The 57,671-nt window shown below is 37.6% G+C and carries 58 protein-coding genes, 1 tRNA gene and 1 other annotated feature (2 of these 60 cut by a window edge); of the genes, 17 read left to right on the top strand and 42 right to left on the bottom strand.

The features are described from left to right. The 4 genes from yycF to IGK81_RS02145 all read right to left on the bottom strand — a co-directional run. Window positions 1-449 carry the 5' portion of a response regulator YycF gene (gene yycF / locus IGK81_RS02160; protein WP_010720053.1) on the bottom strand. 256 nt of this gene lie to the left of the window's left edge, so 449 of the gene's 705 nt are visible here — the first part of the coding sequence; the start codon lies at window positions 447-449; its stop codon lies beyond the left edge, outside the window. Between the two features lie 243 nt (window positions 450-692). Continuing rightward, complete coding sequence (locus IGK81_RS02155; RefSeq protein WP_034699523.1) at window positions 693-1,382, bottom strand: hypothetical protein; 690 nt, start codon at window positions 1,380-1,382, stop codon at window positions 693-695. 430 nt (window positions 1,383-1,812) lie between these two features. After that, window positions 1,813-2,670, bottom strand: coding sequence for a DegV family protein (locus IGK81_RS02150; protein ID WP_010738442.1), 858 nt, complete (start codon window positions 2,668-2,670; stop codon window positions 1,813-1,815). Next, complete coding sequence (locus tag IGK81_RS02145; RefSeq protein ID WP_010720056.1) at window positions 2,660-3,226, bottom strand: DUF1836 domain-containing protein; 567 nt, start codon at window positions 3,224-3,226, stop codon at window positions 2,660-2,662. Before IGK81_RS02145 ends, IGK81_RS02150 begins: the two co-directional genes overlap by 11 nt. Window positions 3,227-3,540: 314 nt before the next feature. On the opposite strand from IGK81_RS02145, the gene IGK81_RS02140 reads away from it, so the two are divergent. The 3 genes from IGK81_RS02140 to IGK81_RS02130 all read left to right on the top strand — a co-directional run bounded on the left by IGK81_RS02140 (window position 3,541) and on the right by IGK81_RS02130 (window position 5,824). Continuing rightward, window positions 3,541-4,485 carry a tocopherol cyclase family protein gene (locus IGK81_RS02140; RefSeq protein ID WP_431393404.1) on the top strand — a complete coding sequence of 315 codons (945 nt, stop codon included), beginning with the start codon at window positions 3,541-3,543 and terminating at the stop codon, window positions 4,483-4,485. A 248-nt stretch (window positions 4,486-4,733) separates the two neighbouring features. Beyond that, a tRNA-Lys gene (locus IGK81_RS02135) sits at window positions 4,734-4,806 on the top strand. Window positions 4,807-5,224: 418 nt separating this feature from the next. After that, window positions 5,225-5,824 (top strand): SOS response-associated peptidase, encoded by a 600-nt coding sequence (locus IGK81_RS02130; RefSeq protein WP_034699519.1) that lies wholly within the window; start codon window positions 5,225-5,227, stop codon window positions 5,822-5,824. A gap of 268 nt (window positions 5,825-6,092) precedes the next feature. Here IGK81_RS02130 and IGK81_RS02125 read toward each other — a convergent pair whose 3' ends face one another. From IGK81_RS02125 to IGK81_RS02100, 6 genes are all read right to left on the bottom strand, one after another. Continuing rightward, window positions 6,093-7,820, bottom strand: coding sequence for an ABC transporter permease/substrate binding protein (locus tag IGK81_RS02125; protein ID WP_010720060.1), 1,728 nt, complete (start codon window positions 7,818-7,820; stop codon window positions 6,093-6,095). Next, on the bottom strand, window positions 7,813-9,006 hold the full coding sequence (locus IGK81_RS02120) for a quaternary amine ABC transporter ATP-binding protein (RefSeq protein WP_010720061.1): 1,194 nt from the start codon (window positions 9,004-9,006) through the stop codon (window positions 7,813-7,815). Before IGK81_RS02120 ends, IGK81_RS02125 begins: the two co-directional genes overlap by 8 nt. Before the next feature lie 199 nt (window positions 9,007-9,205). After that, window positions 9,206-9,838, bottom strand: a complete 633-nt coding sequence (locus tag IGK81_RS02115; protein WP_010720062.1) for a GntR family transcriptional regulator — start codon at window positions 9,836-9,838, stop codon at window positions 9,206-9,208. Window positions 9,839-10,030: 192 nt separating this feature from the next. Then, window positions 10,031-10,153, bottom strand: coding sequence for a hypothetical protein (locus IGK81_RS02110; protein WP_010720063.1), 123 nt, complete (start codon window positions 10,151-10,153; stop codon window positions 10,031-10,033). Then, entirely contained in the window at window positions 10,154-12,289 is a 2,136-nt protein-coding gene (gene feoB / locus IGK81_RS02105) for a ferrous iron transport protein B (RefSeq protein WP_034699518.1), read from the bottom strand. 3 nt (window positions 12,290-12,292) lie between these two features. After that, window positions 12,293-12,793: a FeoA family protein gene (locus IGK81_RS02100; RefSeq protein ID WP_034699516.1), complete on the bottom strand. Its 501-nt coding sequence runs from the start codon at window positions 12,791-12,793 to the stop codon at window positions 12,293-12,295. 408 nt (window positions 12,794-13,201) lie between these two features. Between IGK81_RS02100 and nrdH the strand changes: the two genes are divergently transcribed. The 3 genes from nrdH to nrdF all read left to right on the top strand — a co-directional run bounded on the left by nrdH (window position 13,202) and on the right by nrdF (window position 16,755). Next, the gene (gene nrdH, locus IGK81_RS02095) at window positions 13,202-13,426 is read left to right on the top strand and encodes a glutaredoxin-like protein NrdH (RefSeq protein WP_010738447.1); all 225 of its coding nucleotides are present in this window, start codon (window positions 13,202-13,204) and stop codon (window positions 13,424-13,426) included. A 146-nt stretch (window positions 13,427-13,572) separates the two neighbouring features. Beyond that, window positions 13,573-15,732 (top strand): class 1b ribonucleoside-diphosphate reductase subunit alpha, encoded by a 2,160-nt coding sequence (nrdE, locus tag IGK81_RS02090; protein WP_010720067.1) that lies wholly within the window; start codon window positions 13,573-13,575, stop codon window positions 15,730-15,732. Window positions 15,733-15,786: 54 nt separating this feature from the next. Next, window positions 15,787-16,755 (top strand): class 1b ribonucleoside-diphosphate reductase subunit beta, encoded by a 969-nt coding sequence (nrdF, locus tag IGK81_RS02085; protein ID WP_010720068.1) that lies wholly within the window; start codon window positions 15,787-15,789, stop codon window positions 16,753-16,755. A 95-nt stretch (window positions 16,756-16,850) separates the two neighbouring features. Here nrdF and IGK81_RS02080 read toward each other — a convergent pair whose 3' ends face one another. Genes IGK81_RS02080 through IGK81_RS02060 form a run of 5 tightly spaced genes read right to left on the bottom strand, consistent with a single transcriptional unit; the run spans window position 16,851 to window position 21,469 of the window. Further along, complete coding sequence (locus IGK81_RS02080) at window positions 16,851-17,555, bottom strand: SIS domain-containing protein (protein WP_010720069.1); 705 nt, start codon at window positions 17,553-17,555, stop codon at window positions 16,851-16,853. A 44-nt stretch (window positions 17,556-17,599) separates the two neighbouring features. Continuing rightward, on the bottom strand, window positions 17,600-18,394 hold the full coding sequence (locus IGK81_RS02075; protein WP_010720070.1) for a PTS system mannose/fructose/sorbose family transporter subunit IID: 795 nt from the start codon (window positions 18,392-18,394) through the stop codon (window positions 17,600-17,602). Then, complete coding sequence (locus tag IGK81_RS02070; protein ID WP_010720071.1) at window positions 18,378-19,187, bottom strand: PTS mannose/fructose/sorbose/N-acetylgalactosamine transporter subunit IIC; 810 nt, start codon at window positions 19,185-19,187, stop codon at window positions 18,378-18,380. The genes IGK81_RS02075 and IGK81_RS02070 overlap by 17 nt, the downstream gene beginning before the upstream one ends. A 9-nt stretch (window positions 19,188-19,196) precedes the next feature. Beyond that, a complete protein-coding gene (locus IGK81_RS02065) occupies window positions 19,197-20,156 on the bottom strand; it encodes a PTS mannose/fructose/sorbose transporter subunit IIAB (RefSeq protein ID WP_034699513.1) in 960 nt (319 codons plus the stop codon). Next, window positions 20,153-21,469 carry an alpha-L-fucosidase gene (locus IGK81_RS02060; RefSeq protein WP_034699511.1) on the bottom strand — a complete coding sequence of 439 codons (1,317 nt, stop codon included), beginning with the start codon at window positions 21,467-21,469 and terminating at the stop codon, window positions 20,153-20,155. The genes IGK81_RS02065 and IGK81_RS02060 overlap by 4 nt, the downstream gene beginning before the upstream one ends. Before the next feature lie 188 nt (window positions 21,470-21,657). Between IGK81_RS02060 and IGK81_RS02055 the strand changes: the two genes are divergently transcribed. From IGK81_RS02055 to IGK81_RS02040, 4 genes are read left to right on the top strand one after another with little or no spacing between them, the layout of a single operon-like run. After that, window positions 21,658-23,115, top strand: coding sequence for a rhamnulokinase (locus tag IGK81_RS02055; RefSeq protein WP_080704606.1), 1,458 nt, complete (start codon window positions 21,658-21,660; stop codon window positions 23,113-23,115). After that, the gene (locus IGK81_RS02050) at window positions 23,102-24,883 is read left to right on the top strand and encodes an L-fucose isomerase (RefSeq protein ID WP_034699509.1); all 1,782 of its coding nucleotides are present in this window, start codon (window positions 23,102-23,104) and stop codon (window positions 24,881-24,883) included. The genes IGK81_RS02055 and IGK81_RS02050 overlap by 14 nt, the downstream gene beginning before the upstream one ends. Window positions 24,884-24,904: 21 nt before the next feature. Continuing rightward, window positions 24,905-25,543, top strand: a complete 639-nt coding sequence (locus tag IGK81_RS02045) for an L-fuculose-phosphate aldolase (protein WP_080704605.1) — start codon at window positions 24,905-24,907, stop codon at window positions 25,541-25,543. Between the two features lie 54 nt (window positions 25,544-25,597). Next, window positions 25,598-26,356 carry a DeoR/GlpR family DNA-binding transcription regulator gene (locus IGK81_RS02040; protein WP_010720077.1) on the top strand — a complete coding sequence of 253 codons (759 nt, stop codon included), beginning with the start codon at window positions 25,598-25,600 and terminating at the stop codon, window positions 26,354-26,356. Between the two features lie 196 nt (window positions 26,357-26,552). Here the strand turns inward: IGK81_RS02040 and alsE are convergent, their stop codons facing one another. From alsE to IGK81_RS01990, 10 genes are all read right to left on the bottom strand, one after another. Continuing rightward, window positions 26,553-27,269: a D-allulose 6-phosphate 3-epimerase gene (alsE, locus tag IGK81_RS02035; RefSeq protein WP_010720078.1), complete on the bottom strand. Its 717-nt coding sequence runs from the start codon at window positions 27,267-27,269 to the stop codon at window positions 26,553-26,555. Between the two features lie 70 nt (window positions 27,270-27,339). Further along, entirely contained in the window at window positions 27,340-28,437 is a 1,098-nt protein-coding gene (locus IGK81_RS02030; protein ID WP_010720079.1) for a PTS fructose transporter subunit IIC, read from the bottom strand. An 18-nt stretch (window positions 28,438-28,455) separates the two neighbouring features. After that, window positions 28,456-28,779: a PTS fructose transporter subunit IIB gene (locus tag IGK81_RS02025; RefSeq protein ID WP_034699505.1), complete on the bottom strand. Its 324-nt coding sequence runs from the start codon at window positions 28,777-28,779 to the stop codon at window positions 28,456-28,458. A gap of 21 nt (window positions 28,780-28,800) precedes the next feature. Continuing rightward, window positions 28,801-29,253, bottom strand: a complete 453-nt coding sequence (locus IGK81_RS02020; RefSeq protein ID WP_010720081.1) for a PTS sugar transporter subunit IIA — start codon at window positions 29,251-29,253, stop codon at window positions 28,801-28,803. A gap of 19 nt (window positions 29,254-29,272) precedes the next feature. Continuing rightward, on the bottom strand, window positions 29,273-29,584 hold the full coding sequence (locus IGK81_RS02015) for a PTS fructose transporter subunit IIB (RefSeq protein WP_010720082.1): 312 nt from the start codon (window positions 29,582-29,584) through the stop codon (window positions 29,273-29,275). Further along, complete coding sequence (locus IGK81_RS02010; RefSeq protein ID WP_034699503.1) at window positions 29,581-30,021, bottom strand: PTS sugar transporter subunit IIA; 441 nt, start codon at window positions 30,019-30,021, stop codon at window positions 29,581-29,583. The genes IGK81_RS02015 and IGK81_RS02010 overlap by 4 nt, the downstream gene beginning before the upstream one ends. After that, window positions 30,011-31,495, bottom strand: coding sequence for a BglG family transcription antiterminator (locus IGK81_RS02005; RefSeq protein WP_010720084.1), 1,485 nt, complete (start codon window positions 31,493-31,495; stop codon window positions 30,011-30,013). Before IGK81_RS02005 ends, IGK81_RS02010 begins: the two co-directional genes overlap by 11 nt. Window positions 31,496-31,983: 488 nt before the next feature. Further along, window positions 31,984-33,123 (bottom strand): AI-2E family transporter, encoded by a 1,140-nt coding sequence (locus tag IGK81_RS02000; RefSeq protein ID WP_034699501.1) that lies wholly within the window; start codon window positions 33,121-33,123, stop codon window positions 31,984-31,986. A 319-nt stretch (window positions 33,124-33,442) separates the two neighbouring features. Then, entirely contained in the window at window positions 33,443-34,156 is a 714-nt protein-coding gene (locus tag IGK81_RS01995; RefSeq protein ID WP_010720086.1) for an MgtC/SapB family protein, read from the bottom strand. A 145-nt stretch (window positions 34,157-34,301) separates the two neighbouring features. Beyond that, window positions 34,302-35,003, bottom strand: a complete 702-nt coding sequence (locus IGK81_RS01990) for a glucosamine-6-phosphate deaminase (protein WP_010720087.1) — start codon at window positions 35,001-35,003, stop codon at window positions 34,302-34,304. Window positions 35,004-35,432: 429 nt separating this feature from the next. Between IGK81_RS01990 and IGK81_RS01985 the strand changes: the two genes are divergently transcribed. Continuing rightward, on the top strand, window positions 35,433-36,962 hold the full coding sequence (locus IGK81_RS01985; protein ID WP_053765776.1) for an ABC-F family ATP-binding cassette domain-containing protein: 1,530 nt from the start codon (window positions 35,433-35,435) through the stop codon (window positions 36,960-36,962). A 341-nt stretch (window positions 36,963-37,303) separates the two neighbouring features. Here the strand turns inward: IGK81_RS01985 and IGK81_RS01980 are convergent, their stop codons facing one another. The 10 genes from IGK81_RS01980 to rplK form a co-directional block, all read right to left on the bottom strand. Continuing rightward, window positions 37,304-37,606: a type II toxin-antitoxin system PemK/MazF family toxin gene (locus IGK81_RS01980; protein WP_080704604.1), complete on the bottom strand. Its 303-nt coding sequence runs from the start codon at window positions 37,604-37,606 to the stop codon at window positions 37,304-37,306. A 24-nt stretch (window positions 37,607-37,630) separates the two neighbouring features. Continuing rightward, window positions 37,631-37,864 (bottom strand): AbrB/MazE/SpoVT family DNA-binding domain-containing protein, encoded by a 234-nt coding sequence (locus tag IGK81_RS01975; RefSeq protein WP_010738460.1) that lies wholly within the window; start codon window positions 37,862-37,864, stop codon window positions 37,631-37,633. Window positions 37,865-38,266: 402 nt separating this feature from the next. Next, on the bottom strand, window positions 38,267-39,451 hold the full coding sequence (locus tag IGK81_RS01970; protein WP_034699499.1) for an MFS transporter: 1,185 nt from the start codon (window positions 39,449-39,451) through the stop codon (window positions 38,267-38,269). 176 nt (window positions 39,452-39,627) lie between these two features. Next, entirely contained in the window at window positions 39,628-40,305 is a 678-nt protein-coding gene (locus tag IGK81_RS01965; protein WP_010720092.1) for a TVP38/TMEM64 family protein, read from the bottom strand. 391 nt (window positions 40,306-40,696) lie between these two features. After that, entirely contained in the window at window positions 40,697-41,071 is a 375-nt protein-coding gene (locus tag IGK81_RS01960) for a hypothetical protein (protein WP_010720093.1), read from the bottom strand. 13 nt (window positions 41,072-41,084) lie between these two features. After that, entirely contained in the window at window positions 41,085-41,813 is a 729-nt protein-coding gene (locus IGK81_RS01955) for a hypothetical protein (protein WP_051641769.1), read from the bottom strand. Between the two features lie 484 nt (window positions 41,814-42,297). Then, on the bottom strand, window positions 42,298-42,666 hold the full coding sequence (rplL, locus tag IGK81_RS01950; protein WP_010720148.1) for a 50S ribosomal protein L7/L12: 369 nt from the start codon (window positions 42,664-42,666) through the stop codon (window positions 42,298-42,300). Window positions 42,667-42,718: 52 nt separating this feature from the next. Then, on the bottom strand, window positions 42,719-43,222 hold the full coding sequence (gene rplJ, locus IGK81_RS01945; RefSeq protein WP_010720149.1) for a 50S ribosomal protein L10: 504 nt from the start codon (window positions 43,220-43,222) through the stop codon (window positions 42,719-42,721). A gap of 94 nt (window positions 43,223-43,316) precedes the next feature. Beyond that, window positions 43,317-43,442, bottom strand: a sequence feature (ribosomal protein L10 leader region). A gap of 79 nt (window positions 43,443-43,521) precedes the next feature. Then, window positions 43,522-44,211, bottom strand: coding sequence for a 50S ribosomal protein L1 (gene rplA, locus IGK81_RS01940; protein WP_010720150.1), 690 nt, complete (start codon window positions 44,209-44,211; stop codon window positions 43,522-43,524). Window positions 44,212-44,314: 103 nt separating this feature from the next. Next, window positions 44,315-44,737 carry a 50S ribosomal protein L11 gene (gene rplK / locus IGK81_RS01935; protein WP_010720151.1) on the bottom strand — a complete coding sequence of 141 codons (423 nt, stop codon included), beginning with the start codon at window positions 44,735-44,737 and terminating at the stop codon, window positions 44,315-44,317. A 539-nt stretch (window positions 44,738-45,276) separates the two neighbouring features. Between rplK and sdaAB the strand changes: the two genes are divergently transcribed. The 4 genes from sdaAB (at window position 45,277) to IGK81_RS01915 (ending at window position 49,195) form a co-directional block, all read left to right on the top strand. Next, on the top strand, window positions 45,277-45,945 hold the full coding sequence (gene sdaAB / locus IGK81_RS01930; RefSeq protein WP_010720152.1) for an L-serine ammonia-lyase, iron-sulfur-dependent subunit beta: 669 nt from the start codon (window positions 45,277-45,279) through the stop codon (window positions 45,943-45,945). A gap of 13 nt (window positions 45,946-45,958) precedes the next feature. Beyond that, window positions 45,959-46,825 (top strand): L-serine ammonia-lyase, iron-sulfur-dependent, subunit alpha, encoded by an 867-nt coding sequence (gene sdaAA / locus IGK81_RS01925; RefSeq protein WP_034699497.1) that lies wholly within the window; start codon window positions 45,959-45,961, stop codon window positions 46,823-46,825. A gap of 324 nt (window positions 46,826-47,149) precedes the next feature. Next, the gene (locus tag IGK81_RS01920; protein ID WP_080704603.1) at window positions 47,150-47,812 is read left to right on the top strand and encodes a hypothetical protein; all 663 of its coding nucleotides are present in this window, start codon (window positions 47,150-47,152) and stop codon (window positions 47,810-47,812) included. A gap of 123 nt (window positions 47,813-47,935) precedes the next feature. Then, the gene (locus tag IGK81_RS01915) at window positions 47,936-49,195 is read left to right on the top strand and encodes an EndoU domain-containing protein (RefSeq protein WP_232622357.1); all 1,260 of its coding nucleotides are present in this window, start codon (window positions 47,936-47,938) and stop codon (window positions 49,193-49,195) included. Window positions 49,196-49,214: 19 nt separating this feature from the next. Here IGK81_RS01915 and IGK81_RS01910 read toward each other — a convergent pair whose 3' ends face one another. The 5 genes from IGK81_RS01910 to rpmG form a co-directional block, all read right to left on the bottom strand. Continuing rightward, a complete protein-coding gene (locus IGK81_RS01910) occupies window positions 49,215-50,195 on the bottom strand; it encodes a hypothetical protein (protein WP_034699494.1) in 981 nt (326 codons plus the stop codon). Between the two features lie 419 nt (window positions 50,196-50,614). Further along, the gene (locus IGK81_RS01905; protein ID WP_034699492.1) at window positions 50,615-51,499 is read right to left on the bottom strand and encodes an alpha/beta fold hydrolase; all 885 of its coding nucleotides are present in this window, start codon (window positions 51,497-51,499) and stop codon (window positions 50,615-50,617) included. A gap of 243 nt (window positions 51,500-51,742) precedes the next feature. Beyond that, window positions 51,743-52,288 (bottom strand): transcription termination/antitermination protein NusG, encoded by a 546-nt coding sequence (gene nusG / locus IGK81_RS01900; RefSeq protein ID WP_010720157.1) that lies wholly within the window; start codon window positions 52,286-52,288, stop codon window positions 51,743-51,745. A 99-nt stretch (window positions 52,289-52,387) separates the two neighbouring features. After that, window positions 52,388-52,558, bottom strand: a complete 171-nt coding sequence (secE, locus tag IGK81_RS01895) for a preprotein translocase subunit SecE (protein ID WP_010720158.1) — start codon at window positions 52,556-52,558, stop codon at window positions 52,388-52,390. An 18-nt stretch (window positions 52,559-52,576) separates the two neighbouring features. Then, complete coding sequence (rpmG, locus tag IGK81_RS01890) at window positions 52,577-52,729, bottom strand: 50S ribosomal protein L33 (protein ID WP_002294578.1); 153 nt, start codon at window positions 52,727-52,729, stop codon at window positions 52,577-52,579. 160 nt (window positions 52,730-52,889) lie between these two features. Between rpmG and cbpA the strand changes: the two genes are divergently transcribed. After that, window positions 52,890-53,531 carry a cyclic di-AMP binding protein CbpA gene (gene cbpA / locus IGK81_RS01885; protein WP_010738510.1) on the top strand — a complete coding sequence of 214 codons (642 nt, stop codon included), beginning with the start codon at window positions 52,890-52,892 and terminating at the stop codon, window positions 53,529-53,531. A 210-nt stretch (window positions 53,532-53,741) separates the two neighbouring features. On the opposite strand, the gene IGK81_RS01880 is transcribed toward cbpA, so the two are convergent. Next, window positions 53,742-54,245, bottom strand: coding sequence for a QueT transporter family protein (locus tag IGK81_RS01880; RefSeq protein WP_010738511.1), 504 nt, complete (start codon window positions 54,243-54,245; stop codon window positions 53,742-53,744). A 426-nt stretch (window positions 54,246-54,671) separates the two neighbouring features. Here IGK81_RS01880 and IGK81_RS01875 point away from each other — a divergent pair, with 426 nt between their 5' ends. Beyond that, the gene (locus IGK81_RS01875) at window positions 54,672-55,649 is read left to right on the top strand and encodes a diacylglycerol/lipid kinase family protein (RefSeq protein WP_034699489.1); all 978 of its coding nucleotides are present in this window, start codon (window positions 54,672-54,674) and stop codon (window positions 55,647-55,649) included. Between the two features lie 584 nt (window positions 55,650-56,233). Here the strand turns inward: IGK81_RS01875 and recD2 are convergent. Next, window positions 56,234-57,671: the 3' portion of an SF1B family DNA helicase RecD2 gene (recD2, locus tag IGK81_RS01870; protein ID WP_431393519.1), read on the bottom strand. 1,178 nt of this gene lie beyond the right edge of the window; the window shows 1,438 of its 2,616 coding nt (coding positions 1,179-2,616); its start codon lies beyond the right edge, outside the window; it ends in the stop codon at window positions 56,234-56,236.

Below are 57,671 nucleotides of genomic sequence, written 5' to 3'. Positions count from 1 at the left end.
TTCGTTACCATATAAGCATCCGGATGAATCGTCAGGTCACCAATCACGAGTTCAGAAGGGGCAATTTCTTCTACTTCTTTGGTAGCAGTTGCGCCACGACGAAGATTGGCTTTCACTCGAGCCACTAGTTCACGATTAGAAAAAGGCTTCGTCACGTAATCATCAGCACCTAATTCCAGTCCTAATACCTTATCGATTTCAGAATCTTTTGCAGTCACCATAATGATCGGCATGTCGTAGGTTTTCCGTACTTCACGCGCGACTTCTAAGCCATCCATTTTTGGTAACATCAAATCTAGCAAGATCAAATCAGGTTCCACCTCAGTGACTTTTTCTAAGGCTTCTTCCCCGTCATATGCAGTATAAACATCATAGCCTTCCTTGGCTAAATTGAATTTGACGATATCCGAAATCGGCTTTTCGTCATCGACAACTAAAATCTTTTTCATTAAAGAGCCACCTCTTTTTTATTATTGTCATACTCTCCCATTATAACGTATTTTCCAAGATGTTTCATCTTTGTAAAAAAAGCCTTACAGAAAACATACACTTCTCACTTGAATCCTCATTTTGTTTATCCTTTATTTGTTTTTGGTGACAAAAAATAAACGAATCAAAAAATAGCATTTTTTTCGATTCGTTTTACTGATTGATAGGGCTATTTTATTTTTTATAGAAAACGACGGTATTCATCAGTTATCTACAACTTGTACCGCAATTAATTCTTTGACATCTTCAGGATTGCCAGTCGGGATCGAAACAATCGTTGCTTGATCAAGGATTTCTTGTTCCTGCTTTTTCACTGCTGCTTGATCTCTTGGATCACCTTGAAAATGACTCGGAACAGGATAACAAGTGATCGTACCGTTATGATTGCTTGAATAAACAACTAAACTTTGATAACCATATTCTCCTGAAAGAGTAACCGTTTCAGTTGGAAAAGTCAAACTCGTGCTATCATAAGGATTGACTGCTGCTCCAGCAGCTGAATGTGACACATGAAGTTTAAAATTCCCACTGGATAAATCGGTTTTGTAATGTGTACCCATAACTGCTAACCAGACACGGGCATATTCAATTTGGTCGTTTGTATAGCCACTTAGCGGATCGGGAGTGACCATTGTTTCGGTGGTGCTGCTGATTGTCGTTGATGCGCTCGTTGTTTCATTTTGCGTAGTATTCGTATTTTTCGCGACAGACTGGGAATTAGTCGTAGTAGATTGGGTTTGTGATGATGCTTGTTTGGCTGAACTTGAAGAGTTAGTCATTGTTTGAGTTTCACTGGATGAAGCAGCCTTTGATTCTTCTGCTTTATTTCCTTTTGTGCCACAACCAACAAGAAGAAAAGCTGAAATAACCATTACAAATCCTACTTTTTTCATTTATACCACCTCTTTTTATTAATAGTTCGTATTATAACATTTTACGCTGCCAAATACATCGCTACTTAAGCTATATAATATTTATCTTTTTTTGTTTAAGTTGTAAGATGTTGATTTTTATCTTTCCTATCACTCAGAGTCATTCTTAGCTAAACGATCAAAAAGAGACTAAGGCAAAACTTGCCTCAGTCTCTTCTAGTATCTAGAAAAACAAATAAACGGTGAAACCAACATCTTCGAAAAATAAGCCGAAATTAACCAAAAATTTGGGAAGTGCCAAGTAGATAACAATTAACAGCAAACACTAGTATTTATGTTTCGTTTCAATTTTCGAAAATCCCTTCTTATTTCTCGATGCTAAACACTTTTATTCCAACCTCTTCTTTGCTATTTTAAGCTGTTTGACTTTGTTGAATAGCTATTTTTCTGATTACTTTTCTAATACTTGAACCCCGACGCCTAACAAACCAGGACCTGTATGAACAACAAGTGCAGGGGATATTTGACCAAAATAGATTTGTTGCGCTTGTGGAAATTCTTCTTTCAATCTCGCCATCATCTCAGTTGCTTCTTCTTTGGCGTCTCCATGCGCAACGGCTAAGTTAAAGACTTTAGCTGTTCCAACTCGTTCTTTCACATAGGAAACAGTTCGATCTAGACTTTTTTTACGACCTCTTGCTTTGCCCACTGTATAGTAAATGCCTTCATCATTACAAGAAATGATTGGATTTAATTTTAAAGCCGTTCCTAATATAGAAGCAACTAACCCAATCCTTCCCCCTTTTTGTAAATATTCAAGGGTTGCCACGTTAAAGAATACTTTGGTCTGTTTGACTAATTCATTGAGTCTTTCAATCAATAATGACCATTCCATTCCTTCTTCTAACCATTTAGCTGCTTGAATTGCTGAAAAGCCTGCTCCGATCCCAATGTTCTTAGTATCTAGTACATACGCTTCCAATTCTTCTTGTTGTTGGGCAATCAACCGAACGATGTTATACGTACCACTTAATCCACTTGAGATTGTCACTGCTAAGATTTTTTCATAGCCGTCCTGTTTGATCTGTTCAAAAATTTTGGTAATTGTTTCGCCATCAGGTAAAGATGTTCCTGGAATCTCTTGAGGTAATCTTTGATAGATTTCCTCCGGAGTAATATCAACTTTATCAGTATATACTCGATCTTTATAAATAATCTTTAATGGAATCACATACATTTGATATTTTTCAATTAGCTCTTGTGGAACGTCTGTCCCAGAGTCTACTAAAATCGCCACTTTATTTTTCATTTTTTTTCTCCTCAATTAAATACTCAGTTTCTAGACTAATCGTTTTTTCTGCCAACAATTTCATCGCAAATGACAAGGTCGCCGATCGAACTGCGATATATTCTACGGGTATTTCTTGCTCCAATATCTGTGGATAGACTTCTCCTTGAGCCAATTGGCTAACCATTTTGATGGCTTTTTCTTGTTCGTGACAAAATAGATTGTAGGCTTCACGGATACCAACCGTTTTCCCTTGAAAGAGGATTCCTTCTTTAATTTCGGGAATTGTCAGGACTTGCTTCAATGATGTAATTGCAATTAAAAATGCAACATGCTCTTTGTTGTATCGTTTTTTGATGGGCGCTGGAACTAGCCCTAATTTCACATAATTATTTACCATTGAAGAGGTCAACAATGGATGTTTCTCACCTCGGATAACAGGAGAAAGATAGCGATCAACTAACGTTCTGACCTGATCCATATAAAGTTCTAAATCAGGAAGTTCATCCCACTGAGGTAAATGATAATTTTCCAGTTCTTTTCCCCATTCAATTAATTGTTGTCGCATTTTTTCCATTACTTGTTCTCCTTTGTTGTTTTTACAAACATCTTATTAGAGTTATTAAAAACATCCAATCTAGTTTTTTTAACTAGGTAATTCAATTATATTAAATTTCTCGAGAAAATAAAACAATTTTACTTGCGAATACCTAAAATAAAACAATCTTTCCCTCCTTAAACAGATACCTTGGTTCTTTGTTTGCTATTTTTTCTTACTTTTCTGATTCCTTAAGACCTACGGATAGTAACTGGCTTACTTCTAAGCTTATTTGAAACCTTCAGTCCATTCGGCATGGTACACTGAATAAGAGTGAATGGAGGGAAATAAAGATGATTCCAACAGATAAATTTTTTCAAGGAGAAAACAAAACCCACCCTTTTTTTGAAGGATGGTATTTTAAACATCAAATCGGAAATAACGTTTATGCTTTCATTCCTGGCTATTCGATTGCGGAAAACGGAGAAAAGTCTCCCTTTATACAAGTAATCAGTCATGAACATTCCGAGATTTTTTATTTTGATAGTGCGCAACTCTTTATCGAAAAAGAACATTTTTTCATAAAAATTGGTGAAAATATCTTTAGTGAAAAGGGTATTTCTCTTTCGTTAACCAATGACAATCTGTCGATTCATGGAACGATTGATTATGGCGATTTTACACCTATCCATCGGAGCTACTATGCCCCTAGTATCATGGGCCCTTTTTCTTATTTCGCTTTTATGGAATGTTACCATGGGATATTAAGCATGAAACATTCACTACAGGGAGAATTAGTCTGGAATGATCAACCCATTGATTTTGATCAGGGGATTGGTTATGTAGAAAAAGATTGGGGCTCTTCTTTTCCTGCAACTTATGTATGGGCCCAGTGTAATCAATTTGAGACGTCCGATGCACGTTTTTTCTTTTCTGCAGCAGAAATTCCATTTCTTGGTGGACGTTTTTTGGGAATCATCGCAGTGTTGCAGATCCAGAGCGAAGAATACCGCTTTGCTACTTACTACGGAGCTAAAATTTTATCAATCGTCCAAGAAAAAGACTATTTAGTTATCACGATCAAACAACAACAGCTTAAATTAACACTGGCAGTCCTACAAAAAGACGGACATCCATTAATGGCGCCTCACAAAGGATTGATGAATCGAGTGATTCGTGAAAAAGCCAGTACAGAAATCTATATAACGTTACAAAAAAATAATGAAACGCTTTTGGAACAAAAAGGGATCGCAGCAGGATTTGAGGAAGTGGATCATTTGCATGGTTTTACCTACTAAAATAGGAGACCCGCCATTAAAAATGGCGGGAAGGAGTAAAAATGAAAAAGTGTTAGGGTTAGTTCTTTTGCAAGAACTTTTGTTGGTTGGTATGGTTATATCATACTGAGCATTTGTGAATAAACTATGAATGAATTTCTATAAAGACGTAAAGTTTTTTATGATTTTTTTTAAGCTAGTCTTGCATTTTAAAATCCACAGTGCTACTATTATTAAGTAATATTCAGTAAATATTTCATAAATTTATTGGGCCGTTAGCTCAGTTGGTAGAGCAGCTGACTCTTAATCAGCGGGTCGCGGGTTCGAGCCCCTCACGGCCCATTGGGTGCCAAACCCACGTCATCAGTACATTCTTGGCTACTTCGGTAGTTTCGAAAAGAGTGTACGTGATGACATTTTTTGTTTTTCGGATATATTCTTTTGATTGATCACTTAGTATTGTCCGGGGGAAAACTGCGAATGAATGAACTCCGCCAAACCTTCAATTAATTAAACCACATTGCTTCCTCTAACAGATCTCTTCATCGCAACCAAATGATAGCGTTTACTTTATTAACAAAGCATTTATCGTTACAATCTAATTAAAGTTTCAATGAAACAAAGTAAGTCTAGCCCTTTTGACGTATTACCAGAGAAATTCGTACACCTTGGGATCCTATTTAGTTGATGAGACAGCCTTTTGCCAACCATTAACTAACTATTGGATCGTTTTATCAACTAGTGATTGGAGGAAAAAATTATGTGTGGACGTTATTTTTTTGATTTAGCATCCGATGAACTGAAAAAGTATTATGAACAAGTAAAGCTACAGGCAGAAAGTCAGCAAATCCACATTGGAAAAAATGAAATTTTTCCATCGTACCATGTAGTAACATTAGGTCTTAATCAAGAATCCGCTGTTGTGCCAGGTATCACTCGTTGGGGCTTTACCGGTTTTAAAAAAGGACAGCTAATGATCAATGCTCGAGCAGAAACTGTGGAAGAAAAAAAGACATTCTCTCACCCTTTCAAAGAGACTCGTTGTGTTTTCCCAATGTCGGGTTTTTATGAATGGGATTCTGATAAACACAAAGTAATGTTCACTGACAGTCAAACGTCCGTCCTTTATGTCGGTGGTTTTTATCGAATCCATAAAAATGAAGCTGGATTTGAAACCGAATCAATCATTTTGACCACTCAACCAAGTCAATCAGTGCTTCCCGTTCATGATCGCATGCCCTTAATCCTAGCAAAAGAACAGATTAAAGACTGGCTTAATGATTTAGATTTTGCAAGGAGTCAACTGACAGCGAAGATGCCTGAGTTAAGTCGACGAAATGTAGACGAAAACCATATATAACCAAAAACAAACATGTACTGAAAAATACAATGAGCAAAATGCTTCTCAGATACTTCGGTTTGTTTTGAAGTGTTGAAGCATCATAACATTATTCAAATATTTACAAAAAATTGAACGAGCACCTCAATACTAGCTGTCTTGCACAAAAACTTCTAATATATTGGTACAAAAAATGAAACGTTCCAAAAATAGTAAAGACTATTTTCAGAACGCTTCATTATGATTTACTAGAGTTTGATCGAACTTTTCGTGATCAGTTACCTAAACATTATTCTTTCCAGCTATCGACTGTTTTTTGATTTTCTTTGATCCAGTCTTGCGCTGCTTGTTGTGGATCTTTTCCGTTATTGATTTCTAACATGACTTTTTCCATATCTTTTTCTGACCAGTGGAAATTATCTAAGACCTTATATGCTTCTGGTTGGTCTTCTTTTAATCCTTTGCGGACGATCGTATGGATTTCTTCAGCACTTCCCATAGCTTTTTTAGGATCTTCAAGATACTTCAAGTCATATTTAGCAAACATCCAATGTGGAGTCCAACCAGTAATAACGATTGGTTCTTTCTTTTTGATGGCTTGACCTAATGCCACTGTCATCGCACCTGAAGAAGAAGTTTCTACGGTCCAATCTTTTAAGTTGTCATATTGCTTGATTGTATTTTCAGCAGCATTGACGACTCCGGCACCAGGTTCAATACCGGTGATTTTCTTACCTGCTTGATTGGTTAATTCTTCAATCGAGTTGACATCCATATAGCTTGGAACAGCTAAGCCAACTTTAGCACCGGTTAAATTAGCACCTAGATCATTTATTTGGTCTTTGTACTGTGCATATTGAGAACCATGGGTTTTTGGTAACCAAGCAGCTACCATCCCATCTGATTCTCCTTTAGAAACAGATTCCCACATGATGGAATTATCTAATGGTGTGATCGACACATCATAGCCCATTCCTTTAAGTACTTCAGCAACTACATTCGTTGAAGCTACTTCAGTATCCCATTCTACATATGAAAGATTGATTTTTTTTGTTTCTTTGTTATTAGCTAAACTACCTAAGCCAATGGCACCTAAAATCACAACCACTACAGCTCCAATAATGATTCCTTGGCGTTTTTTACTTTTTTGTTTGTTCGCACCTGTCGCTTTTTTATTATTTGGTTGATTCAAATGTTGCGTAAAACGGTCAATGATGATCGCCAAGATAACTAAAGCTACCCCGTTAACAAATCCATTTCCGACTTGTGCACGTTGTAATGCTGACAAGACGCCACGACCTAATCCTGGCGCTCCAATCATTGAAGCAATCACGACCATTGAAAGTGACAACATGGTGGTTTGGTTGATCCCCGCCATGATCGTACTTTTAGCCAATGGTAATTCTAACTTGAACAGTTTTTGCCAACTGGTACTACCAAATGAATCAGATGCTTCCACCAATTCTTTTGGTACTTGGCGAATACCTAGATTTGTGAAACGAACAGTTGGTGGTAACGCAAAGATAACTGAGGCGAATACCCCTGGAACCATCCCGATCCCAAAGAATGCAACTGCTGGGATCAAGTAAACAAATCCTGGCATAGTTTGCATAAAGTCAAGGATCGGTTTGATGATACTTTGCGCTTTGCTGCTTTTTGCCATTAAGATTCCTAATGGTACACCAATAATGATGGAGATCATACTAGACAATAAGACAAGTGTCACAGTATTCATCAAATCAGACCATAACCCTTGATTGTAAATAAACCATAGACCGATCAACGTAAACAAGGTCAGTCCTGGACGTTTCTTAGAGATAAAGAATGCAACGACTGTTAATAAAAGGATGAACACTGGTGCTGGAATAACTAATAATAAATTAGTGATCCCAGACATCACTGCTTGCCCGATCGTTTGTAGAAAAGCAAATAATCCTGCAAACGTAGTCGTAAACCATTCTGTCAATTTTTCAACCCAATCTGCTACGGGTAATTGATAGTTTAATAAATTATTCATGTTCATTCACCTCACCTGATTCTGCTAATGCTTCAATCACACTTCCTCGAATGACAACCCCTTTAAGTTTACCGTTGTCAACGACTGCTAGTGGCGTAGGTGAATCATAAATAATATTGAAGATATCACTGACAATCATGTCTTTCCCAATGACAGTGACATTTTCATCTAAGAAATCAATCAACGGCCGTTTTTGGCGTCTGGCTTCTAGCGCTTGATCAGCTGTAATGATTCCTTTTAAGTTTCGTTTTCTATCGACTGCCATCAACATACTTACTTCTTCGTTGCGCATTCGAGTCAATGCCACATTCGGACCATCTGATTCAATATTGGTAGTCAATGCTGGAACCATGATATTTTGAGCTGTTAAGACTTTGGAGCGGTCCACTTCCTCCACAAATTCTCGAACATAATCGTTAGCAGGATTCGTTAAGATTTCTTCCCCTGTGCCGATTTGCATGATTTCACCATCTTTCATCAATGCAATACGGTCACCGATTCGCAACGCTTCGTTTAGATCATGGGTGATGAAAATGATCGTTTTTTGGACATTTGATTGTAATTCGAGTAGTTCATCCTGCATTTCACGGCGAATCAACGGATCAAGAGCAGAAAAAGCTTCATCCATCAATAAAATCTCTGGATCGTTGGCTAATGCTCGAGCTAGCCCCACACGTTGTTGCATCCCACCAGATAATTGATTTGGATATTGATCTTTAAATGAAAGCAAACTTGAGTTTTCAAGTGCTTGTTCTGCTTTTTGTTGGCGTTCTTCTTTCGGAACTCCTCGAACTTCTAAACCATATTCCGTATTTTCTAAGATCGTACGATGTGGAAATAACCCAAAGTTTTGGAAAACCATATTGATCTTGTGACGACGAACTTCACGAAGTTCTTCTTTACTCAATTTTGAGATGTCTTCTCCATCGATATAGATGTTTCCTGCTGTTGGTTCGATCAAACGATTCAATAATCGAATCAAGGTTGATTTCCCACTACCGGAAAGACCCATGATAACGAATATTTCGCCTTCTTGAACATCAAAGCTAGCATCGTACACACCGACCGTTGCGCCGGTTTTTTTCAATATATCTGTCTTCGGTTGATGATTCTTCATCATTTCTAAAGCTACTTGTGTCTTTTTACCAAATATTTTTGTTAAATTTTTTACTTCTACCTTTACCAAACAAATTTCTCCTTTTTTATGTTTATGTAAATTCATTTTACTTTCTGAAAAAAGTGACCACACTATACTAACATCGTGTAGTCACTTTGTCAAAAAGGAGACTTTTTTGTTTGCTTCCAAAATAAAAAAAACTTGAATAAAGCCCTAGCGGTTAGGCTTATTCAAGATTAAAATTTGATGATAAAAAATAATTAAAGGACTAGTTTTCTGGATAGAAGAAATTAGTCATTCTTTGTAAAGTAAATTCGTTTCCAATGAAATGTACAGTGTCACCCGCTGTGAATTTGGCATACGGTCCAGGTGAAACGAGCAACTCTTCTTTATGGGAAATCGCAATCACTGTCGCTCCTGTTGCTTGCCAAATATTCAACTCGCTGATGGAGCGGTCAAGATGGGTCGCTTCTTTCGTCAACGTTAATTCAAATGGCAATAAAGGATTCATCTTATGTATCCGTTTCGTTTGACTGACTAATTGATCTAATAATTGTGAAAAATGATCCAATTCTTCTTGTTGCTTTTCTACACTTGCCATAATTTCGGCTTTTGTTTCTTGGATCGATTGAACATCTTGGTATTGCAATAAAAAATCTTTGGCTTTCTCTTTTGAGGCAACGAATGCCCCACTGCCATGGCGAACCTCCATGATCCCTAGATCAACTAGCACATTGATTGCTTTTCTTGTAGTTTCAGGAGAAGCATTATATGTACTTGCTAAAGTGGATCTCGCATGGATCTTCTCCCCCACCTGATAACGGTTTTCCACGATTCGTTCAGCCAGATCAACTGCGATTTGTTGGTATCTTGGACGAACAATTTTTTTCTTTCCTGCCATTTATTCTCCTCTTCCTTCTCTTTTTCAGTTACATCTTACTATGGGAAATCAAAATAAGCAAAAAATCTTAAAAAGGTTTTAAGTCTGTTCCTTGGAGAAAAATCAAAAGAAACAGAATCAACCACTCAAAAAAACAACGAACGATGAACTGTTTTTCGATCATCACTCGTTGTTTTTATCATCTCACATCCGTTAGATTTTCTTTACTGGGCAAGCACTTTTACAGTCATCACACGTTTTTCCTGATTTGACACGTGAAAATACAATATAACCAGCACTGCCAAAGATCAATACACTTAATAAAAAAGTCGCCATTTAATTTCCACCTTCTAATGATAACGTCAAAATTTCTTGTTTCTTCTGCTGCTTTTTCAATAAAGCGTAACCTAATCCAATCAGAACCATACCTGCTAAATAAGTCGAAAATACGATAGAGCCGCCTTCTAATAAATGAGCGAACTGATAAATCATGAAGCTTACCAAGTAAGCAAACCCACATTGATAACCAACTGCGATCAGTGTCCATTTCCTTGAATTCATTTCACGATGGATCGCACCGATTGCTGCAAAACAGGGAGCACAAAGCAGATTGAAGGACAATAAGGAATAAGCAGCCGCGGAAGTATACGTAACTTGTAATGCTTGCCAAATCTCTCGACCATTTTCCGCTACTTCTTTGTGCCCAAACAAAATACCAAAAGTCCCAATGACATTTTCTTTGGCCACTAATCCAGTGATCGTAGCTACTGTTCCTTGCCAATTCCCCCATCCTAGTGGTTGGAAAAGAGGAGCCACAATCCGTCCAACACTTGCTAGAATACTTTGATCTTCCGTAACAGGTTGACCAAAAAAGTTATACGAAGAAGTAAACCAAATCAAAATACTTGAAACAAAGATGATCGTTCCTGCTTTTTTGACGAATGATTTACTGCGGTCATAGGTTTGGCGTAAAATCGTTGTTCCTTGTGGAAAATGATACGCTGGTAGTTCCATAATAAATGGTGCGGTATCGCCAGCAAATAACTTCGTCTTCTTCAACATGATCCCTGATAAAACGATGGAAGACATACCTAGAAAATAAGCAGAGGGTGCTACCCAAGATGTATGGGGGAAAAACGCTCCTGCTATCAAAGCAATGATTGGTAATTTAGCAGAACATGGCATAAACGTCGTGACCATAATCGTCAAGCGCCGATCTTGCTCATTTTCAATGGTTCGGCTAGCCATCACCCCTGGAACGCCACAACCTGTAGCAATCAACATAGGAATAAACGATTTTCCTGACAAACCAAATTTCCGAAATAAACGATCCATCACAAAAGCGATCCGTGACATGTAGCCACAATCTTCCAAGAAACTTAAACACAAGAACAAGACGATCAGCTGAGGTAGAAAGCCCAACACTGCGCCTACCCCTGCTATGATTCCATTGAGGATCAATTGTTGCATCCACTGTGCCACTTGCCAGTTGACCAGTACCTGTTCGACGTGTTGTGGCAACCAGCTGCCAAATAACGTGTCATTGATCCAATCGGTTCCCATTGTTCCGATTGTTTGAATCGCTAAATAATAGATCAGCCACATGACAAAAGCAAAAATTGGTAAAGCGAACCAGCGATTAGTAACGATTCGATCGATTTTATCACTGATGGACAAGCGAAATGAATCCGTAGACACGACACAAAGTGCAGTAAGTTGCGTTAGCCATTCATATCGTTCATTAATAACTATTGTTTCGCTATCTTCATCAAATAGTCTCTCTGTCAGACGAATCAGCTGCTCAATTTCTTTTTCTTGTTTTGTCGTTATTGTTTGTTTTTCCCATAACTGTGGATCACGCTCAAAATATTTGATGGCAGACCAGCGTTGAAAAGGCTGATCTTTTCCTAATATCTCTTCGATTTCATGGATTGCAGCTTCTAGTCGATCGTCATAATTAGTTAGTAAGGATACCTTCTGTTCTTTTGGCTGCTTGAGGGCGTCAATGATTTTCTTCGTGAGTTTATCCAACCCTTCTTTTTTCAATACACTGATAGGAACCACAGGTATGCCTAAACCATAACTTAATTTTTCGACATTGATTTTTTTGCCATTTTTTTTAATGATATCCATCATATTCAGTCCGATAATGATGGGGATGCCTAGATCTAATAATTGTGCAGTCAGATAAAGATTTCTTTCTAAATTTGTGGCATCGACAATATTGATGATCAGATCAGGACATTCGTTGGTCAGATAATCTCTCGCAATTACTTCTTCAGGTGTATAAGGTGACAGGGAATAGATTCCAGGTAAATCTTGAATCTTGATTATCGGATTCTTCTTCATTTTTCCTTCTTTTTTTTCCACCGTTACCCCTGGCCAATTCCCTACGTATTGTTTAGCACCAGTTAAGGCATTGAATAAACTACTCTTTCCACTATTAGGGTTACCAACTAAAGCTACCTTCATTTTTTACACCTCTTTTTGCACAAGGATCAACATTGCTTCTTCTTTACGAAGCGTTAACTCATACCCTCGCAAGGTAATTTCTAACGGATCTCCTAGTGGTGCTAATTTTCTTACGGTCAAAGGAACATTTTTCGTTACGCCCATATCCATCAAACGCCGTTTAACAGCGCCTTTTCCATGTATCCCTACAACGATTCCTCGTTCTCCAACAGTCAGTTGATCTAATGAAGTCCAGTTATCCTTAGAAAGTTCGTTCTTTTTCACTAAAATTTGTTTAAACAACCCTCGATCGATCGCGATCCGATTATTTTTTAGCAGGACGATTCCATTACTTCCTGATCGATTGATAACAACGAGTTTACTTCCAACGATTATACCGAGATTTTGCAAATGTTTTTTGACTGCTTCACTCGTTTGCAATTTTTCAATTTGGTAAACAAGATTTAGCTTCGCTTCTTCTAAAGGGACAGTGGCATCTAAAGATAAAGTAGCATTCAAATTCATAAATCGATTTTCATCTCCTTCTTGTGAAAAACATCATGATAGTTCTTTCTATTTATTTTTCCTAGTATTTACTTCATTTATCAACATACATTGAGAATCATTCTCAATAAGAATACTCTCGTTACTTGATAAAGTCAACGAACGTTGTGATTTTATGAGCGAACTTTCATTTAACCACTTAATAAGGAAATAAAAAAATCTTTTCGGGGATTTTTCCACAACCTTCACTGTACTAAAACAAGTATTTTTTCCCCTGTTACTTGTTTTCAGCTGTTTTTCAAAAACCACAAAACATAGTATTCCACAGTTTCCACAACACAAGATGTAGTGTTTGTTGTTTGACTTTTTTACTAATAGTTTTATACTATTCATTATAGAGAAACAAGAGCTGTGGAGGAGGCAATACACATGAATGTCAAAATATTTTCTAAAAATAATTGTATGCAATGCAAGATGGTCAAACGCTTTTTAACTGACAACCAAATCGATTTTGAAGAAGTTAATATCGACGAACAACCAGATGCAATTGAATGGTTAAAAGCTCAAGGATTCCAAAGTGTTCCTGTTATCACGTCAGATGCACAAACGGTGATCGGGTTTCGACCAGATCAACTTCGCAAACTTGCTAGTTAGTCACCAGTCAATCGAAATGGAAAAGAACGTAGAATTGGATTTGATGGAATTGAGGCACTTGTTTTTGCCGTAAACTCCCCAAATCCTTTTTTACAGCACGAAACAATATTCACTATCAAAATATGGAATGAAGGTTGGGCGTACTTATGAGTCTTAAGCAGTTAAAAGATGTTAGTTACTTTAAATTAAACAATGAAATCAATCGACCAGTAAATGGTCAGATCCCGCTAAATAAAGATAAAGAAGCGCTAACCGCTTTTTTTGAAGAAAATGTCAAACCAAACACGATGACGTTTGCAACAGCAATGGATAAAATCAATTATTTGATTGAAAACGACTATTTAGAGTCAGAATTTATCCAACTGTACTCTGCTGAATTTATTGAATCACTTTATCAATTTTTAGCAGAACAACACTTTACCTTTAAATCATTTATGGCTGCCTACAAATTTTATTCACAATATGCGTTAAAAACGAATGACGGGACTGCTTATCTTGAATCTTATGAAGATCGAGTAGCTTTCAACGCACTTTATTTTGCTAATGGTGATGAACAATTGGCGTTGTCTTTAGCAGATGAAATGATCCACCAACGTTACCAACCTGCTACCCCTTCTTTCTTGAATGCCGGTCGGAAACGTCGTGGGGAACTCGTTTCTTGTTTCTTGACACAAGTAACTGATGATATGAACTCTATCGGTCGTTCGATCAACTCTGCTTTACAACTATCACGTATCGGCGGTGGTGTTGGGATCACTCTTTCAAACCTACGTGAAGCAGGGGCACCGATCAAAGGTTATGAAGGAGCAGCAAGTGGTGTTGTCCCTGTTATGAAATTATTTGAAGATAGTTTTAGCTATTCAAACCAATTAGGTCAACGTCAAGGTGCTGGTGTCGTTTATTTGAACGTCTTCCACCCAGATATCATTGCTTTTCTTTCTGCCAAGAAAGAAAATGCAGATGAAAAGATCCGAGTAAAGACACTTTCACTTGGTGTAATCGTTCCTGATAAATTTTACGAGTTAGCTCGTAAAAATGAAGAAATGTATCTTTTCAGTCCTTATAGTGTGGAAAAAGAATATGGCGTGCCATTTTCTTATGTCGACATCACTGCTGAGTATGATCATTTAGTAGCGAATCCTAATATTCGGAAACAAAAAATCAAAGCACGTGAACTTGAAAATGAAATTTCGAAATTACAACAAGAATCCGGTTATCCTTATATCATCAATATTGATACAGCGAATCGTGAAAATCCAGTTGACGGAAAGATCATCATGAGTAACTTGTGTTCGGAAATCCTACAAGTTCAAACACCTTCTGTTATCAATGGAAAACAAGAATATGAAGTATTAGGAACGGACATCTCATGTAATCTCGGTTCGACTAACATCGTTAACTTGATGGACAGCCCTGATTTTGGTCAGTCTGTGCGTACGATGACACGGGCATTGACTTACATCACAGATGCTTCCGATATCGATGTTGTCCCTCCAATCCAAAATGGAAACAAATTGAATCATACGATCGGACTAGGAGCAATGGGCTTGCACACTTTCTTTGCGAAGGAACAAATGGCGTATGGCTCTGAAGAATCCTTAGATTTCACAAATATTTACTTTATGCTTTTAAATTACTGGACATTAGTTGAAAGTAATACGATTGCTCGTGAAAGAAAACAAGTCTTCCATAACTTTGAAAAATCTGCTTATGCAGATGGAAGCTATTTTGATAAATATGTTACTGGAGAATTCCAACCAAAATCTGATAAAGTAAAAGCTTTATTTGAAGGAATCTTTATTCCAACTGCTGAAGATTGGGAAAACTTAAAACAAGCGATCATGACCGATGGTTTATACCATCAAAATCGTCTAGCTGTAGCACCGAATGGTTCGATTTCTTATATCAATGACACTAGTGCAAGTATTCATCCGATTACACGCATGATCGAAGAGCGTCAAGAAAAGAAAATCGGGAAAATCTATTACCCAGCGCCTTATCTGTCAAATGAAACAATTCCTTACTATACTTCAGCTTATGACATGGACATGCGAAAAGTCATTGACATTTACGCAACTGCTCAACAACATGTAGATCAAGGAATGAGTTTAACCCTATTTATGCGTTCTGAAATCCCAGAAGGTCTATATGAATGGAAAACAACGACTAAACAAACAACACGTGATTTGAATATCTTACGTCACTACGCTTTCCATAAAGGCATCAAATCAATTTATTACGTTCGGACGTTTACTGATGATGCAGAAGAAATCGGCAGCAATCAATGTGAAAGTTGTGTCATCTAAAACAAGTAAGCAAAAAATGAACAGACAGGTAATTTAAATAAAGGAGCATTTTTCATGTCAGAAACTTACTATGAAGCAATAAACTGGAATGAAATTGAAGATATCATTGATAAATCTACGTGGGAGAAACTAACTGAACAATTTTGGTTAGATACCCGTATTCCTTTGTCTAATGATTTAGATGACTGGCGCACACTGTCACAGTTAGAAAAAGATACGGTTGGCCATGTCTTCGGTGGACTGACTTTACTCGATACTGTCCAATCAGAAAGCGGAATGGATCAGCTGCGTAAGGATGTCCGTACGCCGCATGAAGAGGCTGTATTGAACAATATCCAATTTATGGAATCGGTCCATGCAAAAAGCTATTCTTCCATTTTTAGTACATTGAATACAAAAAAAGAAATCGAAGAAATCTTTGAATGGACGAATACAAATCCTTATTTACAAAAAAAAGCGGAACGTATCAATGAAATCTACAAAAATGGCACACCTTTAGAAAAGAAAATCGCTAGTGTGTTCTTAGAAACATTCTTATTTTATTCCGGCTTTTATACTCCTCTTTATTATTTAGGAAATAATAAGTTAGCGAATGTAGCAGAAATCATCAAATTGATTATTCGAGATGAATCAGTTCATGGAACTTACATTGGCTACAAATTCCAATTAGGTTACAATGAACTATCCGAAGAAGCACAAGAACAGTTAAAAGACTGGATGTACAATTTATTATATGAATTGTACGAAAATGAAGAACGTTATACCGAAGAACTGTATGATCCAATCGGTTGGACGGAAGAAGTGAAAACATTCTTGCGCTACAATGCCAATAAAGCATTGATGAACTTGGGAATGGATCCACTTTTTCCAGATACAGCAAATGATGTCAATCCGATCGTGATGAACGGTATCTCTACCGGTACCAGCAACCATGATTTCTTCTCACAAGTGGGAAATGGCTACCTCTTAGGGCATGTGGAAGCAATGCAAGATGACGATTATTTGATTGGTTTAGATGACTAAATAGGAAAAGAACGTTTAAGCGTTGGGTTGTCCCCACCTTAAACGTTCTTTTTTATGTGCTTTTTCTCAGTCAATCATTTGATATGTTCATGAAACTAAATATGGAAAATTCTCTCTGCATACTGGTCTTCGATTTTTAGATTTCGTTCGTGTCCCCCATCGATATTCGCACTTAAATAAACTGGCGGTTCAAAACCTTGAGCAACCATTCGCTCAATGGCTTCTAACATCGTTTGTTGGAGTAACAATGTAGCCGCATATGTCGAAGTCCCGCATACTTTGGTCTCTAATCCATCAACAGGTAATACCGCATCACCATAAACAGAGTGGTTATCTAAAACAACATCCGCAAATTCATACAATAACTTTCCACTTTCATGTCGTGAAGTGGATGCTTTAGAGGCAGCCAATGCCGTGACCACGATCAATTTATTTCCACGCTTTTTGATTTCCTCAGCCATTTCAATTGCCATGGGGTTTCTTCCAGAATTAGAAATCAGGAAAAAGACATCATTGGGATGGATGGACACTTTGTGCATGAGTGTTCGTCCGACACCAGCATGTTGTTCATACATGCCCCCCGCAGGATCTAAAATCAGTTTTGACGGTATCAATCCACCTGCACGCCCACTGATTTCTAGCGCTGCTGCATGGGAATGTCCGCTACCAAAAGCCTGCGTAATCCCACCGTTCATAATTCCATCGGCTACGATTTGGGCTGCTTTCGTTATATTTTCTGTTTCATACTTCTCTAATGTTTCAGTTAATTTTTTACATTCTTCAAAAAATGCGAGTGTCATAAGGCTCTCTCCTTTTTATGATTATTCCTCATTTAGTTAGAAAATCACATGATTCCGAATACTCTTAATAAGATCGATAACACCATGATCGCTAAAATCGCTCTTGTTGAATTAAAGTATTTTTTGCCTAACAACCAATAAATGACACCCACTAAAAGGGCTGGAATCATCATCGGCATGATCTGATCTAGTGTTTCTTGAAGGTTAAGTTCGACATCTCCCGTTTTAAAGGTCCAAGTAATTTGGGCATTGATCACCGATGGAATCATGGCACCAATCACCGTGACCCCTAATAAAGTAGCAGCATTGGTCAACGCATTCAAATGTCCGGACATACTAGTCACTAATTTCACGCCTTGAGTATAACCTATTCTTACAGAGAAAAATCGAAAGACTAAAATCGCCAGATTTACTAATACCCAAACAGCAACTCCGATCGCATTTCCTTGTAGAGCTAAATAGGAAGCCACTGAACCAAAAACAGTTGGGAACAATACCCCAAAAATCGTATCCCCCACACCAGCAAATGAACCCATTAATCCAGTTTTCAAACTAGACACCGTATCTTTTGATTGTTTGCCTTCCGCTTCTTCAGTAGCGATATCGATTCCCAAAATAAAACCGCCCATATGTGGTGTGGTATTAAAAAATTGACTTTGCATGTTCATCATGGCAATCTTGGTTTCTTCATCGTCGCCGTAGAGTTTTTCGATGATCGGTAACATGGAGTACAAATAGCCCCCACCCATCATTCGCTCATAGTTCCAAGACAATTGGCTACCATACAACCAATTGATACTTACTTTATCTAGGTCTTTTTGATTAATCTTCGTACTCATCAGCACTTAATCCTCCTTTTCCATTTGCATCAGCTTGAGCCACTTGTGTCAGATTGTTTTGCTTTCCGATCAAATTCTTAAATTGTAAAATGGCTAAAGCCAATCCTAATAAAGCCACGCCAAACATAGGCATCTTTAAGTAAGCAACTGCCAAAAACCCAATCATCAAGTACGTAATGAAATTTTTAACTGGTAAAAATCTTAATAAAATGGCGATACCGACTGCTGGTAACATGCCTCCTGCAACTGCCAACCCGCCAGTCAACCATTCTGGAATTACATCTGAAACAATTTGAATCACTCGGTCACCAAAACTAAAGACGATAAAAATAGGAACGCCTCGTGATAATCCCCAACTCATTGCTCCCAACAAGTGATAAATTCTTATTTTTTTAGTATCAGCTAAACGAATATTTTTATCGATTCTCTTTTGAAAGAACACATTGCAAAAACGAGCAAAAATATCTAACTGGATCATCAACAATGCTACTGGTACAGCTAATCCGATACCAAATTCCACACCTCTTCCACTCGTAATCGCAAAAACAGTTCCCACGATCGAAGCGGTCATATAATCTGGGACACTTGCTCCTCCATAAGCTTGAATCCCCAACCCCATTAATTGCAATGTCGCACCTACTGCCAATCCAGTGGTCAGATCCCCCATTACTAAACCTGTAATGGTACCTACGATCAGTGCTTGGTTAGCAATCACATTGATCCCTAAATTTTCGATGATGACATAAAATCCTAACAGTGATAATACGATGATTTGCCAAATTTCTATATTCATTCGTTCCCCCTACTTTCCGTAAAATTGTGAAAATCGTTTTTCTTCTTCCATTGGTACCATTTGTGCCGTCACAACGACTCCTGCTTTTTCCAACTCTAAAATCTTCGCGATTTCTGCTTCGGTTAAAAAGACGGATTTTTTGATTTGAAGGGTTCCTTCTCTCGAACTGGCATTGCCTAAATTAAATGATTCAATTGGTACACCCGCATCGATCAAATCAAAGATCGTTTGAATCTTTTTGGTAAGCAACATGATTTTTTGATCTTGATAAATCCCTTCTTTTAACCGTTTTGCAGCGGTAACCGTTTTCAATATACTCAATTTGATACCACCAGGAACAGCAGCTTTTAAAGAGGCCTTAGCAATTGGATCATTGACCACTCCATCATCAACGATCATAACTCTTGTTGTTCCCATTTTCCCTAACCAAAGTGTCGCTACTTGACCATGGATCAACCGTTCATCCAATCGGACATGGCTGATCCCCAATTCACTCATTTTGTTGGAAACGGAAGCCACAACTGATGGTTCAGTCTCTGCTGTGTTCGATGGTAAATCCGCTGCGGTGCTTCCAAGGGACGTTTTAATCCCTTGAACACCGACGGTCGAAATATTCTGAACGATTTCATTCAGTGAAGCCTTAGGATTAAAGCGTTCGCTATAAGCTTGAAGAAGCATCGGAATATTCAAACCAGAAACAATTTCGATTTTTCTGCTTCCTTCTTCTTTCAGCTGGTTCAGCTGATTAAAAGGTGTCCCACTCCATAGATCAACTAAACACAACAGTTCATCATCAACGGAATACTTCGCTAACACCTGTTCCACTTGGTGGCGAAACTCTTCTGGACTATTTTCAGGCATCAATACACACACATCTACCTGTTCTTGTTCTCCAAAGATCATGTCTCCCGTTTGCTTTACGCCTAAAGCGAACTCGCCATGGCTTGCAAGAATAATGCCGATACTCATTTTTCTTCCTCCTTTAGTGTTAATTCAATCACTGGGATCAATTCATTTGGTTCTTTAATCGGAATGTTTAGCATCAACATGCTCGGGTCAAGCGCCTCCTTCACATGAACTTCAGTAATCTCTTTGTATAAATTAGTTGTCGCTTTTCTTTCTCCTCCTAAATGCTTCGTATCGACAAACCGAATCTCGGAACCATCATTGAGCAGTTTCGCAAACTTCACTTTCCCACCTAATTCTGGTAATAAAATCGTTCGATAAGGCCAACTAAAAATGTGAAGATATAATTTATTTCCTTTTTGAGTGTATCGACAATCTTGAGGTGGTGTAAAACTAGATAACCCCGCACCGTAAATCGCTTTTCCATGTTTTCGTAGCCATTGACCAACAGAACTTAAAATGCTATCGCTATTGTCATCCCACTCTCCTCGTGCGTTTGGTCCAATATTCATCGTGAAATTCCCACCTTTGGAGACAGTATCCACTAGTTGTTTCGCTACCATTTCACTCGTTTTGAAATTAAGATTGTCCCGATCGTAACCCCAACTATTATTTAAGGTTTGAACGGTTTCCCATACCTCTTCTTCGTTGTCCATTGCCTTACTTCTAGCAAATTGTTCTGGGGTAAGTACACCACGATGTAAGTCTAACCGGTCATTGATCAAAATATTGGGTTGAATCTCATGGATCATTTTTTCTAATTCAACACTACCCCAATCTTGCGCCCCTTTACCGACCGAAGTCCCCCAATCTCTGCTTTTATAAGAAAAATCAAACCATAGATAGTCAATCGTACCATAACTTGTCAATAATTCTCTGACTTGATTTGCCATAAATTGGCGATAATTTTCCATGTTGCCAGGATGTTGTTCGATATAGGTTGGATTATTTCTCATTGGATGATAGCCATCTACTAAGAAATCTGGATGATGCCAGTCTAATAGAGAATAATAAAGACCAATCTTGATCCCCACTTCACGAAATGCTTCAATCAATTCTCCTAACAAATCTCTTTGATACGGTGTTTTTCCTATATGATATTCTGTTTCTTTTGTATGCCATAAACAAAAGCCATCATGGTGTTTTGCTGTAATAATGACATACTTAAAACCTGCTTCTTTGGCTTTTTGGGCCCATTCATGTGGATCTAATAAATCAGGATCGAATTGATCCAGATATTTTTGGTAATCTGCTACACTGATTTCTTCTAAAGTCTGGACCCATTCATGTCTTCCTGCCACTGAATACAATCCGAAATGAATAAATAAACCATATCGACTCTCAGAAAACCATTTTCGTTCACTATTTACACTCATTTTTTTCCTCCGTTAACATTTCTATTTGATTTAACCAAAGTATAACGAGCAATTTAAAACGTTTCCATACTTGAATAATTTGTTGACATTTATTCAAAAAATGATTCACGCGAAAATATGTAAGCGTTCTATTGTATGATTATAACCGAAGCAGATTTGCTATCCACTTAGAAAAGGAGGAAAAATCTATGAGTACGATCTTAGCCTTTGATTTAGGTGCTACCAGTGCGCGAGGTATCGTTTTTTCCTTAATGAATGGTCAAATCAAGGAAGAAAAAGTTTATCGTTTCACTGATTACCAAGTGATTGATCCCAACAAAGATGAAATCCATTGGAATATTGAGAAAATCATGACGAATATCAAGGAAATCATTACTTTAGCAACTACAGAATATGTCATTGAAAGTATCGGCATCGATACATGGGGCTGTGATTTTGGTTTGATAGATAAAAAAGGACAGCTAGTGCTACCACCACTTTGCTATCAAACTATGCTGAAAGAACCTAATTTACATTATGGTGGAGATTTACCAACTCACTTTCACGAACGTACAGGGATTCCAAATGCATCGATCAATACCAGTTCCCAACTACTCTACTTGAAAGAACATTATCCTGAGCAGCTAAATAAAGCAAGTACTCTTTTGATGATGCCTGATCTGATCCATTTTTTATTAACAGGTACGATCTTAACAGAATCTTCGATCGCCTCAACGAGTCAATTATTCGATATCGATAAACATCAATGGGCATCCGACCTTATTGAACAATTAGGGATTTCCCCTTCCTTGTTTTCAACGATCGTTCTTCCATATACAAAAATCGGTTTGATAAATCTAGCCGGAAAACAACTCCCGATTCATTCGGTGATGTCCCATGATACTGCTAGTGCGATCTTTGCTTTACCAACCAACGATCACTCTTGTTTCTTTTTATCCTCTGGCACCTGGTCTGTTCTAGGAGAAAAATCAGAAAGAGGAATTTTGGTCAATCACCCATTAGATACGAACTATTCTTATGAACAAGCCGGTGATGGAAAAATATTAAAACTCAAAAACATGTTAGGAATGTGGTTCATTGAGGAAGCTTTAGCGTTCAGCAATCAAACCCAGTCAATCACGATCCAACAGATCCAAGACATGCTACTTACTGCTGAGCCGATTCATTTTTTCTTTGATAACGAACATCCTGAATTTTTGAGTAAAGGTCAATTTGTAAAAAAATTGCAGCAATACGGAAACCAACATCATTTTTCATCAATTGAAGAGCCACAACAATTGTTTTTAGCCATCTATCAAAATCTAGCATTTAAATACGCTGAAACGTTCGATAAATTAGCAGGTTCCGCTCCTTTCACTAAGCTATATTTATTTGGTGGTGGGAGTAAATCACACTTTTTGACTCAACTAACAGCCAATTTAACGCAAACGACGATAGAGGTCTGCTATTCAGAAAATTCAGCTTTAGGCAATGCGTTGGCCCAATTTTTAGCGATTAAAGCAATCAAAAATAGAGACGAATTAGTTACGCTCGTTACAGAAAATTATCCACCAATTTCTTTTTTCCCAGAAGTTTCGACACCCTTTGAACAAACGTACATCAACTATAAACAATTTATGAGGAGGAATATCAATGAATTATCCTAAAATCGGCATTAGACCTACGATCGATGGCAGACAAGGAGGCGTCCGTGAATCATTAGAACAACAAACGCTGGACATGGCTCGTCGAGCAAAAGAATTGATCGAATCATCCCTTTATTACATGGACGGCACCCCAGTACAGTGCGTTTTACCAGAACAAACGATTGGCGGTTACGCCGATGCCAGCTTTGTGGACGATGATTTTGCCCGTCAAGATGTGGTTGCTACCTTAACGGTGACACCTTGCTGGTGCTATGGCACAGAAACGATCGATTTACGACCAGATACCTTTAAGGCGATTTGGGGATTTAATGGTACAGAAAGACCAGGAGCTGTTTACTTAGCTGCCGCTATGAGTGGCTATGCTCAAAAAGGAATTCCTGCCTATAAGATCTATGGTGAACAAGTCCAAGATAGTGACGACAAGTCGATTCCAGCTGACGTCCAAGAAAAAATCTTACTCTTTGCACGTGCTAGTGTGGCGGCTGGGGAAATGAAAAACAAATCTTATGTGAACATTGGTGCTTCTTCGATGGGAATTGCCGGTAGTCAAATCAATCAAACCTTTTTTGAAAAATATCTAGGAATGCAAGTCGAATATGTGGATATGACTGAAGTCTTACGTCGAATCGAACTAAATATCTTTGATCCGAAAGAATATGACACCATTAGAACTTGGATCAAACAATATTGTCAGGAAGGAATCGATATCAATGCAGGCAAGTCATTCCCTGAAGTCATTACAAAATCACGCTATATCGCTGAAGAAGATCAGTGGGACTTTATTGCCAAACAAACACTAATCGTTCGTGATCTTTTATTTGGCAACCCTGAACTAGCCAAATTGGGTTGGCTGGAAGAAGCAAAAGGCAGAAATGCCATTGCTGGAGGGTTCCAAGGACAACGACAATGGACCGACTGGCTACCCAATGGCGATTTTATGGAATCTATTTTAACCAGTACTTTTGACTGGAACGGCCCTAAACAACCCGTCTCATTCGCTACTGAAAATGATACCTGTAACGCTGCTGCTATGTTATTTGGCTCTTTATTGACCAATAAAGCACCGATTTTTTCCGATGTCAGAACCTATTGGAGTGCGGAGTCAGTGGAAAGAATCACTGGGCACAAATTAACGGGTAAAGCACAACATGGCTTAATCCATCTACTGAATTCAGGTGCGAGTGCTTTAGATGGCAGTGGTGGAAGTATCGATCACGAAGGTAATCCAACGATGAAAGAATTTTGGAATATGACGAAAACCGATATCCAAGCCTGCTTGGAAAAAACAAAATGGTGTCGTGCTAATTATGAATACTTTAGAGGTGGTGGCTTCTCCAGCCAATATCATCTACAAGCAGAATTACCTTTAACGCTCATTCGTTTGAATATCGTTGAGGGTGTGGGACCAACTTTACAAGTAGCAGAGGGTTATTCCTGTTCATTACCTGATGAAGTCCATGACATCTTAAACGAACGAACCGATCAAACATGGCCAACACTCTGGTTTGCACCAAACTTAGGTGAAAAAGGCTTTGAAGATGTGTATACGATGATGAACCACTGGGGAAGTAACCATGGCGCTAGTGTCCACGGTCACGTAGGCGCAGAACTACTGACATTAGCCAGTATGCTTCGCATTCCCGTTTCACTTCACAACGTACCTAGTGAAAAAATCTTTAGACCCCACGCCTTTTCTGGTTTCGGAACAAAAGATTTAGAAGCAGCTGATTTCAATGCTTGCCAATCATTTGGCCCCTTTTATAAATAAGATGATGGAAGAAGGATTATGATGTATTCAATACAAAAACAAGAATTGATCGATTATGGAAATAAATTAATAGCAGATGGCTATACCTTAGGAACAGGCGGAAATTTAAGTACGTATATCCGACAAGATGAAGTGATGCTCATCACGCCTTCTGGAATCCCATTTGATAAAATCGAATTACCTGACATCGTGACTATGCGATTAGATGGAACGATCGTTCAAGGTCATCGTCGCCCTTCCAGTGAATGGCGAATGCACGGGATCATGTATGAAAAGCGGGAAGATCTAGACTATATCATCCATGGTCACACGATTTATTCCACTGCGCTAGCGGTCCTCAGACAACCATTGCCTGCATCACATTACATGATTGCTGTTGCCGGTAAAGATGTTCGTTGTGCAGACTATGCTTCATTTGGCACGGAAGAATTATCTCTAAATGCCTGTGAAGCCATGAAAGATCGAAAAGCCGTTTTATTAGCAAATCATGGCGTTTTAACTGGTGGAAAGACAATGACTGAAGCCTTTGCCGTTTTAGAAGAATTAGAATATTGTTCAAAAGTCCATATCATAGCTTCAAGTGTTGGCAAACCAACCTTGATGTCTGAAGAAGAAATGGCAAATATGGCGATTCGTTTTAAAACATACGGACAAAAATAAGTTTCTTGTGGTACACTTTAGTCATGTTAGACCAGTGGTTAAGGAGGGATAGCCATGACTGAGTCACGAAAAGAACAAATCTTAACTTTGCTAAAAAAATATAAAAAATTAGATAACTCAGAACTGCAAAAACAGTTGTTTTGCTCTCCTTCGACTTTAAGGCGTGAATTAGTCGCACTTGAAAAAGATGGGATCATCCGTCGTTACCGTGGTGGTGTCGTTTTAGAAGTCGAAAGAAATCACGTCATCTCAACAAATTATCGTGAAAATGTCATGGTTCAAGAAAAAGAAAAAATTGCGGAGATCGCTAGCACATTTATTGGACCAGGAATGAGTCTTTTTATTGACTCAAGTTCAACTGTGAAACAGCTGCTTCCCTATTTAGTTAAACTGTCAAATCTCGTTGTCATAACCAATGGCTTGAAAATCGCCTATGAGCTTTCTCAAGCTTGTACGGAAGATTCCAAAGTTTTTATGCTGGCGGGTGAAGTAATCAAGGATGCCGAGAGCGTTGTTGGGGACTATGGGAATTCTTTCTTAGACCTTTTTCAAATCGATTTATGTATTTTTAGTTCGACAGGAATTGATTTATCAGGGATCTATGAAGCTAATTTTGCTCAAGCCTTAGTGAAAAAGAAGGTAATGTCTAGAGGAGATAAAAGTTTGTTATTAGTCGACTATACAAAATTTGATAAAAAACATGCGTATAAATTTTCTGATTGGACCTCTTTTGAATACATCGTCACGGATCAACAACCAGCAGATGATTACTTACAACTTGCGTTGAAACACGATACTGAATTTCTCTATTGATCGATCATTTTTGAGAGATCGTGACAGAGGTACCTAAACCTAAGTACGCAAAGTAAACCAAAGAATCCAAAAAATAGATTTCCCTATTTTTGAAGTTCTTTGGTTTATTTTTTGTTTATATTCTCAGCATTCCTTACACGGGTATTGCAAGAAAAGCGTATTTATTCCCTAAATGTAATTTTTGATTCTTGTATAGCTATAGACTGTACGCATTTATACTATTTGATTCGACTGTTTTTCCAGTCATCTCTTCAAAATCTTTTTTCATGATCTCCCAAGAAGTTTTGATATCCTCATCTAAGCCGAATAATCCGCTACGCCCAATAATATAAATATCTGGATTGGCTTGATCAATTCGCTTAAATGATTGACGGTTAGACGAACCATCCATTTCGATCAAATAATGATATCCTTTTTCTTGCCGCAATTGTCGTAATGCGGTGATTTTATCTAATGTGCTTTCGATAAATCGTTGACCAGCAAATCCTGGATCAACTGTCATGATCGTTACTTTATCAACTAATTCGATATAAGGGAAAATCGTTTCAATTGGTGTTTCAGGATTTAAGACTACTCCAGCTTTTAAGCCAGCATCATGGATTTGATCAATCAAACGAAAAGCTAAACCGTCAAGTAATTCAGCATGCATACAAATCCATTCACATTTTTGTTGGATTAGTTGATTTACCCAAAAACTTTGATCGCTGACCATTAAATGAGCAGACATAGGTAACTGACTGATTTTACGTACTTCATCGATGAACCAAGGCGATAATGTAATGTTCGGAACGTAATGGCCGTCCATGATATCGATATGGTAAGAATCGACATGTTCATTCAAAAACTCGATTTGTTCTTTGAATTTATCTAAATCCATCGTCATTAAGGATGGTGAAAAAGCTACTTTGCTCATTGAAAAAACTCCTTTATTCTATAATTTATCTACACTATAGCGACACCTTTTAACTAATTTGCTTTATCGCTTAAAAGATTTGAATGTCATCTAAACGAATGTCTTCCTCTTCTTTTTCTGGGACTGTTGTGACTTCCTCACCAACATCTTTCTTAATGATGGCTAAAACAACCGCTGTCACGATCACATTGACTAAAATGGCGATAACGCCTGCCCAAGGACGTGACATCGTTGGGATCATTAAAACGCCTCCAAAAGGAACCGTTGCATCTGCACCTAAGATCATAGTAGTCGCACCACCAGCAAAGCCCCCGATTGCAGTTGCTACAACCCCACGAACAATATCATTCATCACTAGCGGGATGACCCCTTCAACGATATTGATCACACCCATAGGAACTGCTGACTTTAAGGTTTCCACTTCAACCTTTGTATAAATGTTTTTGCGGAAAAGTTTAGCTATGAAATAAGCTAGGCCAAAACCGATTGGTGTAGCGGTATTCACAAGTTGTAAAGCTGTAATAGGACCGTTCACGCCTTCTGCTTGCATCGTTAACACAAAAGCAAAAACTGTCTTGTTGATTGGTCCACCATAGTCAACACCACTTAGTAAACCGATCACTCCCCCAAAGATCAACAAGGAAGAGTTTCCTAATCCATCCAAGAAGTTCGTTAGTAAAGAAGTGAATGCTGCGACTGGAGCTCCAATCACATAGACCATCACTAATCCACCAATAAATGAAGCAACAAAAGGAATAATCAATGTTGGCATCAAGCCTTTTGCCCAATTTGGTACTTTGAAATATTTTAAAATTGCTAAAACAAGATAACCAGCTAGATAACCACCTAATATTCCACCAATAAACCCTGCACCGATCGCATTAGCTGTTAAACCAATAATAAAGCCAGGAGCAATACCAGGTTTTCCAGCAATCGAGTAAGAAATCCCCGTAGCAATCACGACTGGTAATAAGCCTAAACCAGCACCACCCATCGTTGCTAAGGCATCAAAAAATGAAAATTCGCCTTGCACCAAAGTTCCTTGGCTCGTTCCACCAAATGCCATCCCAATCGCAATCAGAAATCCCGCACCACACACAATGGGAATTAAATAAGAGATGGCAGTTAACAAATGCCCTTTCAGATTCAGCTTCTTTATCTTTTCCATCAGTCTTCCTCCTTATTTTTATGAAATACTTTGCTGTGCTAACACTTCTTGCGCTTTTTCAATCAATTTATTGGGTGATTTCACCGCAATCTCAGTTGGTACTTGGATGATTCTTTTCCCTTCAAAGCGTTCTCGACCACTGATTTTCACGTCAACTGCTAAGATCACCAAATCTGCTTCCTTGATTTGTTCGGGCGTTAATTCATTTTCGATCCCGATGGTTCCTTGAGTTTCTACGTGCATCTCATGTCCTGCTTTTTTTGCCGCATTCTCTAGTTTCTCTTGGGCAATATAGGTGTGGGCAATCCCCACGGTACAAGCTGCTACTCCAACGATTTTCATCTTTTTATCCTCCTTTGATTTTTAGCTGAATGCTGCGACCACTTCATCTGCATCTTTTGCTTGGATCAATTGCTCGATTACTTCATCATTACCTAGTTTCCTAGCAAATAGTGAAAGTAACTTCAAGTGTTCTTGTGCCCCTTCGTTATCATCCCCCACTGCAAATAAAATAATTCCTTTGACTCCCTTACCATCTAATGATTCCCACGGAATTTCATTTTCTGTAACACCGATTGCTACACCAATTCTATCTACATAAGGACTTTTCCCATGAGGAATGGCAATATAATTGCCGATCCCAGTTTGTCCTTCTTCTTCTCGCGCATAGATATCTGCCATGAAGCCATCTACATCTGTAATATAATGATTTTGCAATAACACCGTTGCCAATTCTTTGAGTACTTCATCTTTCGTTTCCCCCACTAAATTGGTCTTAATATTATTTGGATCAATGATTTTTGCTACTTCTACCATCAAATTTCACTCCTATTCTTTACTGTTTTACGACTTCCATGGCTTTCTCAATCAACTTATTTGGTGATTTGATCGCAATTTCAGTCGGTACTTGGATGATCCGCTTCCCTTCAAAACGTTCTCGACCACTGATTTTTACATCCACTGCTAAGATCACCAAATCTGCTTCTTTGATTTGTGCAGGCGTTAGTTCATTCTCGATCCCGATGGTTCCTTGGGTTTCTACGTGTATCTCATGCCCTGCTTTTTTAGCTGCATTTTCTAATTTTTCTTGAGCAATGTAGGTGTGGGCAATCCCCACGGTACAAGCTGCTACTCCAATGATTTTCATTTGTCATTTCTCCTTTCGTTTCCATCGATTGTTTCCAGTCTTTTTCCTTCTTTTAAAGTTTCGATTACTTGTTCATCTGCTAGTAGGCGCATGAAGTTTGCTATTTGACGCTTGGTTTCGATTTTTTCTTGCGGTGCCAGAAATACCGCAAGAATCAACTCGACTTGTTGGATGGCTGGGTTCCAGTTCGCAATTCTTTGTTCTAATGGCAAAATAATGACTTTTGTTGCTTTGACTAATTGGTTTTCAATATGAGGTAGAAGTACCCCTTCATCAATTTGAATATCTCCAGTTTCCTCGCGTTCCAACAACGCTTGTACGATTTGTTCTTTTTTTATTCCCATTTCTGAATCGACTTGCTGTGCTAGCCATTCATAGACTTCATTTCGTGAATGGAATACTGTGGGAGGAACATATTCGAGCCAATCATCTTTCATTGTATATTTCCTCAATCTTTCGTTGGATTCTTAACTGATCATCTGCTGTTAACATGCCGCTAACAAGTAGTGTACGTGCAGGCAGCGGATCTTTGATTCCAATGGTTGTTAAAATCAATTCAATTCCGGGATTTTTTTCTAATGCTGATTGGTAATTCTTGGTGGCAATCACATCAACGACCGCCAGTTCAGGAAACTTCTTATTGATTTTTGCTCTTAATAATTCTGAAGTACCGATCCCTGTAGTACACATGATCAGTGTTTGAATCGGTAGTTGCTGTGTTTCCAACATCCGTGCAAAATATAATGTGATAAAACCGATTTCATCTTGATTGATCAAAGGCAGCTGATACTTTTTGCTAACATCTTTAGAAACGACTGATACATTTTTATAAATCTCTTCATAGGTCAATTGAATTTGTTCTAACAATCCGTTTTTGACATGGATATGATTTTTTAACCGATTGAGCATTGGTTTGATATGATTGGCTAGATCAACAAAAATCGCTTCATTCGCCACCTTCAGATTGATTTTATCGCCCACCTCTTTCAGGTAATAAGAGGTAATTTCTGATACTTTATCTGGAAAAACCTGTTTCTTTTGCGTTGTTTTTTCCATCCGTGAGGATACTAGATATTGATACAAATAATAGACTTCGTTCATCGGTAAGCGAGTAACGAGATAACGTTCCACGTTTTGGATCACGATCATCGCCATCTCATAAATTGGACTTTCATGGTCTAACGATTGAAGTTGCTCGGTAGATAACTCGATTTCTTTGATTTGGTAATTCGTCTTTCTGGAACGGCTGATCATGATGTAAAGATGTGAAAAAATATTGACGTTATAAGGATAAGGGATTCCACCGCCTAATGTTTTTTCAATCAATTTCAATTGTTCTGATACAAACAACACATCGTAACGATTAAAATTCAACTCTTTTGTTCGATTGATTTCATCAATATCAAGAATATTCATCCGCCAAATGACTTCGGCGATCCCTCGCCGAATATTTGTTTCTGATCCTTGGATCGCAAGCGTGCGATTTTTACGGATCAGTTCAAGATCAAACTTTTTTATTTTCTTAGCTATCTGCTTTTCATCATTGGCAATAGCAGAATCACCAACATAATAATCTCTGAACAGCTCAGTGATTTTAAGTGCTTTAGGTGAAACCATCAGTAATTCTTCCATTACTCGATCTTGACGTTCAGCAGGCGATAGCTCTACAGAGGGTTTATTCAGTTCATTGGTTTGTTCGATAAACTTCCCATAATCTAATTTGTACCCCCGACCTTTTTCGGCTAGGATCAAGTGACCGTTAGGAAATTCAAGATTGATTTTCTTTATCAAACGGTAAATTGTTTTGGTCGAAGTTTCTAATAGAATGGCTAGTTCTTCTGAAGTCATATAATCTTTTTGTTTTGATAACAAAAGGATCAACTTATTTTCTCGATTCATCTGACTAGTCATGTTTCATCCCCCCTGTGTATCTTTATCATAAGACACATTATTTATTTTGTTTCACTGGACTTTGTCCATTGCAACAGACAATTTTGTATGCGTTTTCTTTAACTTCGTTATCCGTTACTTACTTTTTACGAAAGCGTAAGAAAGATTTTGTTTATTATAGTCTTTTTTAACTTATTATGGGAAAAAATTACTCATTTTCAAACAATCCCAGGATCCCATAAGAATTTTAACAAAAAGAGAGGAGGTTGAGACAAAAGTGTTTAGCATCAAGAAATAAGAAGGAATTTCCGAAAATTGCTTCTCAAATTTTTGGTAAATTTCGGCTTATTTCCGAAGATGCTGCTTTTGTCTCACCGTTTATTCGTTTTAGAGATACTAAAAGAGCCTGAGACAAGTTTTGTCCCAGGCTCTCTCTAATAAATAGTGAATGGTGTACAAAATTACTTAGTGACTACTGTTGTGCTACCTTCTACTTCTTTATAGTACCTTTAATTTTCACGTCCATTCGTTTTTATCTCTTGGATCGTTGGTTCCACACCAGAATCAAACTTTCGCAATAAGTAAATTTTTCTGATATTCAAGACTAATGTTTTAATGACAGCATACACCGGAATACAAATCAACATTCCTAGAATCCCTGCGACACTGCCAGCACCGATCAACACTAAGATAATCGTTAATGGATGCATATTCATGTTTTTTCCAAATAACAACGGTTTGATTACATTTCCATCTAATTGTTGGATAACAAGGATCGAAAGCGCCATGTATAATGCTTGGAATGGCGAAACAAATAGACCAACGATCACTGCCGGGACAGCGCCAATAAACGGTCCCACATATGGAATAATATTGGTGATACCACAAAATACAGCTAACAATAAACTATATGGTTGTTTAAAGATGGTCATAGCAATAAAACTCATGATACCAATGATAACCGCATCAACGATCGTACTACTGATATATGCCGATAACGTCTCATTTAGTTCTTTGACCGTTTGACGTACTTCACCTCGAATCCCTTGTGGAAAGAATTTTGCTAAAGCATCGATAAATTTGTGTCCGTCTTTAAACATGAATAATAGAATAAAAGGCACGGTAAACAGTAAAACAAAAAACTGCATCATAAATGAAAAAACTTTAGAGACACTGCTGGATAAGCTTACCAATACAATATTGAACAAATTACTCAACGAAAGATTAGCCGAAGCTAATTGTTCTTCAATATTGAAATTTTTGATTTCCTCACGCTGTGCCAATTCATTGAGCCATTTACTTGTCTCTTCCGCATACATCGGCAAACTTTTAGTCAACTGGATCGTCTGTTCTGCCAATTGAGGAATCACATTCATTATCGCTAAAACCGCTAGTACGACTAGAACAACTAGCGTTAATATGTATCCATAAACCCTTGGGATTTTTCGTTTTTCCAAAAAAACAACGACCGGATCAAACATATAATAGAAAAATCCAGCAACCAGCAATGGCAATAAAATTGCTGATAACATTTTTAACACTGGACTAAAGACATTTGGCATCTGTAAAATAAAATATACCCCAATAATCGTCAGTACCAACTCGACAGTCCAAAATAATAATTTTGAATTTTTAAACTTTTCTTGCATACATCTCCTCCAACTCTTGATACTTTCATTTTATCATTTTATTAGAATTAAAGCGCTCTTTTCTGATAAACAGCTACAAAAATATTCTTTCTTTTTCTAATTACTAGTAGCTAATTTTCAAATTTAAAAAACTTCTAAGCTTAATGACTGAAATCATTATCTAAACAAATGCAAATAAATCAAAAAAAGACACCAAAAAACGCTCATTGGCTAAAATAGGAAATACTCTCTTAGCGAATGAGCGTTTTTTCTTTTGTAACCGACTCTTCATAAAACCAATGTGTGAAAAGCCTTATATTACCAACTGAAAGGAATTGTTTCATTGTGCCACACTAACTAAATGAAGCTTCATGATATTTTTATGGACAGATAACTCTTCAATGACATCTGCATAAGTCATGTCCTTTGGTAAGTCAATTGTATAAATATTTTTATATACCCGATAATCCTCCACGAAATCCACGTCAAAATTTACGTCTTCAATGATAATTCCTCGTTGTTCAAAATACTCGGTCAAGAAATCTTTGGTTTCTTTCCGATGAATATATTGGATTTCTAGTTTTTTGGTCGTTGGTACGTGGATAATTTTTTTCACCACTGTTAATGCAATCACGATCCCGATAAAACTAATGATCGCAATCCAATAAAATCCCATACCAATGGCGATTCCTAGTCCAGCAATCGCCCACAGGGAAGCAGCTGTGGTTAGCCCGGTGACTGATTGTTTCGTCACAATGATCGTGCCAGCTCCTAAAAACCCAACGCCACTAACGACTTGTGCAATCAAACGTGCTTCATCTGAGCGAATCGTACCAACTAGTTCTGGGTATTCTAACGCATCACGTAACGCTTTACTTGCAATTTCCACTTGGATCAGCGCAATGATACAAGCACCCATACATACTAAAATATGCGTCCGCATCCCTGCTGGACGATTTTTATATTGCCGTTCAAATCCAATCGCCCCGCCAAAGATCAATGCAATCCCTAGTCGTAAGATGATTTCTGGGACCGATAAGATCATCTCATCCATATAAATCCCCTCCAAACCAATATAGCATGTTTCGCAACTTCAAACAAAGCAAATCCCCCCATTGCTTTGTGCGACAGATTAAAAATCTTATTCGATCAAAAAAGGGAGCTGAAAACGAGCAGCCCCCCAAAATTTTTATTTATTCTTATAGTTTGCTTCCTGCTGCATCATCAATAATCACGATCACGTTGTCGTGTTCTTGCAAAGCACTTGCTGGCAAATCAGTGGTCATTGGTCCTTGAATCATTCCTTTGATTGCATCTGCTTTGTTTTCACCATAAGCAAGTAAGACAATCTCTTTTCCTTTTAAGATCGAACCAATCCCCATTGAGACAGCTTTTGTTGGAACATCTTCTGCCTTTTCAAAGAATCGTTTATTCGCATTGATCGTTGATTCTGTTAAGTCCACTACTGAAGTTGTGCCATCAAATGGTGCACCAGGTTCATTGAATCCGATATGTCCATTTTGACCAATTCCTAGAATTTGGATATCGATTGGATGTTGTTCAAGGATTTCATCGTATTCTTGACAAGCCGCTTCAAGATCAGCAGCTTTTCCATCTGGTACATATGATTCTTTAAATGGTTTTTTATCAAACAATTGGCTATTCATAAAATGACGGTAACTTTGATCATCTGAACCGCCTAGTCCAACGTACTCGTCTAAGTTTACAGAAGTCATGTCACTGAAATCCAGATCGCTTGAAGTCATTTCTTTGTATAAAGTAATTGGCGTACTACCTGTTGCAAGACCTAATACTTTTGCCCCATTTTCCATGCCTTTTTTAATAATTTCAAAAGCTTTTTTTCCGCCCTCTTCAGCATTTTTCACTCGAATGATTTCCATAACGACTACTCCTTTGTTTTTGGTATAGCCCAATTATAGCACGACTTGTCTTTTTTTACAATATTAGTATAGACCAAAACCAACGATTTTCGTTTTCTTGACAATCCTGTCCCTTGCATGTTAGGTTGCATAAGATAACCTATCGCATGTCCTTTAAACTGATACTTTTTGTATACGTTTTTTATAATTAAAACATTAAAGACCAAGAAATTTAGAAAACAATCGCTACTTCTCATTAACTGAGAAACGATTTTCTAAAAGACGAGCAACTTATTTAAAAATTTTAACTGACATGTTCTCCTAGATTCGTTCGATCATGTCGAATGATCCTATAGTATGTTGAACAACTTCAGATCAGCTTTTTTATTTGTTTTGCTTTCTTCTATTAGTCTTCTTAACATGCATAACATTATTAGAAAGGAACAGAACATGAGTCTTTTAACATTAACAAATATCACGCAACAATTTGGAGATAAAATCTTATATGAAAATGTACAACTCCAAGTCAATGCTGGAGAACATCTAGGATTGATCGGACAAAATGGAGCTGGCAAAAGTACGTTGATCAAGATCATCACAGGAGAAATTCTACCAGATGATGGACAAGTCCATTGGCAAAAAAATATCCATAGAGGCTATTTAGATCAATATGTAGCGGTGGATGAAACATTGACCATCGAAGAATTTTTAAAAACAGCCTATTCTGATGAATTTAAAAAAGAAGCATTGATTACCCAACTTTATCAAGAATACAGCGAAACAATGGAAGAGGCGTTACTCGAAAAAGCGGGAAAACTTCAAACAGAATTAGACCAAGGAGTATTCTATCAAATTGATACCTTAGTCGCTGAGATGAGTAGTGGTCTAGGCATTGACGTTTTAGGATTGTCCACTCCTCTAAAAAAACTGAGTGGTGGTCAACGTTCCAAAGTGATTTTGGCAAAATTACTCTTAGAAAATCCCGATGTTCTGATCTTAGATGAACCAACCAATCACTTAGATGACCAACATATCCAATGGCTTACTCAATTTTTACAATCATTCGAGGGCGCTTATATCGTGATTTCTCATGACCAAGAATTTTTAGATAAAATCACAACCCATATCGCTGACATAGAATTTGGTAAAATCACCAAATATACGGGTCATTTAAAACAAGCATTACGACAAAAAGAACAAAACCGTGAAAGTTATCTACGCCAATTTCATGCCCAACAAAAGCACATCGAAAAAACCGAAGCTTATATCCGAAAATATAAAGCTGGTTCTCGCTCTACCATGGCAAAAAGTCGCCAAAAACAATTAGATAAAATTGAGCGATTGACTCCGCCTGCCTCAACAGCTAAGCCAATCTTTGATTTTCCTTATTCTCCGATCGTAACGACATTGGCTGTCGAAACAACCGATTTAGTCATTGGGTATGACCGACCTTTACTTTCGCCGATCAACCTAACCATCCGCTTTGGTGAAAAAGTGGCGATTCGTGGATTTAACGGTATTGGTAAATCCACACTTTTGAAAACCTTGATTGGCGAAATCGAACAACTAGCCGGCGAATATCACTTTCCCGACAACACAGCGATCAATTATTTTTCACAAGATCTCATTTGGGAAAAACCTTTAGAAACACCCTTACAATATCTAGGCGCACAGTTTCCTAAAGCAACCGTTAAAGAATTAAGAAGACAACTAGCCAAATCTGGTTTAGTCAATCAACTAGCTAGTGAACCACTTTCTACTCTTAGCGGTGGTGAACAAACCAAAGTAAAATTGGCACAACTCACGATGAACCAAGGAAACTTATTAATTCTTGATGAACCAACGAATCATATCGATCATGAAACAAAAGATAGCTTACAAACCGGTATCAAGCATTTTCCTGGGACGGTAATCATCGTCTCTCATGAACAAGAATTTTACCAAGATTTAGTCGATCGAGTGATTGAAATTGAGGGATAACATTTACTAGGTTCTCTAAAAATAGATTATGTACAGCCTTTAACACCAGCCTGTCTCCTCTACACAAGAACCCTTGTGTGGATGGGGGCTATTGCTGTTTAGATCATCGTTTTTTACAATCTTTTCTTTTTTCTTAAGTGTTCAGGTAAACATCGCCCCAATTTAGAATCGTTAAAAAAACGGTAGACTCATAAAGTGTCTATTGTATCTTCATTCGCCAAAGTTCGAAGATGGTTACTTTTTTCTACATGGTCAATTATTAGCAAAACCAACGTCGTAAAAGCGGTGAGTAATCTAACTTTTTCTAAAATGGAAATTACTACTTTGCCCGTTATCTCCTACTAAATAAACATCCCTATCACTTCCACCACTTCAATCCACGTCAACAAATCACATTGTTCAATTTTTTCAATATTTCTTGTGGTATAATCAACCGATCTTAATTGGTGTGTAGCTACTTCACCCACTATTTTCTGCGGGTCTTTTATTTCAATATATGTTGCAAAGTTCCTCTTTGTAGAAGTGATAGGACAAACTAAGCAAAAACCTGTACGCTTATTAAACTCGTCTCTACTAACTACTAACGCAGGTCTACGCTTTCTTATATCTTTACCTTTAGAAGGGTCAAAGTCGATCCAAATAATATCCTTTTGTTTTGGATATTTCCTCTAGTATTCCTCGCCTTCAAGTTTCATGCTATCCCATTCGGATTCTTCGGCTGTAATCGATTCTCTAAAACCTTCCCAAGCCTTTTCGTTTTTAAAAATATCTTCTTTCTTAGGTTTCAATATATACGCTTCTCCTACTTTCAAAATAGTAAATATTTCTCCCACTTTTGGAGATATATCCTTCGGGAAAATTGTTCCCACAGAATTACCTATTTTTCTTGCTACTGTTTCCATATCTTTCATCTCCAATCCTTTTGCTAAATTAAGTTAAACTCAGTTTAACGAAATTATCAAAACATATCTTTTAAGTGAATAGATTTTTATGGAAATAACTCATTTTCATATGAAAATGTTATACAAATTAAATATAAAAATTTCTAAGTAGTCTACTGAATATTTTTTTGATTTTTCATAATATAACTGGTACTAAACAAAGTGATTTTATACTATTGAACGTATCCATATTATTTTTTCGTTGGAAGTTGCACGAAATTTTCTAATAACTGCGGTTGATCACGAAATCAGTTATAGAAACTCCCAAATAAAATAGGATAGAAGTATATTAAAAAAGTAAGCGAAGGAATCGAAAAACGACTTTCGAATCCTTCAGCTTACTTTTCAAGTTGGACACTTCTATCATGACCGCTTTTGAAAAATGATGTATTGACAAATATAGGCACATAATTGAAAGGCTAAACCAGTAAGTGTCACACCGAGCCAACCAAATTGTTGCCACATCGTTGTGCCTAGTAATGAACCAGTAGCACCGCCAATAAAATACATAAACATGAATACCGTGTTATTTCGATTACTTGCTGCTTCGCCTAGTCCTTGTACTCGTGTCTGATTTGCCACTTGACCAAATTGATTCCCGACATCTAACAGAATAATTGCCACTAACAAAACGACTAAATGACTCCCTGCAACTAATAAAGCAACAAAACTGAGCGTTTGCATCGCAAGTCCCATTCCGACAATCTTTCTCTCGGAATAAGAATCAGACAACCGACCAACAATCGGTGCAGCTACTGCTCCTGATAGTCCAAAAATCGCCAAAATTCCTGCTTCAAATGTTCCCCAATGGTACACCGGACTACTGATATAAAAAATCAATGTTGACCAAAAAATCGAAAAAGTTCCAAACATAAAAAAGCCACTAATAGACGCTTCTCTCAATAAGCGTTGTGTTTTCACTAAATAAGGTAAACTTTTTAAGGAATCAAGATACGATACAGATGAAGTTGTTTTTATTTGCGTTCTTGGCATTTTCCAATACAATAATCCGGTCAAGATAGCCACTAACACTAAAGCAAAAAGATAAATCATCCGCCAAGAAAAGAGGCTTGCTACAATGCCCGAAACCGTCCGTGAAAGTAAGATCCCCACTAATAAACCGCTTAACAAGGTCCCCATCACTTTTCCTCTAGCCTTGGACCCTGCCAATACTGCTCCATAGGGAATAATGATTTGGGGCACGATCGATAATAAGCCGATCAAAAAAGAAGCACACGCAAATAATGTAAATGACGGTGCAAAAAAGGCCGCTAATAATGAAATCGCAGAGAGTGCAGCCATTCGGATAATCAGCTTCGGACGATCGACTACATCCCCTAATGGCACCAAAAACAACAAACCTAACGCATAACCAAGTTGAGTCAACATCGTCAAAATACCAATTGCACTTGTGCTAACCGATAAACTGGCTGCCACTTTCGTACCAATCGGTTGGATATAATACATATTCGCTACTACCACGCCACAAGTAATTGATAAGAGCAAAATCAGTGAAGAAGTTAACGTCGTTTTTTCATTTTTATCCATTTATTTCCCTCATTTCCTTTATTAGTTTACAACTTCTTAGAAAAATTGGGAATAGGAAAGTTCAGTGTTTTACTACTTTATGAAACATAAGTTATCGTGAAATTAAAATAAAAATGAATCTTAAAAGTATAGAACGAAATCAAAGGGATATTTCTTTTAATCATTGATAATATCAATTATTTTACATGTCGTTTTCTACGATCCTTGTAAATAATTACCACTAGAAGTGTCAAAATAAGGACACTAGCTACTAACAACAAAGCCGTCTTACTATAGCCATGAAATAACGCTTCGCCTCCACAAGCATAAAGAATCGAGGAAGGAATCACGCCAATCACGATTGATAAAATGATGTCACGAATTTGTAGATTTAACGTCATCGCTGCAAAGTTGATAACGGAAGAAGGGATCACAGGAACCATGTACCCCACCATTACGCCAATTTTGGGATGTTTCATATTGCGGATCGCTGTTACCCAGCGATTGGATTTTTTTGAATGATCAAACAGCTTTAAATGTTGCATCAAAAAAATCGATAACATATTCCCAAAAGCATTACCAGAGACATTGATTAAAGTTCCTAGCAACGGACCATAGCTTAAACCTACCAATACACCGATGACAGAAGTAGGGATACCTGGAACAGCACACATCACGCTGATCAGTAATATCAAAAAGAGCGCTGTCCGAAAGCCATGTGATCGAATCTGATCCAGTAATGCTTGTCGACTGGTCTTGGGATCCAAAAACATTTGGATATCCGTCTGATACTCCAAATATAAACGATAACCAATAAATAGAATCAAAAGGAGTCCAATAATGATTAAGAAAACACGTAGTTTTTTTGTTTTCATTTTTTCACCTGCCTAAAATAATCCATCTTCTATTAGAGTATCACAAAAATAACTATGAGTCTTTTTTATTCATTTTACGCTTTTTATCACATTGGTAATTATTCAGAAGTATGAGAAAAAGAGTCTGGGGAATCACTTTAAAAACGGGTAAACGGTATTCAAAGAGCTGACCTTAGGCGATAAGTCAAAAAATCTCAAAACATGGGCAGCTGTTTCAAAAAATTCTTTCTTATTGTCATTGGAGCTACCCGATACTCTCACAACCTCATTTCCACGGTATTCCAAATTCTATCAGAAAATAAGCCGTAGAACACCAAAAATAGGGGATGCTATTTTTGGATTCTCCGGCTTATTTCTCAGAGCTAGACACTTCTGTCACAGCCTCTTCTGTTCATTTATTTTCCTTTTTTATGTGTTCGAAAAAGTCTTTTTTTATCGTTAATCTGGCAAAGAAAATAACCAAAAGGATTCCTAAGATAATTAGATAGGGTATAAATGTAAGTGTTATTTCTTCTAACCCAAAATGATCGAATATTTTTTTTAATAAATAATCACTCAAAAAAACGAGAAAAAGCACACGAAATGTTCCCCAACCTTTCTCATTTGGTAGCATCTCAACCATACCGACAACAACAATAGGTACTCTAAAATAAATTTCATTGAGAATAAATGAGTGATGCCCTTTCAAAATGAATTCTACACTTCCTATTAAAATAAACAATACAAGAAATACACCTATTATATATCTGGAATCGAACTTTTTCATCATTACACCTTACTTACATTGTTTTATATTCTGTCCCAATAAAAACAGTCTGCGAATCATTCCACATTTCCCGAACGTATAATCCAATCCAACCGTTCCCATTTGTATCTAGTGCTGCTGCAATAGCCTCTCCAGTACTTAATCCTTTTGCCCCCATATATCCTAGTAACAAATCAGCTGCTTTTGCAGTAATACCAAAAACATTTGCTGTAAATGCAACTACTGCTCCTACTGAAAGATCAGTAAGGAATGAAAAAAGATTTGTTCCTACCGCAATATTAGTATATCTCCAAGGCGTATAATAATATCTTGGACTAATATTGATAGGATTTGTACTCTCATCAATTGTAGCATACGCAAAATGCTCTGTGTTTACAACATAGTTGCCATCATACCCTTTTATTGTTTTTTCAACAATTACTTCTTTATCTGTTCTTTTCACGGCTAAAATTTCCGAAGTGGTAGGGTTTGAAATTTCAGTAGCTACAGCATTTAAATTTTCATCTAACAACTGACTGATTTTAGTATCACCATCATAAGAAACATTTACACTAAATTTCGGATTTTTATTTGCAACCGCATCAGTAAATAACTTGGATTCTGGTAAATCATTAATCTTATCAACTTTTGTTCCAATTTCAGCTGCAAATACAGTACTATTCAATCCTAGCACTGGGGAGACAGAAGTTGCAACTAACATAAGAGTTGCCGAAGATAACACCGCTATTTTTTTTATATTCATATAACTTACCTCCAATATTATATTCTGTTATTTTAACCTTTTTCATAGGAAGCGCTTTCTATGTTAACTACATTAAAACACATTTTTATTTAATTTGTTAAATAATTTATGTTTTTTAATAGAAGATGTTATGTTTTGTAACTTTAAATCTTTATTTATATATTATTTATACATTATTTTCTCTAAAAAATAACATTTTTTACTTTAAAATAAAAAAATTAAATAATTCTATTTATCCTAGTCAAACTAAATTTATTGGAGAAAAAATATATTCAATACAAAAATACCAAACATAACACGTTTAAATATTTCGATAATACAGAAATCACCGAATATGATATTAGAAAGAACAAAAAGAAGCTTTTCTTCTTTCTGTTCCAGTTATTATAAGATTTCACTATAGCAACATCATTTGACAAAGAGCCAAAAAAAGTACCGCAATCCTAAGTGAACAGGATTGCGGTACTCGAATCATTAAATAAAATTATTTAACAGTTACAGATGCGCCAACTTCTTCAAGTTTAGCTTTTAATTCTTCAGCTTCTTCTTTAGATACGCCTTCTTTAACTGGTGCAGGAGCTCCGTCAACTACAGCTTTAGCTTCTTTCAAGCCTAAGCCAGTTGCTTCACGAACTGCTTTGATAACTTTAACTTTTTGGTCTCCAGCTGCAGTTAATTCTACAGTGAATTCTGTTTGTTCTTCAGCAGCAGCAGCGCCACCAGCAGCAACTGCAGCTACAGGAGCAGCAGCAGATACGCCAAATTCTTCTTCAATAGCTTTAACTAAGTCGTTAAGTTCTAGGATAGTTGCTTCTTTTAACTCAGCAACAATGTTTTCAATGTTCATTGCCATTATAATTTCCTCCGTTTTAGATGTTCGTATTTTTATTTATGCTATGCGGCTATTAAGCTGCATCTCCATCTTCTTTGTCTGCCACTGCTTTGACAGCGTAAGCCACGTTGCGGACTGGCGCTTGTAGTACAGATAGCAACATAGATAGAAGTCCTTCGCGGTTTGGCAATTTTGCCAATGCTGTGATTTCTTCCAATGAAGATACTTTACCTTCGATGATACCGCCTTTGATTTCTAATGCTTTTGCTTCTTTAGCAAATTCGTCCATGATTTTCGCTGGTGCTACAACGTCTTCGTTACTAAATGCAACGGCTGTAGGTCCAGTGAATACTTCGTCTAAGCCTTCTAATCCAGCTTTTTTAGCGGCACGTGAAAGGATTGAGTTTTTGATAACTTTCATTTCTACGTTTGCATCACGAAGTTGTTTACGTAAACGAGTCACTTCATCAACAGTTAAACCACGGTAGTCAACTACGACTACAGAAGCTGCTGCTGTAAATTTTTCGCTCACTTCATCAACGATTGCTGCTTTTTTTGCGATAATTGCTTCACTCATTTTTGAGTTTCACCTCCTGAATTTTGATGGAAGAGTTTTTACACTTGATCATTGACCAAGTATTGTTCATCATCTACTCACTTCGTTCTTAGTGATTCACAATAAAAAAACTCTATGCCACCGTAGACATAGAGGGACTATTGAAAGTATTCAATAAACGTCCTCGGTAGGAAATTAAGGCTACGCCACCTACTGTCTTCGGTACAAGTTAATTATTAACCTCAACTAGCTTAGCATGCTAAACTAGTTGAGTCAAGAATTATTTTTCAGTTGGATCAATCAACGTTCTAATTCAAGAATTAGAAAGAAGCTTGGTCTACATGGATACCAGGTCCAAATGTTGTTGTAACTGTGATATTTTTCATGTATTGACCTTTAGCTGCTGATGGTTTAGCTTTCACTAATACATCATGGATTGTTGCAAAGTTTTCAACTAATTTTTCATTGTCGAATGATACTTTACCGATTGGTACATGGATGTTTCCAGCTTTGTCTACGCGGTAAGTAACTTTACCAGCTTTTACTTCGTTAACAGCTTTTGTTACGTCCATTGTTACAGTACCTGTTTTAGGGTTTGGCATTAAGCCTTTAGGTCCTAAAACACGTCCTAGACGACCAACAGTTGCCATCATATCAGGTGTAGCAACAACTACGTCAAAGTCAAACCATCCGTTTTGGATTTTTTGAACCATGTCGTCGTCACCAACGAAATCTGCACCAGCTGCTTCAGCTTCTTTTGCTTTGTCTCCTTTAGCAAAAACTAAAACAGTTTGTGTTTTACCAGTTCCGTTTGGTAATACTACAGCACCACGAATTTGTTGGTCTGCTTTTTTAGGGTCTACGTTCAAACGGTATGCAACTTCAACAGTCGCGTCAAATTTTGCAATGTTTGTTTCTTTTGCTAAAGCTACAGCCTCGGCAACAGGATAAACTTTACTTGAATCAACTTTTTTTAATGCGTCTTGCATTTTTTTGCTCTTTTTAGCCATTTTGGTTCCTCCTTGATTGTGGTTATAACGGTTGTACCTCCCACGTGTTCTATATCTTTCAATACAGAGCCAACTGAGAAGCTACTTTCTTAGGGTGTAGCGATTATTCTACAGTGATCCCCATGCTTCGTGCAGTTCCTTCAACCATGCGCATAGCTGCTTCGATGTCAGCTGCGTTTAGGTCTTCCATTTTTAATTCAGCGATTTCTTTTACTTGATCGCTAGAAACTTTAGCAACTTTAGTTTTGTTTGGTTCGCCTGAACCTTTATCGATTTTTGCAGCTTTTTTCAATAATACTGCAGCTGGTGGTGTTTTTGTAACGAATGTGAATGAACGGTCTTCGTATACAGAAATAACAACCGGAATGATTAAACCTGCTTGATCAGCTGTACGAGCGTTGAATTCTTTAGTGAATCCCATGATATTGATACCCGCTTGACCTAGTGCAGGACCTACTGGTGGAGCTGGAGTTGCTTTACCTGCAGGAATTTGCAATTTAACGATTTTTTCTACTTTCTTTGCCACGAGACATACCTCCTTAAGTCCGTGATGTGGTTAATTGGAGATGCATATTTCTCCTCCCACGTTTTCACTCATAATCCTTCGATTATCAGTCAAAATAATGCATATGACAATGCACACTGATACAGTATAGCAAATATATTCTTTTTTTCAAGATTTTTTTCTGATAAATGTTTAATTTATTGCTTGAACCTCTAAAAAAAAACTAAAAATCAACTAGAAGTCCCCCTCATCTTCCTTCTTTTGTGATACACTTACGCTGAAAAGAAAACAAGCGAAAATACATAAGGTATCACTACCGCTCACTCATTAGTAATTTAGAAATTTCTGCTTTCTTCTATTTAAAAATATAAAAATATTGTTCGATATATTTTCATAGCTATCATTGATGCGTTCCTTAGATTAATGCACGCTTGTGAAATATTTATTTAATTTAACTAATGTTGTTTATGTTTCAAAAATGATGAGGAAACGAGTAAGCGAGCTATACACAGTTCACTTACTTTTGCTGGGGTGTTTATCTATTTTAAAGAGGTGGAAAAATGAAAGAATTAAGATATCGTAGTGTTTTTGACATTATTGGTCCAGTCATGATCGGTCCAAGCAGCTCTCACACTGCTGGAGCTGCTCGAATCGGCAAAATCGTCCGTAGTATTTTTGGGGAACAACCAGATTCTGTGGATATCTATCTTTATGAATCATTTGCAAAAACCTATCGGGGACACGGAACAGACATCGCCTTAGTTGGTGGTTTGTTAGGCATGGAACCAGATGATGAGCGTCTGGCAGATTCACTGCAGTTAGCTTATGAAGCAGGAATGGAAGTTCTCTTTGTGCCTAAGGGTGAAAAAGCAGAGCATCCTAACTCCGTTAAACTATTGTTGAAAAAAGGAAAACGGAAACTTTCAGTCACTGGTATCTCGATTGGTGGCGGAAATATCCAAATCTCGGAATTAAACGGCTTCAAAATCTCATTAAGCATGGGAACACCGACCTTTATCATCGTTCATCAAGATGTACCTGGGATGATTGCTAAAGTAACGAATATCCTTTCAGAAACAAATACAAATATCGGTACAATGACTGTTACACGAGAATCAAAGGGTGAAAATGCCATTATGATTATCGAAGTAGATGATCCACAAGTAGATGACACTATAAGTAAACTAACGCAATTACCGAAGATCGACAGCGTTAATTATTTTGATTAAAGGAGGAAGAAAGATGTTTTTTTCTATTGAAGAGTTGGTTCGCCAAGCAGAAAATTATCCTAGTGTCGCAGAATTAATGATTGCTGTTGAAATGGATATAAGTGGTCGTCCACGAGAACAAATCATTGCAATCATGGAAAAAAACCTCAGTGTCATGGAACAATCCATCGCTGAAGGAAACGAAGGTGTAACGTCTGTGACTGGAATCACTGGCGGTGATGCCCAAAAACTAGCTCGTTACTTAAAAGAAGCCGACTTTTTAAGTGGTGAAACCATTTTGTCAGCAGTCCGCAATGCTATTGCTGTCAACGAAGTAAATGCAAAAATGGGATTGATTTGTGCCACACCTACAGCGGGAAGCGCTGGTGTTGTACCCGGCGTCCTCATGGCTGTCCGTGACCGATTGTCGTTGACCCACGAACAACAGATTGAGTTTCTTTTTACCGCTGGCGCCTTTGGATTAGTCATTGCCAATAACGCCTCCATCAGTGGTGCAGAAGGCGGATGCCAAGCAGAAGTAGGTTCAGCAAGTGCAATGGCCGCTGCCGCTCTTGTCTGTGCAAAAAATGGTACGCCCCATCAAGCAGCCCAAGCTATCGCAATTACGCTGAAAAACATGATGGGTCTGATTTGTGATCCTGTCGCAGGCCTCGTTGAAGTCCCTTGTGTTAAAAGAAACGCCCTTGGCTCTTCTCAGGCGTTCATTTCGGCAGATATGGCATTAGCAGGAATCGAAAGTGTCATCCCACCAGATGAAGTCGTCGCAGCGATGTATCAAGTAGGTCGGCAAATGCCAGCCATCTTTAAAGAAACAGCTGAAGGTGGCTTGGCGGTGACACCAACAGCAAAACGTTTAACAACCGAACTCTTGAATCACTAACAATAGTTTCATTATAAAAAATGAATAGTTATCTGTTTCATGTGAGGGTGTGTTGATTTCCCTCATCTTGAGTAATAAAAAGAGGCTCTTTTAAAATCGTTTTTCGCATTTTAAAAGAGCCTTTTTTTATTGTCAAAGAGTATTTCTATTTATAAGCCGTCGTAAAAACACATGATTTACACCCCCTTGCTCATGTTTGCTCATTATAGAAGAACTTTTTTTCTTTTTTTTGGAAAAATAAGGTGTTAGCGAACATTCATTTTCAAATAAAACGCTTTCTTTATTTTGTACACTTGTGGTATCAAATTAAAGGAGTGATAAAAAATGAAAAACAAAAAATTAACTTGGGGCTGTTGGTGGCTTGTCCTCTCTCTTTTGTTTACCACGATACTTCCGCCTAGCATCACGGCTTTTGCTACAGAACAAACACTTCAAGCCGCACGTAAAGAAGCGACAGTGCCTTTCACGTTGCCTAATACGCTTTCGCCACTCGAAGAACCACAAAAAATAGCAGAAATAGAAAAACTTACCTTTCAAAAAGGCTTCTCTTCGTTAACGAGTCAGCGAAACGTATTTGATAATTTGATCTTAAATGACTACTTAGATTTAATGTATGGCCCAGCGTTCCTACCGTTAAGTACTCGTTTCAATCTCGCACCGATCGCACCAATTATTCAAGCGGTCACCTTAGCAGAGTTTACTACCCCGTATCTCAAACCCGGTGCACAAGAAACCGCCCTTAGTCAAGCTTATCGTCTCACACAAAAGAAGTTGTTACGACATACCCTTGCTGTTTTTGACGAAATCATTGATCATCCAGAAAATCCTACCGATTTAGACGAATTTAGCAAAATGGAAATGGCTAGCTGGATTGCTTTACAAAACCAATTTATCGATTACTTAAATGTCAGTCCCGATCTGTCAGGCTATCAACTCATCAAAACCAAAGAAAAATTGACTTTTCGACCAAAAACAACTGATGGATAAAGTTTATTAGTTTATCTAGAGAATTCGATCAATAATTACTACCCCGGGAACATCAAAATTCCACCTAGGATCGGCTCATTACAAGAAATCACGTTTGTTCCTTCGATGTGGACCGATAAGCAAGTGAATGCTACTTTTGCATTTACTGCCTATGATCATGAGAAACAAACCTACAATAACTACAGTTCTAATACGATCAATATTGCCATCGAAACAGATTTTGCTACCTTCCTTAACCAAATGGACACACCTGAGACCGTACTACAGTTCTTTTTGAATCATGCAACCGTTCAAATAGGTGCGATCCCACCAACCGATGTCGATACCGTCAATCGGACAGGAAAAGACATCACCGGAGCAATGATCAAGGAACGAGATCAGCTGATTAACCAATTTCCCGAAACATTTCATACCAATTTCTTTCGAATCGTTGCCCAAGCCAACGGACAGGATTTAGTACTCAATCGAGAAGGTATGTTCGTTTATCGCGGGACACAAACCGTTGTGCCGATGGAACAAATCACGATCGGCTATAACCAACAAGTCATCTATTCTTTACGGAAAGTCCAGAAATTTTTTGGTATTTACGCTACATACTATGCATTAGCTGATGGCTTTTATGACGAGGAACGAACCGATGCCTTACCTAAAACCTTAAATGACGACACGGTAAATATCTTAGAAGAGATTGGTGGCAACGTCTTAAGGAACCTACCGAATTACGAAAATACCGAATTGCGCATCAAGCAATCCGAGATGAAAATTGAACCACTGGATGTGCTTTTAGTGGCGATGTGTCTGCCGTGGAGTGAGATGCGTTCCTTATTGACCACGGTCGAACGAGGAGAACTCCTCGGAGCGGTTGAAGTTGAAGAAGCACAAGTAAAAACGATTCTAGCAGTAGAAGAAGAAGCCCTTCTCAAAGGGTGCCCGAATAAAAGTATTGTAGAAAAGATCCAGCCTACAAAATATTTTAAACGGAAAACCCTCAATCATCTATCTGGCGAGGTCAAACCAGGAAAAAATGGTGTTCCTGATCTGTCAGGTGCGCATTCAAGACACCCAGATTTTTATAGAAAAGAAAGCGGCATTATCTACGAACCAGTCGGGAAAGTAACAGAAGGTATGCCTTATGAAGCAAAAGTAAAATATGCGGGGGAATACAAGAAAGCTAATTCTACTGTTTTTCCCGATGATTGGGGTGCAGAAAAAATCATGCAAGAAGTCGAACAAATCATTTCCGAAACGACCTTTAATGGCACCGGAAATAAACCATTCAGCGGAAAAGCAAGCAACGGTCTTTTTGAGATCCAAGGTCATGTCAATATCAAAGAAAATGGAAAAATAACGATTTCCACCGTCTATCCTCTTGTAAAAAAATAGAAAAAAGTTGGGACTTTGCTTACTCTAAGTCCCAACTTTTTTGATAGCGTCTTATTTCTGTTTGAAAATCTGCAGGAGTATATAAATGTCGCCAATAATAGTAGTTATAAAGGCTAAATTTATTCATTATTCTTAGGATTTCTTCCGTAAATTCTTGAGATAGTCCTAAGTATTCCCTGCTAGGGATTCCTCCTCTAAAATAGTCCCCATGGTACCCATAACCTAAGGAATAAGGGGTTGAAGCATATAAAATCGTATCCTCATAATAGACGGTATACTCTGTATCTGCTAGCCCCGCTCGTGGATCATCAGGATCATCCTCTTCTGGATCAAAAGGACACTCGGATAAAAACAGCCCATCTTCTGGGCCAAAATCAATAAAGTCCTCATGGTAGACCACGGACAAGTGCGGATCAAGCTCAGCTAATTCTTGAGCCATTTGTTCTGTGATTCGTCGGACAAATTCAGGGTCTCGTTGTTTTGGATCAATAAAAAGGAGTGTGCGCGCCTCGTTATTTGTTTTTTCGGGGATCAAGGATACTCTACTATTGATTTTATTGATTTCTGCTTGAAATTGGGTTACTGAATAAAGATCCCGCCAGTAATGAAGATTTTGGATCTGATAATCATGGATGAGCGATAAAATCTCAGGATCAATACGTCTCATCAAAGACCAAAAGGGATCTTTATCTCTCCCTTTTCTCGTATAAGTTTTATCTATGACCTCACTATACGGTGTGATCACATAAATAGGAAACCCATTTAATCTCAAAACATATTCATAATAAACAAAGTGTTCCATTGGATGATTCGGCACTCGTGGATCCCAATAAAGTGGAGCTAATTGGGGAAACACTTCTGGGCCATAATCAACAAAATCATCAAAATGTTCTAGTGTTAATCGTTCATCTATGACTTGGAATTTTTTAGTTAGCTTGGCGGTCATTTCTTGAATATCTTTTTGTGGTCTTCGTTGAGGATCAGGGAAAAAAACTCTCATGCTCATTTACTCCTTTCGCTAGCTTCTATCTTTTATTATTTCATAGAAAATGCTGAAACACGGGTACATTTTTCCTTATTTTTCGAAAAAAAAGTTCCTTAGAGGTTGAGCTAAAAACATTTATTATCCAAAGATTAGAAGGAAATTCTCGAAGGCGCTACTTTTGCATCTCTGTTTATTCGTTTTTATACATGCTAAAGAGCTCGGGACGACCTTTTTGTCCCAAGCTCAGCGACTATCGAATAATTAGAGGTTACTGGACTGATCTTCGTAACAAGCGCTACTTTTCTAAAAAATAGAAAGCGACTGAAAATCCAACATGCCATTCCTGCCGATTGTCATAGTTTTTTTTATGTTATATCGATAGTTAAAAAATATATTTATAGATATTTATATACTTTAACAACCTGTTTTTTTCATTAGTCGATGTTCCAAAGAAACTGGCGCGTGAGGGCATCAACTTCTTTATTCTCATGAAGCATACTATGCGTTACGTTCTCCCCTGTGATCACTTTTTCTTCCACTTGATTTCCATGTTGCTTCAATAACGCATACACTGCTAAAGCGCTGCTTAATGGCACCGTCCCATCACTTAAATCCGTCTCACTCACTTGTCCTGCAATCAGCAGGATTTGTGTAGTGGTTGGCACATTGCCAATAAGTCGTTGGTAGTCTTGATAACGACTAGAAGCTATCGCTGGACCATTAGCTAATTCATCGCTGATACTTTGCCCATTATTTTCTTCAAAGTCATTGAATGGTGCGGCAATTGCCACGAATTTATCCACTTTAGGCAACGTTTGATCTTGTCCATAAGTAGCTAAATACCGAAGACCACTGACGCCCCCCATCGAATGTCCTACCAGATTCACTTGATTGATTCCATACGTCTGTTGCAAATAACTTAAGCAGTCTTTGATCCATTCTGTTTGGTTCCATTCATTATTTTTATTATCTACAAATAGAACTTGGATCATTGGATTATCTGCTTCTTTTGAAAGTTCTCCTTCTGCCTGTACATTGCCATTGACATCAACCGTCAATGTTAATTCTTTTTTCCCACTCTCTGATGATTCCAGGCGCTGGATCATTCCTTTGAATGAATTAACTGTCCCACTATATCCATGGAAAAACAAAGTAGGGGTAGTCGATTGCGTTTCCTTTTCTTTCGTTGCTTGCGTTGTTTCAACTGTCTTAGCAGCTTCAGACGACTGACTTGTTTCTTTTGTCTGACAGCCACTTATAAAAAGAACACTGATCATCAATAAAAAGCCGACGATTCCAGACTTTCTCCAATTTTTCATTGTTTCTCCTTTCTAATTTGATCGATCCTCTGACTAGCATTCTCAATTTTCCACTGACAAATCGGCTCAAATTCCCAACCTATATTAGTGGTTATTCGTGAACGACTTGAAAAAATAAACCGAAATATTGCAAAAATAGGTTAAACAATTTTTGCAAATCTCGGTTTCAATCTTTTAGTCGTGATGCTATCTGATCGTCGCATGGATTTCTATTTAAAAATCCATCCTCAGATAGTTGAATACTTAGTCGATTTTATCTACTTGTTCAAAATCAAGTTCAGTACTTGTTTCACGACCAAACATATCAATATTAACTTTTAGTTTTTCTTTTTCTTCATCTACTTCAGTTACTTGACCTTCTAAGCCTGCAAAAGCACCTTCGATGATCTTGATTACTTCGCCAACTTCGATCTCTAGATCTGTTTGACGAAGACTCATACCGATTGAACGTAAGATGTGACTTACTTCTTCTGGCAATAATGGAGCTGGCTTACTACCTGCACCATGTGACCCTACAAATCCTGTTACACCAGGTGTATTACGTACAACATACCAAGAAGCATCTGTCATAATCATTTCTACTAAGACATAACCAGGAAATGTTTTATGAACGATTTCTTTTTCTTTTCCGTTCTTTACTTCTTTCTCAGTTTCTTCAGGAACAACTACACGAAAAATAAAGTCAGCCATTTTCATACTTTGCGCACGTGATTCGATATTTGCTTTTACTTTGTTTTCATAACCAGAGTATGTATGTAGTACATACCAATTTTTTTCAAAAGATTCCATTAAAGGCTCCTCATTTCGTTGTAAAATAAAAAAACCCCAGTTTCCCGAAGTTTTTCTTCACGTTGATTATAGCACGATATCCTTGCTTTTACTAGCGACTTATTTTAGTAAGTAAGCAAATAAGCTTTGGATCGCTGTGTCCATTACGAAAAACATCACACCAAAGATAATTGATGTTTCAATGACAACTAGTGTGTCTTTGCGTAATTGTTTGCCACTAGGCCAAGTCACTTGTTTCATTTCATCTTTTACACTTTTAATGAATTTCATTGCGGGCCCTCCTGTCCTCTATTTTGTTTCTTTATGTAATGTGTATTGATTACAATATTTACAAAATTTATTGATTTCCAAACGTTCGCCACTTTTTCCTTCACTAACCGATTTGGTATAGTTTCTAGAACCACAAACGGAACAAGCTAATGCTGCTTTCTTCTTTGCCATCCGCTCCTACCTCCTCACTGAAAATCAAAATTATACTCATTTACAGTATCATGGAAAAGATTTTCTGTCAATTCGAGATTGAATAACCTATTGTTTTATAATTAATTATGATATGATTAATTTGAAATTAAGTAAAAATGAGATACATGGAGGTAACTTTATGCTACTAAAAACACTCGTATATAAGAAAAAAGATTTAACAACTGTCACAGAAACTAGTACCTTGGAAGAAGCCTTAGCGATTCTAGAATCCTCTGGTTATCGTTGTGTGCCAATTTTAGATGCTTCAGGAAATATTTTCCGTGGAAATATTTACAAAATGCACATTTATCGTCACAAAGCGAATGGTGGAGATATGACTTTACCCGTCACCCACCTCTTGAAAAATGCAACAAAATTCATTTATTTAGATACTTCATTCTTTAAAATATTTTTTACGATCAAAGAGTTGCCTTATATTGCTGTTCTTGACAATGACAATCATTTCTACGGTATTTTGACCCACAGTACATTGCTAAACATGCTTTCACAATCTTGGAGCGTAGAACAAGGCAGCTATGTTTTAACGATTGCTTCTACTGGAAAACAAGGAGATTTAGCTACGATCGCTAAAATCATCGCAAAACATAGTAGTATCGCAAGTTGCATCACTTTAGACATTGAAAAAGAAGAATACATCCGTCGTACACTGATCACGTTACCTGCACATACAGATCAAAAAGTTTGCGACACGATCGTGAACCATCTTGAAAAGAAAAATTACAAAGTGATCGAAATCGAAAATTTACAAAACCCTGAATAAATGTGTAAAGGATCAGTCAACTTTACGACTTTACGATAGAAAAAAACATACTAAGATTAGCGGATAGAACCAATAACGGTTGGTTCTATCCGCTAATTTTTCAGAAATAAAAACAGTAGCTAAAGATGAATTTCTTTTAACTACTGTTATCCCTTTTTATAAATATATTTTAACTGATTAACAGGTTTTCCTCTATCTACCTATTGATCGCTATACTCTTTTTTCAAAGTCTAGGGAACGATCCAAGTAATACATCAATGGTGCAGAAATAGCCATAATGATGAACTCACTCAAAGCTAGCGTACCGTAAGTTGTCCAAAATGCTTGTCCACCAGTTGGTACCAACATGTACGCAATCAATCCCATACTAATTGTAAAGAAAAGCGTATTTAATGCTAATCTTATTTTGACATTCTTTACTTTATTTTGTAGTAAAGCAGTCAACCCCAATGAAATCAAGGTTTGTCCCCCACCATAGACCACATCTAATATACCAAAACCAAAAAATGCGTTATAGACAATGACGCCACCTAACACGCCCCAAAGTAATTTCCGGTTGAAGACTACTAAGTGATTCAAGCTTTCAGAAATACGAAATTGAATAGGTCCAGAAGAGACTGGTGCCACTAAAATCGTAAGTGCCAAATACAAAGCCATAATGATTCCATTTACTACAACGACCATCAATCGTTGGCGTTCCATCGTTTTTTGCATAAAATATTCCTCATTTCTCCTAGTTTTTTTAATGCGGGATGGTTGATGAACCGCAGCTGTCATAAGCAAGGATTCATTATAGCAGATATCCCCGCGATTTGAAACTGCTCCTACAAAAAACGTTCTCTAAATATAAGTCTTTTGCTTCCATGCTATTTATTCAAATCAGGGTGAACTTTACCTCTTATTTATGCACGGTGCTTTTTCAAAATTCCTCTTCTCTGCTATAATAGCCAAGGATAAAAAATAATGTTTGTTTTCTTAGTATCGCTAAGACACAAACCATGTAAAATTAACGATAGAAGTTTCAGTTGCTTGTTCACTAAATGACTAAGCAAAAAATAGTTTGATCATTTTTTCTATTTTAATGAATGAGTGGAATGAGTGAGATTTACTCATCTTCTGAATCAGATGCAGGAGGTAAAAATGAATTTCCATTATTACTTATTGATCAATCCAGCTGCTGGAAGTGGTGCTGGTAAAAAAGTAGCAGAAAAAATGATTCCGCTATTTGCCGAAAAACAGCTTCACTATTCGATCCAATACAGTGAGTATCCAGGGCATGATGCTAAAATTGCCGAAGAATTAGCGAAAGAAACATTAGTTGAATGGACAGACGAACCACAAGAAAGCGAGTCTGAATTTCCCCTACTCGTGATCATCGGTGGTGATGGTACACTGCATCAAGTGTTAAATACCTTTTATCAACTAGATGTGGCATTTCCAGTAGCCTATATTCCCGCAGGCTCTGGCAATGATTTCGCTCGAGGGATTGGGTTACCTAGAAATGCCGAGAAAGCATTAGAAAATATCCTAAAGACGAACAAACCTCAAGAAATCAACCTCTTAACTTACGAGGAAAAAGTGAGTGACAAACAAGGTGTAGTAGTAAACAATTTTGGTATTGGCTTAGATGCGGCAATCGTCCATGCTACAAACCACTCTACTTCAAAAACAAAATTAAATAAATATAATTTAGGTTCTTTCGCTTACCTGTTCTCTATCCTACGTGTCTTTTTTTGGCAAAAAGGGTTTCCAATCTTAGTGGACATTGGCGGAAAACAAATCAGTTTTGACAAAGCTTTTTTATGTACTGCAACGAACCATCCTTATTTTGGCGGCGGTGTAGCGATTGCGCCGACAGCAGAAATTGCCAAGCCAACGATCGATCTAGTTGTTGTTGAACGAGTGAATTTATTCAAAATCTTGGGAATCATCTTCTTATTACTACAGAAAAAGCAAATGAAATCAAAAAATTTCCATCATTTTACTACTAGCAAATTGCGCATACTATCAACTGTTCCTCAGTATGGTCAAGAAGATGGTGAAGATAGCCAAAAACAACCTTTTGATTTGCAATTAGCTACCAAAAAGCAACTGTTTTGGTGTAACGTGTCACATTGATTTTGCCTATTTTATATACATTTTCTTCCATGGGGAAGATAACCCCATAAAAAGAGCTGGAGATATTAAAGAGACCGCAAAAGTCAGACTTGTTGGGCTAACTTTTGCGGTCTTTATCTATCTCTTGGCTCTTAAAAAATAAGTAACATTCTCATTAGGAGCGATTCAAGTGAGCCTGAGCCAAAACTTGCCTCAGGCTCTTCTACCTATCTCTAAAAACGGATAAACGGTGTTCAAACATCAGCTCCTTGAAATAAGCCTGAATTTTTCAAAACATGAGAAGCTGTTTCAAAAAATTCTTTCTTATTGTCATCAGAGCTACCCGATGTTTTCACGACCTCTGATTCACGGTGTTCAAAGAGCTGACCTTCGGCGATAAGTCAAAAATCTCAAAACATGGGAAGCTGTTTCGAGATTTTCACCCTTAATGCTCCTGTGATTACTCGTCGCAGTTTTTACTTGGTGAGCGCTCAGGTCAAGACACTCTTTTTACGACCTCTTGCTAAACGGCGTTCAAGAAGCAACTCCTCAACAATAAGCGATGATTTTCTAAAATATGAGGAGCTATTAAAAAAAATCCTCTCTTATTCGGAGCTAAACACTTCTTTCACAGCCTCTTGCTCCATCCCAATCATTGGATCAATCCACTGTTTTTCAATCGCTTCGGTTGTTAAAATATATGTTTTTGGTAGTTGCTCTGTTGGTGCTTCTTCCATCGATTTTGATTCGACAGACGTTTTGGTTGTGTCTTGTTCTACTGATAAAGTAAAGAGATCATCGCCAACATTTCCCTCCGTTGAATCTACGGCATTTTCTTGAGTGGCTTGTTGACTTGTCTCTGCTTTTACGGGATGAGCAGTTTCTCCCGCCTTGGTATAATTTCCTTCTTCAAAAGGATCATTACCTACAAGGGAATCTTCATAAGCGACAAGCTTCGTCCGTGTAACAAGACTCATACTGTCATTTTCTTCGATCCGCTTCTTCAATGTCGTCATTCGACTAGCCGATTCATTCGCAACGCAGGTAACGTACGCTTGTTCTTCTCCAAGTAGAATCAATAGTTCTTTACTTCTTGTGACAGCCGTGTAGAGAAGATTTCGTTGCAACATCCGTTGGTACTGATGAACCATCGGCAAAATGACCATCTTAAATTCGCTTCCTTGAGATTTATGGATCGAGCAACAATAAGAAAGGGTGATTTTATTCCATTCATTGCGTTTGTAAGTCACTTCATTCGCATCAAATTGAATCACTAATTCATCCACTTTATCTTCTGAATCTTTCGCTAACACGATCCCCGTGATCTCACCCATATCACCATTAAACACATTGAGTTCAGGTGTGTTCACTAATTGTAATACTTTATCACCGATTCGATAAACAGTCTCATTCCAGTGGACTTCTTTCCGCCCTGCACCTCCAGGATTAAAAATCGACTGCATCATTTTGTTTAACGCATCGATTCCAGCTGGTCCACGGTACATTGGCGCCAAGACTTGGATATCTTGTGCAGTGAAGCCTTTATTTTTGGCTTTTTCAACAATCTTTGCGATTAAAGGTTCGATACTATAGGCATCGCTTCGAAAGAAAGAACGATCTTTTTGGTTTTGCAAAAAATCACTTGGTAAATGACCTTCTTTGATTTCATGAGCAAGGGGGATAATACTCGATCCGTCTCCCTGCCGATAAATTTGATTCAATTCCACTTTCGGGATTTGGTCAATTCCTAATAAATCATGCAAGACTTGTCCCGGTCCGACAGAAGGTAATTGATCTTTATCTCCTACTAAAATCACTTGCATGTTGGTAGGGATGGCTTTAAATAGCGTATTAGCTAGCCATGTATCGACCATCGACATTTCATCGATGATCAACAACCCACCTTCTAATTCTTTCGTACTTACTGAAGGAGATTTTTCTCGACCATTCACACCTAGTAGTCGATGGATCGTGCTGGCAGGTAATCCTGTCGTCTCATTCATTCGTTTGGCTGCTCGACCAGTTGGTGCAGCCAGTAGAATC

Source organism: Enterococcus sp. DIV0703, from assembly GCF_051711065.1.
GTDB classification, from domain to species: Bacteria; Bacillota; Bacilli; order Lactobacillales; family Enterococcaceae; genus Enterococcus_B; species Enterococcus_B hirae.
Note: the sequence above shows the minus strand (reverse complement) of the source record. Positions and strands in the feature narration are given on the sequence as shown.

Bases quoted from the DNA above. Each gene is read 5' to 3' on its own strand.
- IGK81_RS02155 (WP_034699523.1), bottom strand. From the start codon at position 1,382: ATGAAAAAAGTAGGATTTGTAATGGTTATTTCAGCTTTTCTTCTTGTT.
- IGK81_RS02150 (WP_010738442.1), bottom strand. From the start codon at position 2,670: ATGAAAAATAAAGTGGCGATTTTAGTAGACTCTGGGACAGACGTTCCA.
- IGK81_RS02145 (WP_010720056.1), bottom strand. From the start codon at position 3,226: ATGGAAAAAATGCGACAACAATTAATTGAATGGGGAAAAGAACTGGAA.
- IGK81_RS02140 (WP_431393404.1), top strand. From the start codon at position 3,541: ATGATTCCAACAGATAAATTTTTTCAAGGAGAAAACAAAACCCACCCT.
- IGK81_RS02130 (WP_034699519.1), top strand. From the start codon at position 5,225: ATGTGTGGACGTTATTTTTTTGATTTAGCATCCGATGAACTGAAAAAG.
- IGK81_RS02125 (WP_010720060.1), bottom strand. From the start codon at position 7,820: ATGAATAATTTATTAAACTATCAATTACCCGTAGCAGATTGGGTTGAA.
- IGK81_RS02115 (WP_010720062.1), bottom strand. From the start codon at position 9,838: ATGGCAGGAAAGAAAAAAATTGTTCGTCCAAGATACCAACAAATCGCA.
- IGK81_RS02110 (WP_010720063.1), bottom strand. From the start codon at position 10,153: ATGGCGACTTTTTTATTAAGTGTATTGATCTTTGGCAGTGCTGGTTAT.
- feoB (WP_034699518.1), bottom strand. From the start codon at position 12,289: ATGAAGGTAGCTTTAGTTGGTAACCCTAATAGTGGAAAGAGTAGTTTA.
- IGK81_RS02100 (WP_034699516.1), bottom strand. From the start codon at position 12,793: ATGAATTTGAATGCTACTTTATCTTTAGATGCCACTGTCCCTTTAGAA.
- nrdH (WP_010738447.1), top strand. From the start codon at position 13,202: ATGAATGTCAAAATATTTTCTAAAAATAATTGTATGCAATGCAAGATG.
- nrdE (WP_010720067.1), top strand. From the start codon at position 13,573: ATGAGTCTTAAGCAGTTAAAAGATGTTAGTTACTTTAAATTAAACAAT.
- nrdF (WP_010720068.1), top strand. From the start codon at position 15,787: ATGTCAGAAACTTACTATGAAGCAATAAACTGGAATGAAATTGAAGAT.
- IGK81_RS02080 (WP_010720069.1), bottom strand. From the start codon at position 17,555: ATGACACTCGCATTTTTTGAAGAATGTAAAAAATTAACTGAAACATTA.
- IGK81_RS02075 (WP_010720070.1), bottom strand. From the start codon at position 18,394: ATGAGTACGAAGATTAATCAAAAAGACCTAGATAAAGTAAGTATCAAT.
- IGK81_RS02070 (WP_010720071.1), bottom strand. From the start codon at position 19,187: ATGAATATAGAAATTTGGCAAATCATCGTATTATCACTGTTAGGATTT.
- IGK81_RS02065 (WP_034699513.1), bottom strand. From the start codon at position 20,156: ATGAGTATCGGCATTATTCTTGCAAGCCATGGCGAGTTCGCTTTAGGC.
- IGK81_RS02060 (WP_034699511.1), bottom strand. From the start codon at position 21,469: ATGAGTGTAAATAGTGAACGAAAATGGTTTTCTGAGAGTCGATATGGT.
- IGK81_RS02055 (WP_080704606.1), top strand. From the start codon at position 21,658: ATGAGTACGATCTTAGCCTTTGATTTAGGTGCTACCAGTGCGCGAGGT.
- IGK81_RS02050 (WP_034699509.1), top strand. From the start codon at position 23,102: ATGAATTATCCTAAAATCGGCATTAGACCTACGATCGATGGCAGACAA.
- IGK81_RS02045 (WP_080704605.1), top strand. From the start codon at position 24,905: ATGTATTCAATACAAAAACAAGAATTGATCGATTATGGAAATAAATTA.
- IGK81_RS02040 (WP_010720077.1), top strand. From the start codon at position 25,598: ATGACTGAGTCACGAAAAGAACAAATCTTAACTTTGCTAAAAAAATAT.
- alsE (WP_010720078.1), bottom strand. From the start codon at position 27,269: ATGAGCAAAGTAGCTTTTTCACCATCCTTAATGACGATGGATTTAGAT.
- IGK81_RS02030 (WP_010720079.1), bottom strand. From the start codon at position 28,437: ATGGAAAAGATAAAGAAGCTGAATCTGAAAGGGCATTTGTTAACTGCC.
- IGK81_RS02025 (WP_034699505.1), bottom strand. From the start codon at position 28,779: ATGAAAATCGTTGGAGTAGCAGCTTGTACCGTGGGGATTGCCCACACC.
- IGK81_RS02020 (WP_010720081.1), bottom strand. From the start codon at position 29,253: ATGGTAGAAGTAGCAAAAATCATTGATCCAAATAATATTAAGACCAAT.
- IGK81_RS02015 (WP_010720082.1), bottom strand. From the start codon at position 29,584: ATGAAAATCATTGGAGTAGCAGCTTGTACCGTGGGGATTGCCCACACC.
- IGK81_RS02010 (WP_034699503.1), bottom strand. From the start codon at position 30,021: ATGAAAGATGATTGGCTCGAATATGTTCCTCCCACAGTATTCCATTCA.
- IGK81_RS02005 (WP_010720084.1), bottom strand. From the start codon at position 31,495: ATGACTAGTCAGATGAATCGAGAAAATAAGTTGATCCTTTTGTTATCA.
- IGK81_RS02000 (WP_034699501.1), bottom strand. From the start codon at position 33,123: ATGCAAGAAAAGTTTAAAAATTCAAAATTATTATTTTGGACTGTCGAG.
- IGK81_RS01995 (WP_010720086.1), bottom strand. From the start codon at position 34,156: ATGGATGAGATGATCTTATCGGTCCCAGAAATCATCTTACGACTAGGG.
- IGK81_RS01990 (WP_010720087.1), bottom strand. From the start codon at position 35,003: ATGGAAATCATTCGAGTGAAAAATGCTGAAGAGGGCGGAAAAAAAGCT.
- IGK81_RS01985 (WP_053765776.1), top strand. From the start codon at position 35,433: ATGAGTCTTTTAACATTAACAAATATCACGCAACAATTTGGAGATAAA.
- IGK81_RS01975 (WP_010738460.1), bottom strand. From the start codon at position 37,864: ATGGAAACAGTAGCAAGAAAAATAGGTAATTCTGTGGGAACAATTTTC.
- IGK81_RS01970 (WP_034699499.1), bottom strand. From the start codon at position 39,451: ATGGATAAAAATGAAAAAACGACGTTAACTTCTTCACTGATTTTGCTC.
- IGK81_RS01965 (WP_010720092.1), bottom strand. From the start codon at position 40,305: ATGAAAACAAAAAAACTACGTGTTTTCTTAATCATTATTGGACTCCTT.
- IGK81_RS01960 (WP_010720093.1), bottom strand. From the start codon at position 41,071: ATGAAAAAGTTCGATTCCAGATATATAATAGGTGTATTTCTTGTATTG.
- IGK81_RS01955 (WP_051641769.1), bottom strand. From the start codon at position 41,813: ATGAATATAAAAAAAATAGCGGTGTTATCTTCGGCAACTCTTATGTTA.
- rplL (WP_010720148.1), bottom strand. From the start codon at position 42,666: ATGGCAATGAACATTGAAAACATTGTTGCTGAGTTAAAAGAAGCAACT.
- rplJ (WP_010720149.1), bottom strand. From the start codon at position 43,222: ATGAGTGAAGCAATTATCGCAAAAAAAGCAGCAATCGTTGATGAAGTG.
- rplA (WP_010720150.1), bottom strand. From the start codon at position 44,211: ATGGCTAAAAAGAGCAAAAAAATGCAAGACGCATTAAAAAAAGTTGAT.
- sdaAB (WP_010720152.1), top strand. From the start codon at position 45,277: ATGAAAGAATTAAGATATCGTAGTGTTTTTGACATTATTGGTCCAGTC.
- sdaAA (WP_034699497.1), top strand. From the start codon at position 45,959: ATGTTTTTTTCTATTGAAGAGTTGGTTCGCCAAGCAGAAAATTATCCT.
- IGK81_RS01920 (WP_080704603.1), top strand. From the start codon at position 47,150: ATGAAAAACAAAAAATTAACTTGGGGCTGTTGGTGGCTTGTCCTCTCT.
- IGK81_RS01910 (WP_034699494.1), bottom strand. From the start codon at position 50,195: ATGAGAGTTTTTTTCCCTGATCCTCAACGAAGACCACAAAAAGATATT.
- IGK81_RS01905 (WP_034699492.1), bottom strand. From the start codon at position 51,499: ATGAAAAATTGGAGAAAGTCTGGAATCGTCGGCTTTTTATTGATGATC.
- nusG (WP_010720157.1), bottom strand. From the start codon at position 52,288: ATGGAATCTTTTGAAAAAAATTGGTATGTACTACATACATACTCTGGT.
- secE (WP_010720158.1), bottom strand. From the start codon at position 52,558: ATGAAATTCATTAAAAGTGTAAAAGATGAAATGAAACAAGTGACTTGG.
- rpmG (WP_002294578.1), bottom strand. From the start codon at position 52,729: ATGGCAAAGAAGAAAGCAGCATTAGCTTGTTCCGTTTGTGGTTCTAGA.
- cbpA (WP_010738510.1), top strand. From the start codon at position 52,890: ATGCTACTAAAAACACTCGTATATAAGAAAAAAGATTTAACAACTGTC.
- IGK81_RS01880 (WP_010738511.1), bottom strand. From the start codon at position 54,245: ATGCAAAAAACGATGGAACGCCAACGATTGATGGTCGTTGTAGTAAAT.
- IGK81_RS01875 (WP_034699489.1), top strand. From the start codon at position 54,672: ATGAATTTCCATTATTACTTATTGATCAATCCAGCTGCTGGAAGTGGT.